48 protein-coding genes and 1 tRNA gene (2 of these 49 running past the window's edge) are annotated in these 57,671 nt (G+C 44.6%); 10 read left to right on the plus strand and 39 right to left on the minus strand.

The window, feature by feature from the left end; genetic code table 11:
• Together SDE_RS11515 and SDE_RS11520 are read right to left on the minus strand one after the other, a co-directional pair.
• Positions 1 to 93, minus strand: partial view of a flagellar protein FlaG gene (locus SDE_RS11515; protein ID WP_011468677.1) — the beginning only. It extends 306 nt beyond the left edge of the window; only the first 93 of its 399 coding nucleotides appear in the window; it begins with the start codon at positions 91 to 93; its stop codon lies beyond the left edge, outside the window.
• Positions 94 to 194: 101 nt separating this feature from the next.
• Complete coding sequence (locus SDE_RS11520) at positions 195 to 1,958, minus strand: flagellin (RefSeq protein ID WP_011468678.1); 1,764 nt, start codon at positions 1,956 to 1,958, stop codon at positions 195 to 197.
• Positions 1,959 to 2,557: 599 nt separating this feature from the next.
• Between SDE_RS11520 and SDE_RS11525 the strand changes: the two genes are divergently transcribed.
• Positions 2,558 to 4,186 (plus strand): tetratricopeptide repeat protein, encoded by a 1,629-nt coding sequence (locus SDE_RS11525; protein ID WP_011468679.1) that lies wholly within the window; start codon positions 2,558 to 2,560, stop codon positions 4,184 to 4,186.
• Between the two features lie 74 nt (positions 4,187 to 4,260).
• On the opposite strand, the gene SDE_RS11530 is transcribed toward SDE_RS11525, so the two are convergent.
• The 14 genes from SDE_RS11530 to SDE_RS11595 form a co-directional block, all read right to left on the minus strand.
• Positions 4,261 to 6,003 (minus strand): flagellin, encoded by a 1,743-nt coding sequence (locus tag SDE_RS11530; protein ID WP_011468680.1) that lies wholly within the window; start codon positions 6,001 to 6,003, stop codon positions 4,261 to 4,263.
• A 600-nt stretch (positions 6,004 to 6,603) separates the two neighbouring features.
• A complete protein-coding gene (gene flgL / locus SDE_RS11535; protein ID WP_011468681.1) occupies positions 6,604 to 8,202 on the minus strand; it encodes a flagellar hook-associated protein FlgL in 1,599 nt (532 codons plus the stop codon).
• A gap of 12 nt (positions 8,203 to 8,214) precedes the next feature.
• Positions 8,215 to 10,977 carry a flagellar hook-associated protein FlgK gene (gene flgK / locus SDE_RS11540; protein ID WP_011468682.1) on the minus strand — a complete coding sequence of 921 codons (2,763 nt, stop codon included), beginning with the start codon at positions 10,975 to 10,977 and terminating at the stop codon, positions 8,215 to 8,217.
• 9 nt (positions 10,978 to 10,986) lie between these two features.
• Entirely contained in the window at positions 10,987 to 11,943 is a 957-nt protein-coding gene (flgJ, locus tag SDE_RS11545; RefSeq protein ID WP_011468683.1) for a flagellar assembly peptidoglycan hydrolase FlgJ, read from the minus strand.
• Positions 11,944 to 13,083, minus strand: coding sequence for a flagellar basal body P-ring protein FlgI (locus SDE_RS11550; RefSeq protein WP_011468684.1), 1,140 nt, complete (start codon positions 13,081 to 13,083; stop codon positions 11,944 to 11,946). It abuts the gene before it with no gap.
• A gap of 13 nt (positions 13,084 to 13,096) precedes the next feature.
• A complete protein-coding gene (gene flgH, locus SDE_RS11555) occupies positions 13,097 to 13,789 on the minus strand; it encodes a flagellar basal body L-ring protein FlgH (protein ID WP_011468685.1) in 693 nt (230 codons plus the stop codon).
• Between the two features lie 30 nt (positions 13,790 to 13,819).
• Positions 13,820 to 14,605 (minus strand): flagellar basal-body rod protein FlgG, encoded by a 786-nt coding sequence (flgG, locus tag SDE_RS11560; protein WP_011468686.1) that lies wholly within the window; start codon positions 14,603 to 14,605, stop codon positions 13,820 to 13,822.
• A gap of 59 nt (positions 14,606 to 14,664) precedes the next feature.
• Positions 14,665 to 15,414 (minus strand): flagellar basal-body rod protein FlgF, encoded by a 750-nt coding sequence (gene flgF, locus SDE_RS11565; RefSeq protein WP_011468687.1) that lies wholly within the window; start codon positions 15,412 to 15,414, stop codon positions 14,665 to 14,667.
• 173 nt (positions 15,415 to 15,587) lie between these two features.
• Positions 15,588 to 18,002: a flagellar hook-basal body complex protein gene (locus tag SDE_RS11570; RefSeq protein WP_011468688.1), complete on the minus strand. Its 2,415-nt coding sequence runs from the start codon at positions 18,000 to 18,002 to the stop codon at positions 15,588 to 15,590.
• A 39-nt stretch (positions 18,003 to 18,041) separates the two neighbouring features.
• Positions 18,042 to 18,758 (minus strand): flagellar hook assembly protein FlgD, encoded by a 717-nt coding sequence (locus SDE_RS11575; protein WP_011468689.1) that lies wholly within the window; start codon positions 18,756 to 18,758, stop codon positions 18,042 to 18,044.
• Between the two features lie 58 nt (positions 18,759 to 18,816).
• Positions 18,817 to 19,251 (minus strand): flagellar basal body rod protein FlgC, encoded by a 435-nt coding sequence (gene flgC, locus SDE_RS11580; RefSeq protein WP_011468690.1) that lies wholly within the window; start codon positions 19,249 to 19,251, stop codon positions 18,817 to 18,819.
• Positions 19,252 to 19,278: 27 nt separating this feature from the next.
• The gene (gene flgB, locus SDE_RS11585; RefSeq protein ID WP_011468691.1) at positions 19,279 to 19,683 is read right to left on the minus strand and encodes a flagellar basal body rod protein FlgB; all 405 of its coding nucleotides are present in this window, start codon (positions 19,681 to 19,683) and stop codon (positions 19,279 to 19,281) included.
• Positions 19,684 to 19,995: 312 nt separating this feature from the next.
• Positions 19,996 to 20,853 (minus strand): CheR family methyltransferase, encoded by an 858-nt coding sequence (locus SDE_RS11590; protein WP_011468692.1) that lies wholly within the window; start codon positions 20,851 to 20,853, stop codon positions 19,996 to 19,998.
• 61 nt (positions 20,854 to 20,914) lie between these two features.
• The gene (locus SDE_RS11595; protein WP_011468693.1) at positions 20,915 to 21,865 is read right to left on the minus strand and encodes a chemotaxis protein CheV; all 951 of its coding nucleotides are present in this window, start codon (positions 21,863 to 21,865) and stop codon (positions 20,915 to 20,917) included.
• Positions 21,866 to 22,017: 152 nt separating this feature from the next.
• Here SDE_RS11595 and flgA point away from each other — a divergent pair, with 152 nt between their 5' ends.
• The 3 genes from flgA (at position 22,018) to SDE_RS11610 (ending at position 23,945) form a co-directional block, all read left to right on the plus strand.
• Positions 22,018 to 22,749 carry a flagellar basal body P-ring formation chaperone FlgA gene (gene flgA / locus SDE_RS11600; protein ID WP_011468694.1) on the plus strand — a complete coding sequence of 244 codons (732 nt, stop codon included), beginning with the start codon at positions 22,018 to 22,020 and terminating at the stop codon, positions 22,747 to 22,749.
• Between the two features lie 243 nt (positions 22,750 to 22,992).
• A complete protein-coding gene (gene flgM / locus SDE_RS11605) occupies positions 22,993 to 23,310 on the plus strand; it encodes a flagellar biosynthesis anti-sigma factor FlgM (RefSeq protein WP_011468695.1) in 318 nt (105 codons plus the stop codon).
• 161 nt (positions 23,311 to 23,471) lie between these two features.
• A complete protein-coding gene (locus SDE_RS11610) occupies positions 23,472 to 23,945 on the plus strand; it encodes a flagella synthesis protein FlgN (RefSeq protein WP_011468696.1) in 474 nt (157 codons plus the stop codon).
• On the opposite strand, the gene SDE_RS11615 is transcribed toward SDE_RS11610, so the two are convergent.
• Genes SDE_RS11615 through arsS form a run of 3 tightly spaced genes read right to left on the minus strand, consistent with a single transcriptional unit; the run spans position 23,922 to position 26,255 of the window.
• Positions 23,922 to 24,578: a TIGR04282 family arsenosugar biosynthesis glycosyltransferase gene (locus tag SDE_RS11615; RefSeq protein ID WP_011468697.1), complete on the minus strand. Its 657-nt coding sequence runs from the start codon at positions 24,576 to 24,578 to the stop codon at positions 23,922 to 23,924. The genes SDE_RS11610 and SDE_RS11615 overlap by 24 nt on opposite strands.
• Positions 24,575 to 25,261 carry a TIGR04283 family arsenosugar biosynthesis glycosyltransferase gene (locus tag SDE_RS11620; protein WP_011468698.1) on the minus strand — a complete coding sequence of 229 codons (687 nt, stop codon included), beginning with the start codon at positions 25,259 to 25,261 and terminating at the stop codon, positions 24,575 to 24,577. The genes SDE_RS11615 and SDE_RS11620 overlap by 4 nt, the downstream gene beginning before the upstream one ends.
• A gap of 4 nt (positions 25,262 to 25,265) precedes the next feature.
• Positions 25,266 to 26,255 carry an arsenosugar biosynthesis radical SAM (seleno)protein ArsS gene (gene arsS, locus SDE_RS11625; RefSeq protein ID WP_011468699.1) on the minus strand — a complete coding sequence of 330 codons (990 nt, stop codon included), beginning with the start codon at positions 26,253 to 26,255 and terminating at the stop codon, positions 25,266 to 25,268.
• Between the two features lie 390 nt (positions 26,256 to 26,645).
• On the opposite strand from arsS, the gene SDE_RS11630 reads away from it, so the two are divergent.
• A tRNA-Arg gene (locus SDE_RS11630) sits at positions 26,646 to 26,722 on the plus strand.
• Positions 26,723 to 26,756: 34 nt separating this feature from the next.
• Positions 26,757 to 27,494, plus strand: a complete 738-nt coding sequence (locus tag SDE_RS11635) for a 16S rRNA (uracil(1498)-N(3))-methyltransferase (protein ID WP_011468700.1) — start codon at positions 26,757 to 26,759, stop codon at positions 27,492 to 27,494.
• A 76-nt stretch (positions 27,495 to 27,570) separates the two neighbouring features.
• Here SDE_RS11635 and SDE_RS11640 read toward each other — a convergent pair whose 3' ends face one another.
• The 3 genes from SDE_RS11640 to ttcA all read right to left on the minus strand — a co-directional run bounded on the left by SDE_RS11640 (position 27,571) and on the right by ttcA (position 32,480).
• On the minus strand, positions 27,571 to 28,857 hold the full coding sequence (locus tag SDE_RS11640; RefSeq protein WP_011468701.1) for a hypothetical protein: 1,287 nt from the start codon (positions 28,855 to 28,857) through the stop codon (positions 27,571 to 27,573).
• 42 nt (positions 28,858 to 28,899) lie between these two features.
• Entirely contained in the window at positions 28,900 to 31,362 is a 2,463-nt protein-coding gene (locus tag SDE_RS11645; protein ID WP_011468702.1) for a putative bifunctional diguanylate cyclase/phosphodiesterase, read from the minus strand.
• A gap of 185 nt (positions 31,363 to 31,547) precedes the next feature.
• A complete protein-coding gene (gene ttcA / locus SDE_RS11650) occupies positions 31,548 to 32,480 on the minus strand; it encodes a tRNA 2-thiocytidine(32) synthetase TtcA (RefSeq protein WP_011468703.1) in 933 nt (310 codons plus the stop codon).
• A 316-nt stretch (positions 32,481 to 32,796) separates the two neighbouring features.
• On the opposite strand from ttcA, the gene SDE_RS11655 reads away from it, so the two are divergent.
• Together SDE_RS11655 and bioA are read left to right on the plus strand one after the other, a co-directional pair.
• Positions 32,797 to 33,633: a PilZ domain-containing protein gene (locus tag SDE_RS11655; protein ID WP_011468704.1), complete on the plus strand. Its 837-nt coding sequence runs from the start codon at positions 32,797 to 32,799 to the stop codon at positions 33,631 to 33,633.
• A gap of 119 nt (positions 33,634 to 33,752) precedes the next feature.
• Positions 33,753 to 35,057 (plus strand): adenosylmethionine--8-amino-7-oxononanoate transaminase, encoded by a 1,305-nt coding sequence (gene bioA / locus SDE_RS11660; RefSeq protein WP_083763122.1) that lies wholly within the window; start codon positions 33,753 to 33,755, stop codon positions 35,055 to 35,057.
• Between the two features lie 48 nt (positions 35,058 to 35,105).
• Here the strand turns inward: bioA and SDE_RS11665 are convergent, their stop codons facing one another.
• The 8 genes from SDE_RS11665 to adk form a co-directional block, all read right to left on the minus strand.
• Positions 35,106 to 36,110 carry a tryptophan--tRNA ligase gene (locus tag SDE_RS11665; RefSeq protein ID WP_011468706.1) on the minus strand — a complete coding sequence of 335 codons (1,005 nt, stop codon included), beginning with the start codon at positions 36,108 to 36,110 and terminating at the stop codon, positions 35,106 to 35,108.
• A 34-nt stretch (positions 36,111 to 36,144) separates the two neighbouring features.
• Complete coding sequence (locus SDE_RS11670; RefSeq protein ID WP_041324631.1) at positions 36,145 to 37,269, minus strand: tRNA-queuosine alpha-mannosyltransferase domain-containing protein; 1,125 nt, start codon at positions 37,267 to 37,269, stop codon at positions 36,145 to 36,147.
• Positions 37,270 to 37,320: 51 nt separating this feature from the next.
• Complete coding sequence (locus tag SDE_RS11675) at positions 37,321 to 38,391, minus strand: cyclic nucleotide-binding domain-containing protein (protein WP_011468708.1); 1,071 nt, start codon at positions 38,389 to 38,391, stop codon at positions 37,321 to 37,323.
• 176 nt (positions 38,392 to 38,567) lie between these two features.
• On the minus strand, positions 38,568 to 39,866 hold the full coding sequence (locus tag SDE_RS11680) for a M18 family aminopeptidase (protein ID WP_011468709.1): 1,299 nt from the start codon (positions 39,864 to 39,866) through the stop codon (positions 38,568 to 38,570).
• An 18-nt stretch (positions 39,867 to 39,884) separates the two neighbouring features.
• A complete protein-coding gene (locus SDE_RS11685) occupies positions 39,885 to 40,682 on the minus strand; it encodes an undecaprenyl-diphosphate phosphatase (protein ID WP_011468710.1) in 798 nt (265 codons plus the stop codon).
• Between the two features lie 35 nt (positions 40,683 to 40,717).
• Positions 40,718 to 41,425, minus strand: a complete 708-nt coding sequence (tsaB, locus tag SDE_RS11690; protein ID WP_011468711.1) for a tRNA (adenosine(37)-N6)-threonylcarbamoyltransferase complex dimerization subunit type 1 TsaB — start codon at positions 41,423 to 41,425, stop codon at positions 40,718 to 40,720.
• A gap of 150 nt (positions 41,426 to 41,575) precedes the next feature.
• Positions 41,576 to 42,466, minus strand: coding sequence for a hypothetical protein (locus tag SDE_RS22860; RefSeq protein ID WP_011468712.1), 891 nt, complete (start codon positions 42,464 to 42,466; stop codon positions 41,576 to 41,578).
• Between the two features lie 790 nt (positions 42,467 to 43,256).
• The gene (gene adk / locus SDE_RS11700) at positions 43,257 to 43,913 is read right to left on the minus strand and encodes an adenylate kinase (protein WP_011468713.1); all 657 of its coding nucleotides are present in this window, start codon (positions 43,911 to 43,913) and stop codon (positions 43,257 to 43,259) included.
• Between the two features lie 586 nt (positions 43,914 to 44,499).
• On the opposite strand from adk, the gene SDE_RS11705 reads away from it, so the two are divergent.
• Positions 44,500 to 44,829, plus strand: coding sequence for a hypothetical protein (locus SDE_RS11705; RefSeq protein WP_011468714.1), 330 nt, complete (start codon positions 44,500 to 44,502; stop codon positions 44,827 to 44,829).
• A 71-nt stretch (positions 44,830 to 44,900) separates the two neighbouring features.
• Here SDE_RS11705 and mazG read toward each other — a convergent pair whose 3' ends face one another.
• From mazG to cysM, 3 genes are all read right to left on the minus strand, one after another.
• Positions 44,901 to 45,719: a nucleoside triphosphate pyrophosphohydrolase gene (gene mazG, locus SDE_RS11710; protein WP_011468715.1), complete on the minus strand. Its 819-nt coding sequence runs from the start codon at positions 45,717 to 45,719 to the stop codon at positions 44,901 to 44,903.
• A 10-nt stretch (positions 45,720 to 45,729) separates the two neighbouring features.
• Positions 45,730 to 47,970 carry a GTP diphosphokinase gene (gene relA / locus SDE_RS11715; protein ID WP_011468716.1) on the minus strand — a complete coding sequence of 747 codons (2,241 nt, stop codon included), beginning with the start codon at positions 47,968 to 47,970 and terminating at the stop codon, positions 45,730 to 45,732.
• 85 nt (positions 47,971 to 48,055) lie between these two features.
• Entirely contained in the window at positions 48,056 to 48,946 is an 891-nt protein-coding gene (cysM, locus tag SDE_RS11720; RefSeq protein WP_011468717.1) for a cysteine synthase CysM, read from the minus strand.
• Positions 48,947 to 49,380: 434 nt separating this feature from the next.
• Between cysM and SDE_RS11725 the strand changes: the two genes are divergently transcribed.
• Positions 49,381 to 52,209, plus strand: coding sequence for a response regulator (locus SDE_RS11725; protein ID WP_011468718.1), 2,829 nt, complete (start codon positions 49,381 to 49,383; stop codon positions 52,207 to 52,209).
• 10 nt (positions 52,210 to 52,219) lie between these two features.
• Here the strand turns inward: SDE_RS11725 and recO are convergent, their stop codons facing one another.
• The 6 genes from recO to lepA all read right to left on the minus strand — a co-directional run.
• Positions 52,220 to 52,927 (minus strand): DNA repair protein RecO, encoded by a 708-nt coding sequence (gene recO / locus SDE_RS11730; protein WP_011468719.1) that lies wholly within the window; start codon positions 52,925 to 52,927, stop codon positions 52,220 to 52,222.
• Between the two features lie 20 nt (positions 52,928 to 52,947).
• Entirely contained in the window at positions 52,948 to 53,844 is an 897-nt protein-coding gene (era, locus tag SDE_RS11735) for a GTPase Era (RefSeq protein WP_011468720.1), read from the minus strand.
• A gap of 48 nt (positions 53,845 to 53,892) precedes the next feature.
• Complete coding sequence (gene rnc / locus SDE_RS11740) at positions 53,893 to 54,573, minus strand: ribonuclease III (protein WP_011468721.1); 681 nt, start codon at positions 54,571 to 54,573, stop codon at positions 53,893 to 53,895.
• Positions 54,560 to 54,973 carry a DUF4845 domain-containing protein gene (locus SDE_RS11745; protein WP_011468722.1) on the minus strand — a complete coding sequence of 138 codons (414 nt, stop codon included), beginning with the start codon at positions 54,971 to 54,973 and terminating at the stop codon, positions 54,560 to 54,562. The genes rnc and SDE_RS11745 overlap by 14 nt, the downstream gene beginning before the upstream one ends.
• Positions 54,974 to 55,018: 45 nt before the next feature.
• Positions 55,019 to 55,885, minus strand: coding sequence for a signal peptidase I (gene lepB / locus SDE_RS11750; protein ID WP_011468723.1), 867 nt, complete (start codon positions 55,883 to 55,885; stop codon positions 55,019 to 55,021).
• A gap of 72 nt (positions 55,886 to 55,957) precedes the next feature.
• A protein-coding gene (gene lepA, locus SDE_RS11755) for a translation elongation factor 4 (RefSeq protein ID WP_011468724.1) crosses the window boundary here: on the minus strand, positions 55,958 to 57,671 show its 3' portion. Its footprint extends 86 nt past the window's final position; only the last 1,714 of its 1,800 coding nucleotides appear in the window; its start codon lies beyond the right edge, outside the window; its stop codon occupies positions 55,958 to 55,960.

Consider the following 57,671-nt stretch of genomic DNA (forward strand, 5'->3'; position numbering starts at 1 on the left):
GCTTACTTTCACTTGTGCATCCGTCGTCCCGCGTGATGAAGCAGAACCAGCCATTAACTGGCCGACAGGTAAAACAGATCTAACTTCAGTCATGGGTTAATCCTCATTCAAAATGGCAAAAGCAGGATCTATCCCACTTTTGCCCACCTTCTATACGAAGTAAATCATTTAGACGCTAGGCCTAAGATTTTTACTTACTGTAGAAGAGATAGAACTTGTTGTGGCCTAGCGTTAGCCTGAGCAAGCATCGCTTGCGAAGCTTGCTGTAGTACTTGCGCCCGACTTAGCTGAGCAGTTTCTGCAGCGAAATCCGCATCCACAACTCGCGACCTAGCAGCAGACGTATTTTCAGAAACGTTTGCTAAGTTAGAAACAGTAAAGTCTAAGCGGTTATTGATCGCACCTAAATCAGATCGAGTTGTGTTGATCTGCTCCAAAGCACTATCAATTACATCAATTGCCTTTTGCGCTGCCGAAGCAGTAGATATGTTGATACCCGCTACAGAACCAGCACCTGCAGCCTCATTACGCTCTTGAAAACCAACCATACCAACTATGTTCGCGGCGGTTGCGTTATCACCGTACTTAACTGATATTTCTCCACCTGTAGTAGAACTAAGCGCAATTCGGTCGGGGTCCCCTCCCACTTCGTAGGCAATTACACCTGTTTCAGCGGAAAGTTTGTTAATAGCAATAATAGCGGCATCTGCAGTAGCAGCGGCCGAAGCACCCGAATCGATTTGACCGATTTCTACACCATTAATGATTAAATCGCCTTCGTTTATGGTGGTACCGGTTGTTGCTGTGGTAACCGTCACACCCAGCAAATTACCTTCGTCATCTTGCGCATCAATGCCTAGATCAGCCAAACCGGTTTCTGTAGTAAGGCCATCTCCTTTTTCAATTTTTACGCCCGCACCATCAGAGCTTGTATCGGTTACCACTAAACGGAAGTTATAGGTTTCATCGTTATCTGGGGCACCAGTCGCACCGGTATTCGTCGAGCCATCTTGAATCTGTAGACTTACTATGTTTTCGGCTGAAAATACCATTTTACCAGCGTCATTAACCGAAGCGGTAAGCGTGGTCTCTGCATTTACCTTGTCTATAAACTCATCAACACTAGTGGTACCGCCAATGAAGTAGTTCTGTGTATTCCCTGCTCCGTCAACAACAGTAAACTCGACCGTAGTTGTACCAGATAGAACACCACTACCCACCGAATCCATTTCCGCAGAAACTAAAGTAGATACCTCTGCGCCTTTACCTTCTAGCAAAGCGTTCATAGTAGATAGTTTTTCATTTAGGGTGGAGCCTGCTGCCGCATCCGCCAAGCTAGTCATACTTACATCGTTAATTACTAACGTGGTAGCGGTTGTCGCTGCAGTAAAGAAATTCAACGCAGCTAAACCCGTTGAAGCTTCACCAATGATATCTCCACCTGAGCCACCAATCGAATTGGTGCTAAAACCACCAATTGAAACACCTATTGTCTCATTAGCTTCGGCACCTACCTGAAGGCTTACGTTTCCAAGAGAGCCATCAAGAATATTCTGACCGTTAAAAGCTGTGGTATCAGCAATTCGATCAATCTCTGCCTTCAACTGTTGAACCTCAGCGTTCAATGTAGCTCGGTCTGTATCTGAATAAATACCGTTCGATGATTGAATCGCTAGCTCCCGCATACGCTGGAGAATGTTAGTTGTCTCGTCTAGCGCACCTTCGGCAGTTTGTATCATGGAGATACCGTCATTGGCATTACGTATTGCCTGATCAAGCCCTCGAATTGTGGAGGTTTGACGGTTAGAGATCGCTAAACCTGCGGCATCGTCTGCTGCCGAGTTAATACGCTTACCGGATGCTAAGCGCTCACTTGCTTGATCAAGTTCTGCGCCGGTTTTTAACATTTGTCGCTGAGCGTTTAGTGAAGAAATGTTACTGTTAACAACTAAAGGCATGATACGCCTCCTTCTGTAGTTTCGAATAACTAGCCGCAACGACTAGCATGGCCTCAAACAAGACAATTAATACATGTTGTGTCTGTTACCAATCTTTTCGGCCAAAGACAAAGAAACTTAAATACAATTCTCGCAGCTCTGCAGGAGGCTTCAATATTGGCTAGCGCGCACCTCAAGTAACAAAATAACTAATACTTTCAAAAGGTTACATAAATCAAATACCAACCCTACGATGCGATAACACGGGTTCAAGCCTCGTTCACACCCAAAATATTGTTAGACCAATTGATTTTTAAAAACTATTTTTTATTACGGATTGATTGATCCTTAATATTTGCGCTAGAAATCCGGCGTGCGAGCAACTTTATTTAACAATAAATCACCAAAAGTCAGTTTTTTGACTAAACTAATTGAGAGGAGGTTCTATAGGTATATAGACCTAAATACCATTGAAGGTTTCCGCGATAACGAGTGTATTCTCTGCTTAGCCACCTACATTCCCTCCTAAAGAATTAGCGAATCTTTAAGCAGAAGCCCATAGCAGAAATAAATTTAATTAGCCCCATAGGCAACCGCCAACTTTATGGATATTTCGTACAATGAAAACAAAAAACGCTAAAAAAACTAATAAGCAACCGCTAACCCCTAAGCAGAAGCAAATAAGCGTACTACTAGAACGCGCTATGAAACACCATAATCAAGGTCAGCTTACACAAGCAGAGAACCTGTACAATGCTATTTTAGAAATCGATGAAAACAATGTAGATGCGAATCATTTGCTCGGTGTTAAGCACATTCAAACTCGGCACTTCGAAAAAGCATTACACTACTTGAAAAAAGCTATAGCAATTCAGCCAAACAATGCATTACCTCACTACAACTTAGGGCTTGCCTACCAGCATATGTATGCGTGCGACAAAGCTGCATCCAGCTATGAAAATGCAATTAGATGTAAACCAGACCATATAGAATCTATTTTAAACGCAGGCAGTATGTATATGTACCTACAAGACAGATACAATGCCGAGAAAAAATTTAGACGCGCAGTTCATTTGGCCCCCAATAGGCTTGATGCCAATAATAACCTAGGGTTGTGCTTATTCGAACAACATCAAAACAAAGACGCTAGAACGTATTTTATAAAAGCAATTGAAATAGCACCCAACAACCCTGAAGGTCACAACAACCTAGCATCCTTGGAGCAAAGCGAAGGTAATATTCTTGAAGCGATGGAAGCCTACAAAAAGGCAATTACTTTAAACCCATCGTACTACACAGCGATAAACAACCTAGCTTTTACTCACGAACGACACCTCGAGCTAGATAAAGCCAAAAAACTATATGAGGAAGCTTCGACAAGCCCAGAGCACGCTGTTATATCAAACACTACGTTGGCCACATACTGCTGGATAGACAACGATATAGCAGCATGTGAAAAATACTTAGAGACAACAATCGACTATTCAACTAAACCCTACTCCCCCAAACAAAATAAGTTTATTGTTGGCTATAGCCAATTTTTATTAGCTCTCATCGAAAACTATAAACTCGCGCCTATACCTTATTTAGAAACCGACGCCGCATTAGCACCCATTAGTATTGCCGGAGACAGCCACAGCCTAACCTACGCCAACTTGACTATTCAAATAGAAAACGAGCTTTATAGGGGGGCACCAAAGTTAATGACTGGGTGTAAAGCGTGGCATCTAGCGAATGAAGCAGAAAACGAATACAAGTTTCAGTTCAAGAAACTCATAACCAAGCAAGCCGAAAACAGCACATTATTAGTGTCGTTAGGAGAAATTGATTGCCGCAGCGATGAAGGCATACTGGTCGCCTTTAAAAAATCGGCTAAAAACAAAAACCTATCTATCAATTTTAAAGACTCTAAAACGTTAGCCGCATTAACAAATCAAATAAGAGACCTGACCGAGCAATACTGTAAGTACGTCAGTGAAGCCTGTGCCACTAAAAACATTCAGGCCTATCTTTTTAACGTTCCTGCGCCACTAAAGGCTAACCTTGACGAACAAGCTTTATACGAGTTACAAGTATTAATAGCCTCCTACAACCAATCTTTGAGTGAATCGGCTACTGGTTTCAAGAATATAAGTATTATTGATCTATATTCAGTGACTAACGATTTGAATGGATTTAGCAGTGGGAAATATCATATCGATCAAGTTCACCTATCCCCCGCTATATGTGGAAAGATATTTGGCCGTTAAGCAATTAAACCACCCTTTGGGTGGTTTAATTGTGTAATTCACATTCTTCCTAAACTATTCTTAACTGCCATTTACTAACCCTGAAGTAACTGCAGCACCTGTTGAGGCTGAGCATTCGCTTGAGCAAGCATTGCTTGCGACGCTTGCTGCAGCACTTGCGCTCGACTTAATTCGGACGTTTCTTTGGCGAAGTCGGCATCTACAATTCGCGATTTAGCAGCGGATGTTTTTTCGGCTACGTTAGATAAATTCGACATAGTAAAATCTAAACGGTTATTTACCGCACCTAATTGCGACCTTGTCGAGTTAATCTGTTCTAGCGCCTTATCAATAACATCGATAGATTTCTGTGCGCCAGCAGCTGTACCAATGGATATACCCGATACAGATCCACCTCCCTCTGCAGCATTACGCTCTTGCAGACCAGTAGCAGCAAGTACGTTTGCTGCTGTAGCATTATCACCATACTCAATAGATATCTCGTCGCCCGTGGATGAACGCAGACTTATTTGCGCAGTGTTACCACCCGTTTCGTACGCGACTACACCGGTATCATCAGAAACAGAATTAATCGCCTCTATTACTTCATCGACCGTTGTTGCTGCAACGCCAGTTTCAGTGAATGCTGGAATTGCCACGCCGTTAATGAGTAGATCGCCCTTTTGAATAGTGTTGGTAGATGTACTTGTGACGGTGGTACCTGTTAAATTGCCATTGTCATCATGCACATCGATCCCTAACGCTTGTATATCGGCACCGTTAGCAGCGCCGACTTCAAACTTAACACCGTTCTTTTCCGCAGAGGTATCTGTTAGTACCAATGAGAAATTAGTTGTCACGCCCGTTGCAAGACCAGAAGCACCACTTGCATCCGTAACAGCAATTGATGTTCCATCATCTTTACTTACAACTAACTTACCATCATCGTTTATCTTTGCATCCAATGTAGTATCTGAGTTAATTTTATCGCGTAAGTCTTCAAGACTATTGGTATCCGTTATTACGTAACTTTGGCTGTTGCCATCGCCATCAACCAACGCGAGAGTAAGAGAGCTAACTCCAGCTGTTAATACACCATTGCCAGGGGTGGTGCCCACAACAGAAACTAGAGAAGAAGCGGTCGCACCTTTACCGTCTAGGTCAGCATTTATAATCGCCAATTTATCGTTTAACGTCGTTCCGTTAGATAAATCACTAATGGCAGTATCGTTTACATAGAGCGTATGGGCGGCATCTGCAGTGTCAAACAGTGCAAGAGTGGTTAACCCAGCTGCAGTTTCTCCACCCACTATATCGCCAGAAGCTCCACCTAACGAAGAAGTATTAAACCCGGGTATTTCTAACGCGATTGTTTGGTTAGCTTCAGCACCTACCTGTAAAGAAACACTACCTAAACTACCATCCAGCAGAGGTTGACCGTTGAAAGAAGTAGATTTTGCAATGCGATCCACTTCTGCTTTTAGTTGTTGTACTTCAGCGTCCAAAGTACTTCTGTCTGTATCGGAATAAATTCCGTTAGCAGACTGGATCGACAGTTCTCGCATACGCTGCAGAATATTGGTTACTTCGTCCAAAGCACCTTCTGCGGTTTGTATCATTGAGACACCGTCGTTTGCATTTCGAACAGCTTGATCCAAGCCACGAATTTGAGAGGTCATTCGGTTCGATATAGCGAGGCCAGCAGCGTCATCTCGCGCAGTGTTAATGCGTTTACCAGATGACAATCGTTCCATTGCTTCACTCATATCATTGCCGGATGCCACAAGTTGTCGCTGTGCATTTAAAGCTGCGACGTTTGTATTAATAACTAAAGGCATAACAAATCTCCTGTAACGTTTTAACAACGAAAACGCTGACTTAACAATAATCGTTTCGTGCTTGTTGTTTAAATATCAAGCTAACTGGTTAGTTGCAATGCGTGTGCCAACAAGGAAAAACCGACTTTTTACGGCTTTTAAAGGCGTTTTTATTAAAAGGCGGCAAGAGATGTAAACTAGAAGCGGCAACAATTTTCCACAAACCAGATACAAACAGCGAACATGAGCAATAAATAATAGAATCTAAAGGCGCTCAATATTACTGGCCTTGTTGGATTGAATTAGATTGGACTGGATTTAATTCTTAAATAGTTATCTTGAATAAGATACATTGATTAGAACATTAAATAGGCACTTTAGCTTAATTAGCTAATTGATATCTTCACACGCTAAGTAACCAAGCCGCATGTTAAACACACGAGGTATTTTTTTACGGCTATAAATAATGGGAAGTAACAATAGAGCGTTTTTGAGGTATTAACTAAGAAGTAAATGGATTTTATCTATTAAGTAAGAGCATATAGCGAAGAAACAAATGCATCTCTGCCAACTAATCTCAGCACAAAACCATTTATTCTACTAATACTCAAAGATACAGGACTATAACTGCGAGAATAGCGTGAGCTGAGAAACCCTCACAAAAGAAGACTGCGCAGCTTGTAACACAAGGGTTTCGACACTTAAACGCGTAGCTGCTTCGGCGTAGTCTACATCTCTTAAGTCTGCTAGAAATTTATTTATAACAACTTCCGAGTCTAAATGAAGTGATCGTGTACTATCAATTGTATTATATCTGGCACCAAGCTCAGAAGTGACATTCGATATAGATGTTTGTGCGTTAGATAGATTCTTAAGTGTGGAAGCAATCACCTTTTCAATAGACCGTCTATCTTCGGTGCCACCCTCGTAGGTCTTCATCGATTCACTCATTTGCGCCAGAGTTGTAAGTACATCTTGTTTATTGGTTGCTTCAATAAATATTCGGTCACCGGCAACAGCTGTCACACCGCCAGAGGATACACTCTGAGTAGCGGATGTAACACCGAGCGCTGCGTTAGTGTTTGCAGAACCATTCGATAGCGTAATTTGGAGCCCTGCTGGCATATTAAACCCCGTAGCATCTACCGCCACGCCCAATCTAGCTAGGGCAGCAGCATTACCGTTACCCGCAGAATTTAATACAGTTGATAGGTCTGCAGCGCTGTTAATAGGGCCGTCCAATACCAGTGTTTCTTTTCGTCCTCGAACAGTTATGTCGAATGTCTCTGGGGTTGCAGTAAAATCAATGGGTCTTGCGTCGACACCGTCTGCATCAAAATTAAGTAAAGCTGCTTGCGCTGCAGTTCCAGAGGCTGGTTCACCCACTACAGCAAAGCGTACGCCCTTTAACTCAATTAATTCACCAGAGCGAAACGGCTGATTAGCAACAATAACTTTGCCGGTCGAGCGCTCGGTTGCCGTGTAGTTTTTTCCTGCCGGCACCACCGTGCTTTCATGGTTAAACGAAATAACAATATCTTCAGGATAGAATTCGTCGTAAGCCTCTTGATCAAATACTTGACCAACAGACACCTCTACTGGCGGAGAAGAGCGATTATTAGAACTAGGGTAAGTACGCACTGTATTTTCTGCGCTTGGTATATCAACGAATATTTTTTTGCCAGAATCACTAGCGGCAATATGAGTATTGTTCGCTATTTTTACAAATTTTTGCCCTTCATCACCATTATAACTAAAGCCAGTACTTGCAGTTCCGCTAAATGGCTCTGTGGTTGAACGATAACCGCCAAAAATATAGTCACCGCCAGGCCCTTTAGTATTTAGCAAGCTCTGTAACTCTTCTAAACGACTGTCTACTTCGGCAGCAAGCGCCTTGTACTCGGTAGGCCCCAATGTTGCGTTGTTACCCGCCTGTACGGCTAGTTCCTGCATTCTGACAATTAAGTTATTTATCGCTTCAAGCGCAGACTCTTGTAACACAATGCTATTTTCGGCTAGGTCACTATTAATGCCATATTGATTTATATTGGCCAACTCTTCAGTTAATTGAATAATTTTGGTGGAAGCTACGGGATCATCCGAGGGCGTTGAAACACGCTTGCCGGTAGAGAGCTGCTCTTGCGTCTTCACCATGGCCTGATTAGCATCAGCCATGCCACTGTTCGCGATATTAAATATTTGCAGCGAAGATATACGCACGATGTTTCACCCTTAAAAGGAATTTATCAAAGTATCAAACAAATTTCGTGCCACAGAGATAACTTGGGCGTTTGCGGAATACATTTGCTCGAAACGGATTAAGTTTGCCGCTTCTTCATCTAGATTTACCGCAGAAATAGAATTGCGCATTGCTGTGGTATGCTCTAAAACTTGTTTACTAGCCTCCATGTTAATTCTAGAGGAGCTAGTATCTATACCAACGCGTTCAATTAACGAACCGTAACTCTCAGAAAGACTTGCACTTTTCCCTTGAACTAAATTACTACTTTGAATTGCCACAAGTGCCAAAGCGCTGCGATTGTCCATTGCGCCATCGATATTAAAATCCAAGGTAAAACTATCACCAGCCTGAGGTTTACCGCTTAAATTTACCTGAATTCCCATATAACGGTTTTTAGCGAAGTCTTCAGCCGTGGTATCACCTAGTAACCGGCTTTGAGGAGGGAAAGTAGTAAGAGAAACCCCGTCGGCCATAGCGATATCAAACTTACCGCCACTTACAATAGATGATGTAACCCCAGCGCCAGCACCTGTGAGTCGTACATTGCTATTGGAACCGTCGCCAACATCTAAGGATTCATTCGCAGCAGCAATTAAGTCCATTTGAAGGTTATCGCCTTCGGTAGCAAAGATCCTAACCTCGCTATACCCCGTCAATTCATCGGTTGCGGATACCGCGTAAATCCCATTTTGTGCAAAGCTAGCGTCTGAATTAATTCGGCTTTCAATATAATTATTAAATTCATCAGGGTTAACCGCAGGATCAGGCACGTTTGCACTTAACACATTTGTACTTGTAATGGGGTCAAATTCATACTCTAAAAGATCTGTGCCATTTAAGCTTAACTGCAAAGGTTCAACATAACTCACTTGAAAGTTTGATAGCTCTATATAATTTGAAGCATTAACCGATACACCAGGTACATTACTTAATAATGATGCCAACTCACGCGCACTTGCATTCGGTGGCGTATAGATAGTCTGAGTTACTGCCGCCCCCGCTTGGGTTTGCGACGGTAAAGTAAATGTAAACACTTCCGATGGGTAGTTATTGTTTAATACGCCCCCAGTACCTACCACTGCCGACCGGCCTTCTTCAATGCCTATTACTGCGCCCCCCGAATTCACTAGACGCTCACCCGAATCGGTCGGAAAAACAGGGTTAGATCGACCTACTACGAAATTTTGGTCTCGCAATGGCGGATCGAGTTGAACAGGATTACCTGGGTCGCTGTTATCCAATACATCATAATTAGTTGGTGTGTTAAAACGAATTAATAAAGGCGGCGACATTTCGCCAGCATTAGCTAATAACGGCAATAATTCGCCGTTGCTATCCGTAAGCGATAACACCTCTCCTGGTGAAATAATCCCAGACCCAGAATTCCCTAGAGACGTATGGGTTACTATTGGACTACCAAATGCTAAATCCCTAGGGTCGGCAATATTCGAACTAAAGTCCCTTGCTCCGTTCTTTACACCTTCCAATAAAAAACTATCTCCTGCGGTAAAAGTGCCCGACTGTATCTCGAGCTCTAACCCTCGAAAAGCAATCGATGTAGGATAATTCCCAGGTAAAATACCGCTGGTAACGCTGGCATTGTCAGATGAACGGGTAATGGTGTAGCGACCACCCGCCTGAAATTCAATTTCATAGGCAGACGCTTCCAACTCAGTGCTGTCAACAATATTCAAATACATTTGCCTATTGGTGGCCACAGAATTATTGGAATCGCCGATTACTCTATTGGCAGCGGTAATTGGTTCATTTACAGATTTAAAAAAGTCCTCACCATATTCGTTATCAAGTGTAATGGCCTGCGTATGAATTTTGTTAAAAGTATCAGCCAGAGTAACAGCAATACGTCCAAACTCATTATAGGTGTCAGTCATTGCGGTATCGCGGAATCGTAGCAGGCCTCCTATTTCACCACCAGAAACTATATTTGTAAGTACCTGAACGCTCCCCCCTGTGGTAAACGTAAGGTCTTTCTTGCTTGCATCTTCCTCGCTGTCAACTAAGCCAAGCGTTCTCGCTGTATCCCCTACTACTAAGTTTTGTCCGTTACCAATAAGTACATTTACCTCACCATTACCTTGAGTAAAAGTTTGTATAGAAATAATTTTTGACAGCTTTAAAATAGTCTCATCACGCTGATCTAATAGATCGTTTGGCTTATCGCCCGAACCAAAAGCTTCCGCCACTTTACGGTTTATATCCGCTATGTTTTTTGCCAAGGCGTTCGCTTCTGCAACGGCTACCTGCAACCCTTCTTCCACACTTTCTTCAATAGCTGCAAAACGTGAATGTATTGTATTAAACCGACTGGCCAAGTTTTCCGATTCACTAATAACTAATTGCCGAACTGGCACCGAGCTAGGCTCATCTGCACCATTTTGAACTGCTGCGAAAAAAGTTCCTAATGCACCAGACAACCCTGTATTCTCATCGGAGAGTAAGTTGTCTAGCTGCGAGACCAAGTCGTGATAAGTGTTTAAATCGGAGTATAAGGTTGAATCTGTTCGCAATTGAGTAGTAACGAAGCTGTTTACAATTCGCTCTATAGAAGCTACGTTTACCCCATTACCCACGTAACCACCGTCGGCCCGGGTTGCGGGGTTAGTTTCCGCAATAACGCGCTGACGGCTGTAACCATCAACATTTGCATTAGAAATATTGTGTCCAGTAGTGCTTAACGCGCTTTGACTAGCCCGCAGCCCCGTAACACTTATACCTAGTAGATCACCAGCCATAGATCACCTCTACCCGTTATCCGAGGTGTTGCCAGATAGCGCTTTTACTTTATCTGCAACGCGCTCCAATACGCTTAAAACCTTGTTTGCATAAGCTGGGTCTGTGGCGTAACCCGCTTGGGTTATACCCTTAATATACTCTTCGGCTGTTTTATTACCAGTGGCAATATCTTGATAACGCGGGTTACCCTGAATAAAACTAACGTAATCATTCACACTTTCTTCTATGCTGCCATATTGCCTAAATGCTGCTTTTTCTTTTTCAAATTTACCATTAGCAAACTCTAAGGTTTCAGCGGTTACAGCATTACCCTGCCAACCATTATGAGCTTTAATATTGAATAAATTATTGCTGGGCTGGCCATTTTTATCGGCAATTACTTTTTCACCCCAACCTGTTTCAAGCGCAGCCTGTGCAATAAGTACTTCAGGCTCTACGCCTAATTTTTCTGCCGCTTTAGTTACATTGGGCAACATTTGTTGAATAAAATCGTCTGGCGAAGTGGCCATAGCGCTGCGTTCGCCTTTAGGTGCAGCCGCACTCATATTATCTGGCGAGTGATACTTAGTCACTGCATTTACCGGTGATGCCTGATAGCTTGCCACACTGGTGTTTACACGCTCCGTGTTTCCGTATTTTTGGCCGGAAAGCTGGCGATATAGCGCATCAGCTACACCCATTCCCCTACCATGAGAAAGGGTAAGTGCCAATTGTTGATCGTGCATATCACGATAGAAATTGGATTCTTGACTGTTAAACAAGCTATCTTCTTCAAATACTGCGTTGGCCTCACGCATACTTTTTAGCATTTGATTCACAAAGATGGATTCAAACTGCTGCGCAACTTTTTTAAGCGCCTCATCTTTATTTTCGGTATTTTTTATATTCTGCAAACTGTTTAAATCGGTATAAACATCTGCAGAAGGAAGTGTTGGAGGTAATAAGCTCGATGAGTCCATTTTCATTTAGATCACCACTATTTCGGCTTTTAAAGCACCAGCTTGTTTTAGTGCTTCTAAAATTGCCATTAAGTCACCAGGCGCCGCCCCTACTTCATTAACCGCGCGAACTATATCGTTTAGCGTGGGCCCTGGGCTAAATTTAAACATTGGGCCATTTTCTTCTACGACTTCTACGCGGCTATTTGGCACCACCACTGTTTCACCACCACCAAAAGCATTGGGCTGGCTGGCCTCTACATCTTCTTTAACGGTAACCGTAAGCGAGCCGTGCGTAACAGCCACTGGCGACACACGCACATGCTGCCCAACTACAATGGTACCGGTGCGCGAGTTAATAATAATTTTGGCGCTTGAATTACCTGGCGTTAACGTAAGGTTTTCGAGCAGCGATAAAAATTCTACGCGCTGTGCAGGGTTTTGCGGCGCACGCACGGCAATGGATGCAGCATCCATTGGCATAGCAACTTCTGGCCCTAACATATCATTGATAGTATCGGCTAATCGCTTTGCTGTTGTGAAATCTGGCGTATGTAAATTAAAAACAATGCGATCGTCACCGCCAAATCGCGTTGCTACTGCGCGCTCCACCATGGCGCCACCGGGAATGCGGCCAACACTAGGCACGTTTACAGTAATTTTAGAGCCATCTCTACCTTCACCACCAAAGCCACCCACAATAAGATTGCCTTGTGCCACAGCATATACATTGCCATCTAGACCTCTTAAGGGCGCGAGCAACAAACTACCACCACGTAAACTTTTGGCGTTGGCAATAGAGGAAACGGTTATGTCAATGGTTTGACCGGGTTTTGCAAAAGCTGGAAGCTCTGCATGAATCGCCACAGCAGCAACGTTTTTTAACTGAAATTTTGCACCGGGCGGAATAGTGATGCCAAACTGCTTTAGCATTGCCTGAAACGACTGAGTGGTAAATGGTGTTTGGTTTGTTTGGTCACCGGTGCCATCTAAACCAACCACTAACCCATAGCCAACTAACTGGTTGGAACGCACCCCCTCAACCGAAGTTAAGTCTTTTATTCGCTCTGCACTAGCATGTGAACCAAATAAAAATAGAGCACTCAGTAAAGTGCTAGCAATTGCTCTATAGCTCTGTTTACAAACTTGGCGTACGGTAATGTTCATTTTTCACCTTCGTTTAAAATGGCCAAATTGGGCCATTAAAGAACTGTGTTAACCAACCCATTTTTTGCGAATCTGCGAATTCACCTTCACCGGAATAACTAATATGCGCATTGGCGATTTTGGTAGACACTACCGTGTTATCTGGGCCCACATCATCGGGCCTTACTAAGCCGCTTACCCGAATAAACTCATCGCCGCGGTTTAACGTCATCCATTTTTCGCCGCGAATGGACAAGGTGCCATTGGGATACACCTCGACCACTGTTACAGTGATGCTGCCAGTAAGCTGATTGCTTTGGTCGGAGTCGGCTTCGCCTTTAAATTCTCGCTCGCCCTGTACATCTAGCCCTAAGCCAAGGTTACCCAAGCCGGGAGTCGTTCCAAATACAGTGCTCGAGCCTTGCGATATATCGTTATCTTTTTTCACGCCAATATTGGATGACTTTTTAGACGAGGTGCGTTCTTGCAATACCACCGTAATAATATCGCCAACACGTAGTGCTTTTCTGTCGCTAAAAAGGTCGATAGATGAATTGGGTGAGTACAACGAACCATTTGCTGGCGGTTGCGCTTGTGAGCTGGTACTTAATACGGGCGCATAATACGGGTCGCCGGGTGCAACCGGTTGATGAACCACACAACCTGAAAAAAATAGCGAGCAATTAACGGCAATAAGCGCTTTGTATGTATTTTTTAGACTAACCATCGCCCTCACCCTTTTAATCGCTAACATGAATTAGATATTTTGCGTAATAAATTGCAGCATCTGATCGGAAGTAGATACCACTTTTGAGTTCATTTCATAGGCGCGCTGTGTGGTAATCATATTCACCATTTCTTCTACAATATCCACATTAGAATTTTCTAGCATGCCTTGCTTAATTGAGCCCAATCCGTTTTCACCGGGTGTGCCTTGAATGGGGTTACCGCTTGAAGCGGTTTCGAGAAATAAATTGCCACCAATGGCTTGTAAACCAGCTGGGTTTACAAAATCGACTATTTGTAAATTACCTAACACAACGGGCGCAGGCTCACCTCTTACAGAGGCACTTACTACACCATCTGTACCTATGGTGACTGTTTCGGCATTATCTGGAATGGTAATAGCAGGTTGAATAAGCAAGCCGCTAGCATTCACCACCTGCCCTTGACCATCTAAATGAAATTGACCATCACGTGTATAAGAAACTGTACCGTCGGGCTGCAATACAGGAATAAAGCCTCGACCATCTATAGCCACATCAAGTGACTGCCCTGTAACTTGTAAACTACCGGGAGTAAATTGTTTTTGTGTTCCTACTACTCGAACACCTGTGCCCAACTGCAAACCAGACGGCAATTGTGTTTCTTCAGTTGTTTGCGCGCCTGGCTGACGTTGTATTTGATAGAGAAGATCTTCAAACACGGCCCTATCGCGCTTAAAACCAACGGTGGATGCGTTCGCAAGGTTATTGGCAATGGTTGTTAGCCGAGTATCTTGTGCGGCTAAACCTGTTTTACTTACGTATAATGCTGCGTGCATATCTCACCTCATGTTCAATTCTTGCGTTGCGTGTGTAGCGAATAGTGTGGTTAAGTTACCTACCCATTCATTTGCAATAGTTTTGATGAACTTTCTGAATTCTGTTTGATTGTTTGCATTACTTTTACTTGCATTTCATATTGCCTAGAAAGCTCTAACATACTGACCAGTTCATTAACGGCATTCACGTTACTCGCTTCTAAAAAGCCAGAAACAATACGAACTGTACCGTCGGCTTGCACTTCACCGTCGTTTTCAAGTGCGCGTAACAACCCATCTTCAGATTTGGTTAACGTATTCACATCAGGGTTAACAAGTTTGACCCTGTCGGCTTGTACTGTGGCTTCTTTACCTTCACCAAGGGGAATTAGCGTAATGGTGCCATCGGCTGCCATTTCTATTTTTTCTGCTGGCGGTAAGGCTATTGGCCCACCATTGCCTAACACCGGCAAGCCATTGCCGGTACGCAAAATACCTACACTATCAATGTGTAAAGACCCAGCGCGGGTGAATGCCTCGGTGCCATCTGGTGCTTGCACGGCTATGAACCCTTCTCGCTCTACGGCAATATCCAGCTCACGCCCTGTTTCTACCAGCGCGCCTTGCGAAAAATTTGTACCTGGGTTTTCTGTTAATGCGTAAGCGCGTGTGGGTTCACCTTCACCGTAATAAATAGGCATGCTACGCGCTTGCGCGAAATCTGCTTTAAACCCAGTAGTGTTTACGTTAGCCAAATTGTTGGCATGAGCAGTTTGAGCAAGCATGTTGTGCTTTGCTCCGGTCATGGCGATGTATAAGGCCTTATCCATATTTGCTCCGTTGGAAAAACGTCAAATTTACGAACTACTAGCGATCTAGTAGTAATAGAGCAAGATGGATGCCAATATTTTGAATTGAAAAAGGAAGGGAGTAATTGCTAATGAGTAGCCGCTAATCACTAGTGAAGTTACTAGTGATTAGCGATTAAAAACTATAGATTGAATTATCTTAAGTTAATAATTGTTTGGGTTACGGCATCGGCCGTTTCGATGGTTTTTGCGCTGGCTTGGAAATTGCGCTGCGCAATAATAAGGTTAACCAGCTGTTCAGAGAGGTCTACATTAGATTCTTCTAACGCTCCTGCTTGTACCGCACCTAATGCCGCACTACCTGGAGTACCCACATTCGGTGAACCTGACTCAAATGTTTCTGCCCACATGGTATTACCGGTTGGCTGCAAACCCTGCTGATTAGAAAAGTCTGCTAGCACAACTTGCCCCAACCTTAACGATTGGCCGTTGGTAAAACGGGCAAAGATCGTCCCGTTATCGGCAATATTTAGCCCCGATAAGCGGCCAGTAGAAAACCCGTTTTGGCTAATATCGTTTACAGAAAACTCTGAGCCAAACTGCGTGGTACCCTCAAGCGAGATCACGAAGTTTGAGCTTGTAGGTGGCTCAACAACAGTTTGAGTACCGCCAGCCAAAATATTCTGAGGCCCCAAGGCACCATTAGGGTTGCCATCTGCATCCACTGGCGTCCAGTTTGAGATAAGCATATCGGAAGTTAATAAAGTATTGAGCGAACCATCCTCGTTAAAATACACATCGTAACTTGCCAGTGTAGGCTGCGTATTAGCAGGCGGTGGCAAAGTTGTATCGGGGTCGCCCACATCGGCATCATCAATACGTGCGTACATTACCCAATGGTTGGGCACAGAGGTTGGGTCTGTTGCATCGTAATCTTGTTTAACAAAATACTGGGTCATAACGTGCGAGTTACCCAAACTATCGTAAATAGTCATCGAGGTAGCGCTGTTATAGGTAGACTGATCTGTGGGATCAAACGCATTGATAACTATGGGGGTAAACTCATTCGCGGTAAAAGGTTGGAATATACCTGTAAGCTGGGGCACTGCGTTCTCTAGTGAGTATCCCTCTTCCAAAACCATATCTATTGCACCACCAACAACAATAGCATCGGTATCACCATTGCCACCGGCTGTAATAGTTTGCGCGGCCGATAAAGTGGAGCCCTGCACGGTAATTGCATCCCCCGCACCGCCACTAACGGCAAATTTCAAATCTTTACCAACCGCCGACGTGACAGTAATGGCCGTACCAGCAGCATTTACTGTTGCTGTAATACCCGCGAGAGAACTGGTAGAAAGCGCGTTAATTTCCGCTTCTAAATCTGCTAAATCATCAACAACTAAGGCTATGTCGTTAACGGAAACAACAATATTACCACTGGCATTTGTAAACCCCGAAAGAGTAGCCTCAGACCGTGCAGTAGCTGAAATGCCAGGCAGCTCATTTAATCGCGATGCAGTAGAAGCTGCTTCGGCGCCTGCGGGAATAGAAAATGGCACGATATTGCCATCAGGACCTACAATATCGACTGTTTGCAAGGGGTAACCATTAGAAACGGAGGGAATACCCGTCGTACCCACGTTCGTATCATCTAAACCCAATGCCGCTACGTTACCTGGGTCGCTCGCTGGATCGATTGAAATGGAAATATCGGTAAGCTCACCCTCGTATATAGATTCAAACAAAATAGCCGGGTTACCCAATCCATCGGTGCCAACTGAAGCTACTACATCGATGGGGTCCGCTCCGCCGTTTGGCGAATATAGTTGCGAATTAATTGACGAAACTATTTGCTGTAGTTCGGTTAGGTCGTCTATCGATGTAGAGAAATCTATAGAATCTAAGTTAATAGTAACCGTGCCATTATTACCAACTGTTGGCCCAGCAAGAGTAATATCGAAAATAATTGGGTTAGTATCTAAGTTTTGGATAGGGAACGTAATTGCATCCATCAATAGAGTTGATTTTTCAGCGGTTTGACGCCCTATCTGCGTAACACCAACTGCAGTACCCGCCGTAGAAAACTCCGCGCCAATAGTCTGCAATACCGGCTCGGTAGAATCTAAATTTAACAACGACTCGACACCTGTCGTTTGTCTTGGCGCAAGGTTGCTGGTTTGTATTCTAATATCACCTTGAATACCGCCTATATTACCCGCTCCATCGGCCGAAAAGCCTTGCAAAACTGCACCCGTGTTATTTACCACATAGCCTTCGTCATCTAACCCAAAACTACCTGCTCGAGTGTAGAGTGTTTCCCCTTGCTGGCTCACAACAAAAAAACCATTACCGTTAATAGCAAGATCCAGCTCGTTTTCGGTAAAACCTACGTTGCCCTGACTAAAACGCTGCGCAACTTCCTGGACTTGCACACCGCTACCTATCGCATTCACACCGGCACCCAGCACCGAGGTAGCATATACATCGCCAAATTCCGCGCGCGATGCTTTAAAACCAGTGGTAGACGCGTTAGCGATATTATTACCTGTTACAGACAGGTCACTGGAGGCGGCGCGAATACCGCTTAAGGCTGTATCGAAAGGCATAACTTTCTCCTACTTACTTCTCGTAAAATTATGAGCGACTTATTCGTTAAATTGTTTAATATCATCTAGGCCAACAGCGCCAATACCGGCTAGGTTCAGAGTTAGGCCGCCATTGGTGCCCACAGTAACGCTGTTTACATTGGCACTAAGTGCAGTGCCAAGTTTTACTTCTTCACCATCTACCCGCGTGCTTACATCAAACCGATAAGTGCCCGGTGGTATGCCGTTTTCTTGTGATGTTTGCCAATCTAGCAGCTCGCCATTCACTTCCATTTGATTGCCATCCCAGCGCATGACTAACTCACCGGCAGGTCGAACGCCCAGTGAAATTTGGTCCACAAGCGAGCCGCCCTCGGTAGAAATATTTACTAATATATCGCCACTGCTACTGGGCACATCCACACTAGCACTTACTACACCGCCTGCTTTTAATTCAGTTCTATCGGAGGGCACTGTTACCGAGCGGCCAACCAAAGTGGAAGCTTGCAACGCTTGGTTGGCGACAAATGAATTGGCAAAACTATCAAAGTTATTATTGAGCTTATCTAAGCTTTCTACCGAACTAAACTGCGCTAATTGCGCGATAAATTCAGAGTTTTCTTGCGGGCTAAGCGGGTCTTGATTTTCTAATTGGGTGATCATTAATTCCAAAAATGCACTCTGGCCCAATTCATTGGATTGCGGCTCTGTTGGATTCTTTTTGGCAATCGACATATCGCTCAAAAAGCTATTGCCTGTAGCTGCGATTTCCGTCATTGCTTTACCCTCTTAGCGTGAATATTGTGTTTTGGTGTTACTAGCTAATGCGATTTAATTATTGGCCAAGCTGTAAAACGCGTTGCACCATTTGCTTGGCAGAATTCATAACCTCTACATTCATTTGGAACGAGCGCGAAGCAGAAATCATATTGGCCATTTCTTCTACGATATTAACGTTTGGATAGTGCACATAACCTTCTTCATCCGCCTGCGGGTGGCCTGGCTCATAACGCCTTTGCAAAGGTGCATCACTTTCAACAATACCCATTACCTGCACGCCCATTTCTTGCTCATCATCCAAGGCGCCTACTTGGCCTTGCATATACCCTGCTTGCACAGTGGCAAAAACTGGGTGGCGGCCTCGGTATACGGTATCTGCGCTAGAGCTTGCGGTTTCTGCGTTTGCAATGTTGCTTGCTGTGGTATTAAGGCGAACGCTCTGTGCATTCATACCGGAGCCCGCTGTGTCAAATATGCCTGATAAACTCATTTTCAAATCCACCTAGTTAATTGGGGGTTATTCGCCGCGTATCGCTTTAGTTAAGCCTTTGAATTTACTGTTAAGTACAGTAAACGCCGCTTGAAACTCCAATGTGTTTTTCATGTATTCCGCATGCTCTTTTTGTTCTTCAACGGTATTGCCGTCTACAGAGGGCTGCGAGGGAGAACGGTACAAAGGTTCACCGCTAAAGCGGTTATTTTCTGCCGCTCCAAAGTGCGCCGCGTGGGTAGTTTTAGCCGCTTTGCCGCCTATTCCCTGTCCCATTGAATCTTTCAATGCTTGCTGAAAATCGATATCGCGCGCTTTATATCCGGGGGTATTCACGTTTGCGAGGTTATTCGCCAACACGCCAGCACGCTCAGAACGTAGAGAAAGCGCGGATTCGTAAATTCCCAGTGCTTTATCAAATGAAATGGCCATGTGTGATTACCTACCCTATTTTGATGTAACGCAATTAACTATTACTTTGTGTACACGTGGAATAGAGCAACGCTTATGCCAACTTAATCACATATCAACTAACTTATTGAATTAACTAGCTATTTTTATATTTTCGCTTGTAGAAAGGCAAAATATTGGAGGTAAAACTCGAGGTAACGGCAATGAGTTTCCGCTTGGCAGACAAGCTTTACCTGAAAGGTTTTAGGGGTACAAAAAAGAAAGCCGCAACCAACATCTGCTGGTAGCGGCCAAAGAAAAGAATTTATTAAAAATATGCCGGCTAGGTAACTGCTATTTAGCTCTATACACCACTCCAGGGCTACAGTGAACCATGTCAAATAGCTTTGCAGATTCGCCTAGGCTTTCTGAAGAGCCTAAGAATAAATAGCCGCCAGGGACCATTGTGGCGTGTATACGCTTAATGATGTCTTGCTTTAATTCACTAGAAAAATAAATTAGTACATTCCGACAAAAAACAATATCGAACTTTCCAAGCATAACGTAGGAGTCTTTTAGGTTTTGGGGTCTAAAAGTAATTCTGCTTTTTATGCTTGGCTTTACACGCCATTTTTCCTTTTCAATTTCTTCAAAGTTTTCCCTTAATCTCTCGGACGATAGCCCCCGTGAAACGGATAGTCTATCGTACTCTGCACTTTTCGCCTGCGCCATAATCTCGGTAGAAAGGTCGGTGGCAACAATTTCGGCATTAATACGTTTGCCAAAGTTGCGCTTACTAAACTCTTCTAGAACTATGCTAATAGAATATGGCTCCTGCCCTGAAGAACAAGCAGATGACCAAATGCGCATGCGCCCATTGGGCTTATTTTTAAACCATTCGGGCAGCAAGGTACTTTGCAGGTAATCGTAAGGGTAAATATCACGAAACCAAAAAGTCTCGTTTGTGGTCATTGCATCGATAACCTTTTGGCGTAATTCACGCTGACTAGGCTGTTTAATGGTTAGCACTAGCTCAATGAGTGAGTCTAGCTTGTAATCAATTAAAATACGTCGAATACGCGTAGCCACCAAGTACTGCTTATTACTACCTAAGTCAATTCCTGCAGCTTCCTGCAAAAAAATTCTAAATGCCTCAAATGCTTCGGCATCCAGCGCTGCGCCACTTTCCATTCCTGATACTGAGGTCACCATATTCTCATCTTATTTGTCGTACAACCGCACTGAATAAGCGCCCTAACCCCTTGAATAGACACTAGTCTTCCATCTCAAAGCCGTCACCAGTTAGAACTTTAATTCTTGCGTTAACACGCTTAGCCAGTTCGTCCGGATGAAATTTCGCTAAGAAATCGTTGGCACCCACTTTTTTAACCATAGCTTCATTAAACACACCACTTAAAGACGTGTGTAAAATAATGTGCATGTTTGCGAGTTTTGGATTAGCCCGCACCTCTGCAGTAAAGGTATAACCGTCCATCTCTGGCATTTCAATATCGGAAATTACCATCATTAGTTCATGATAGGGGTCTTTACCTTCAGCGACTAAGTCCGTTAAATACCCAAGCGCTTCAGCTCCATCTTTACACACGGTAGTTTTTATACCCAGTGATGCCAGAACTCTTTGAATTTGCTTGCGAGCGATCGCAGAATCATCAGCAACTAACACGTGCTTAAGTACCGTTGTTTCGGCCTGCGCATCTTGAATAACCTCTGCGCTTACCTCATCCAACATTGGGGAAACTTCAGCAAGTATCTTTTCTACATCTATTATTTCTACCAAGCGATTATCTACTTGGGTAACCGCAGTAAGGTAATTCTCTCTGCCCGCCCCTTTGGGTGGCGGATGAATATCACCCCAATTCATATTTACGATGCGCTCAACACCCTTAACCAAAAAGCCCTGTGTAGAGCGATTATATTCTGTGATTATCACAAAACAGGTTTCTAGGTTTGTTAGCGGCGCGCTGCCGGTTGCTCTGCGTAAATCCATAATAGGAATGGTGCCGCCACGTATATGAGCAACACCCCGCACAACGGGGTTGCGCTTAGGTATTTCGTTTAACGGCGGACACTGCAGCACTTCCTTCACCTTGAACACATTGATGCCATAGGTTTGGTTGTCGCCTAGATTAAAAAGCAGAAGCTCTAATCTGTTTTGCCCCACCAGTTGGGTTCGCTGATTAACACTATCCAGAACACCAGCCATGTTCACCCTCATTTCGTTAAAGCCGACGCTTAAAACATCTCCCGTGGACACAAAGGCACGGGGTTTGCAGATACATCGTTATAGCGGCAGTTTTTTGTCAAAGTTTAGTGTCAACGCTATTTCGCGTGTCACACATACAGCATAGGACAAGAATGATGAGGAATCGTAGTTTTTTACTTGTATTTATTTCACTTACTCTTTTAGTGGCAAACAAAGCAGCGAGCGCCGAAATTGAGTACATGACTACGCAAGAGCTACGTCAACAAATTGACCTTTTTGCGCGAAATCACTTCTCTGGGGTGTATACCGACAAAATTTTGGACAAGGATTTAAAAATCGACGTTGGCAACCTAGATAGCCGGTTACGCCTCGCCCGCTGCGGCCACCCCTTAGAGATGAATGTAAACACGCCATCACATATGACCGCCAACGCGACAATTAAAACCACCTGTGCCGGCCCACACCGCTGGTCCATTTATGTACCAGTTGATATAGAAGTTTATAGCGAGATAGTGGTTGCTTCGCGCACCCTAAGACGCGGCGCTACAATTAGCGAAGCCGACTTAAACGTACAGGTTATTAATATCGCCAGATACGGCTCTGGCCATGTGCAAGATGCGCAGCGCATTATTGGTCAAGAGCTTACCCGCTCCGTTAACGCTGGCGAGGCAATTAAACTCTCTCATGTTCGACCCGCGCAGGTTGTGAGTAAAGGCGATACAGTGGTAATTGAAGTACGAGGTAATATGATAGCCGTAGCGGTAAATGGCGAGGCCCTCGAAAACGGCCACGTTGGCAAACAAATTCGCGTGCGCAACAATCAATCCAAGCGCGTTGTAGATGGCGTGGTAAGCGGCCCAGGGCGAGTAAGCATTAGCATTTAGTGCCCATTCCCCTTTAAATAGCACGAAAGAGTAATAAAGCAAAAAAATATTAAAAAAGCCCTAAAGCGTATCTAATACCGGCCGATACACACTATAGACGATAAGATTGTGCCAAACTGTTAGTAAGCTCAAACGTAGATTATAAGAGTATTGGCACCATCCCAGAGAATTGTAGTACTGCGTCGCAGCAGTTGGCCTAGGTAAGATACAAGCCAATTTGGGGGACAACACGGGACTAAGACAATGGTTATAGATTCAGGTAACAGCTTAAACTCTACAGGTGGTGCGGGTAAGACCCATCAATCACCCGCGGGCGGTGTAAAATCACGCACGCAGACTACTGAGAGCGCAAGCAGTAACGAGAACACACAGAGCAAAGATTCGGTATCGCTAAGTGATGCGGGCAAATCACTTGCTCAGCTCGAAGCTGGTTTAGCCTCGGCCCCAGATGTAGACATGGGCAAAGTAGAAAGAGTGCGTGCAGAGCTAAATAATGGCTCCTACAGCCCCGACGACAAGGCTATTGCTCGCGCCTTGCTCTCGCAAGACGAATTGCTCTAATTTTTGGGTTTAATTTATTAAACCCGCTTCCCCGTGTTTAGCGCTATACCAAGTAACAGCCGTAGATTAGCACCAACACTCATACCTCTCGGCATAGTAAATGCTTATATTTAACTAAACGCCAAATTTTCGCCAATTTTCGAGATTAAATGGAGAGGAATATGTCTGTTACACCTCAAGCTATTCAGGGCCAAATTGTCGCTGATATTAAAGCCTGCGAATCGTTGCTCACTCTCTTTGAATCTGAACGCGAAGCCTTAAAAATACGTGATAGCGACGCACTTGAAGCTATCTTGCAAAACAAAAACGCCTGCATACAGATATTGGAAAACAGCGCCAAACAGCGCGCTATCTGGTCTCAACAAGCCGCTCAAAACGACCCCGAAAACGGTTGGGATACCCTTATTGAATCGTTAAGCCACACCCAAGTAAAAGAACAATGGGGCACGCTAAAAGAGCTGTTTAAACGCTGCAAAGAAGAAAACGAGATTAATGGCCGATTAGTAGCGAGAAACCAGCAGGTATTTGGGCGATTAATAGAAATTTTGCGCGGGCAAACCAACGCACCCAACCTGTATAACGCTAAAGGAAGCGCCTCATCCAATGCGGGATCAAATCGATTCGGCGAGGCTTAAGTCTTCTGGTCGATCAATATCGTGCAGCGGCTCTAGTAGGCTGTATTTAAAACCCAATAGCTCAATGTTGTGTATCAACTGATCTAGCACCCTTTCTGTGCCCCATTCAATACCCTCGAATAGCGCTTCGTGCCATTGCTTTATAGCTAGCAGCACGAAGCCACCATCAAACGCTGGGCCAATAACCGTGTTTAGCCCTGGCTGCTGTTTAAGCAAGGCTAGCGCTGACTCGATATAGTTAGACGTTAAAGTAATACAGTCACTGCCTATAACTACGGCAACTCGACCTTGCGCTTCCCCTTCCTTCAACGCGGCGGTTAAACGTACATCTAAATCACCACTTGGCTGATAGTGCAGTGAGGAGCGGCAGGTATGTTTATTTTCATCCATTAAGCTGTGAAAAAAGGGATGGTCACTCGACACCCAAAGTTGATGAATATAATTATCAGCGACAGCAACAGTAGTAAAAACTTTCGCAACTAATCGTTTGTGTAAATCCACACATTGTTGCGGGCTTAATACTGCACGCATGCGCGTTTTTACTTTGCCTACTTCGGGCGCCTTTGCAAACTGAGCGACGATGGGCTTGTTAGGCGTATTATTTTGAATATCTAATTTGTATTCGGTTGTCATAAGCGGCCCCCGTAATACCATCGATGCAATCGATTTGTAGATACCCCGCACACGTAGGCCAATTGTATACACCACATTAATATAATGGTTTTTATGTACCCATTTTTACGCCACTTTCTACTAGACGTAACGACTTCTACCGGCAAAATAGCTTTATCGTAGTATCGATTAAGTTTGCAGCTTAAGGCCACATCCTCCATTAATAAAATAGGCTCATAACCGCCCATCGCGTTAAAAATATTACGCCTTACAAAAAGGGTTTGATCACCCGTTGCCACACCACTAATGGCCGTTCTAAAAGCAATGCCTCGCTCTACCCAACGAGCAATATGCGTATTATCATCCAGTTTTACCCGCGCGTGCCCCCATGCAACATGACTTGGCTGAGCGGCCAATGCCGTAAAAAAGGTGGCAGGCATAGACGTATCTGCGTGTAAGAATATCAACCACTCGCCTTGCGCCAACTTCGCGCCAGCGTTCATTTGGTAAGCTCGCCCTTTTTGTGCGGTAATTACAGTAAAATTATTTTGTTTAAGCCATACAACGCTACCATCTTCGCTTCCACCATCTACAAATAAAAACTCTACAGCTGCGCACACTGTAAGCTGTGATAGCGCTTCACATAAATTCGGCAGCTTTGCCCTTTCATTTAAAATTGGAATGATAACGGAGTACAACGGCATACAATTAAGCCAGTGCCCCACCACAACTGCTGCCTTGGCCTGCGGTGCAACCATAGCAGTGGTCGCCAATAACAATGGGGTTACCGGTTATATCTTGCTGGAGTAAATCGGAGATATGAGTGCGTTTTGCGTCGGATGCAATCATGCCTTTGGCGCCTGCGCTGTGCGTTTGAAGCGGCATATCTAGCATTTGATTAAAATCACAATCGTAGACATAGCCCTGCCAATCGATACTTATTAAATTTTTACACATCACACCGGCTAAATTCGCGGCAGAAAAGTTATCTTTTAATAGTTGTAAGTAATCTTCGTATAAACCTTTAGAAAGCAACATGCTACCAAACCGGCTAATGGGCATATTGGTAATGGTAAGTAATTCATTAAAGCTTATGCCGAAATCTTGCGCGAGCTTTTGCTTGTAGTCTTGCTGCAACGCCTGCTGGCTGGGCGGCAAAAATGGGCCATTGGGATTATAAACAAGGTTCAAGCTCAGGTTTTCGCTTGTGCCATAACCAAGTTTATTCAACTTTTGCAGCGCGGTAATGGAAGAACCAAATACACCTTTGCCGCGCTGCTCGTTTACATTTTTTTCGGAGTAGCACGGTAACGAAGCCGATACCACAACTTGGTGCAGAGCTAGAAATTCTGCAAGGTCTTCGTAGCCGGGTTCATTCAAAATAGTTAAATTGCACCTATCTATCACCGTTACGTTTCTAGCGCTTGCTTCGCGAACCAAATATTTAAAGTGTGGGTTCATCTCCGGCGCGCCGCCGGTTAAATCCAGAGTGGTTACACCAGTGAGGTCGATATACGCCAAAATCGCACTTATTGTTTCTAAACTCGCTAACTCTGTACGCTTGGGGCCAGCATTTACATGGCAATGGGTACAACTCAAGTTGCATAAATAGCCAAGATTCACCTGTAAAACAGATAGCGCGCCCCTGTTAATGGCAGGAAAATCCGAATTAAGCAATAGTGGTTTTGTATCGAGCATGTGCTTCCTTTGTTACTTATAGCCAGTAATTAGCCAATGTTATTTGTTGCCAGTGCGTACCGCGACCAACCTTTACTGTACACAAGCCTATCATAGCGTTAACACTCACATTTATACCCAAAACACAGCTTAGATTGCTCACAATATTAATTTGCTGTGCCGCTGTTTAAATTCGTTTAGACCGTATAGGAAACTCAGATTAACCCCAATTGCTTTTTGCGAGAGCCAAAACGTTCAGCCGCAAGGCGTTCTTCGCAGCTAATGGCCTTAGCCCTTAGTAAGATTGGCAACCTGACGCCACAATAGAGACTTGGCTATTTGATTACGGCGTTGGGTGAGGTATCATTCGGCCCCTTGAAAAGCGCTAAACGCCCTAGCTGATCAATTTTTGCCCCGGTAGCTCAGTAGGATAGAGCAATCGCCTCCTAAGCGATAGGTCACAGGTTCGACTCCTGTTCGGGGCGCCAATTCAACACTATTGCATGCTGTGTAAGTGTTCTCATGCAAGCACACAACTACGCACCTTCTCGCATGAACCTTTTACTATTAGACAATGCCGAAAATGATTCTCGAGCTGTGGTTACTGGCGAGAGGCACCAACATATTCGCAAGGTATTAAAGCTTCAACAGGGCGACACCCTTCGGGTGGGCATTATTAATGGCCCAGTTGGAATAGCAACCGTTGCCGAGCAGAGCGATACGTCTACCACTTTACAGTTAAGTATTAATTCACCTGCCTCACCACCTTTGCCATTAACACTTATTCTAGCCCTGCCCCGTCCGCAAATGATTAAACGCATATTGCAAACCATTGCGACTATGGGGGTACACGAATTACACCTAATTCAAACAGGAAAAGTAGAAAAAAGCTTTTGGCAATCGCCCGCTGTTACCGATCAAGCCATTCGCGAGCAGTTGACTCTTGGGCTTGAACAAGGTGTAGCTACGCATCTACCCACAGTGCATAAACATATGCGTTTTCGGCCATTCGCTGAAGATGTACTGCCTTCCATAACGCCTACCAATAAAAAATTGATAGCGCATCTAGGCGACTACCCCAGCTGCCCTAGTTTGCAACCTAAAGAAGCCTGCACCATGGTTATTGGGCCAGAAGGTGGCTTTACTGAGCGTGAAGTAGAGAATTTTGTGAACAACGGCTACCAACCGGTACAGCTTGGGGCGCGAGTATTGAAAGTAGAAACAGCAGTGCCAGTAATTATTAGCAAGCTCTACTACTAAGCGAGCTAAACTTACCACTTATCGGCACCATTTAATTCCACCGCTTAACTTCGTCCTAGCTGTTATCTGTTATCTGTTAGCTATCCCCCCCATGTACTACAGCAATAAAATTTGCGAACGCTTTTTCCTGTACTAGCTCGGGGTAATGAGTTTCTAGGTAATTCACAATATTATGCGTTTTTTTATCGTTCGCTAGCTCAAAGTAATACACCTGTGCCAGCAGCAATAAAATATGTGGCTTCACCAGTTCAGTCGCAAAGTGTTTTGCAGCTATGGTTAGCACTTGGGCTTTCTTGGCTGGCAAAATTGGTACGCCACTACGGCACAAGTTTAAGCAATCTTGCGCATTTTTAAACGGGAAAAATCCGTCCCGCTCAAAAAATGGCTGTGCATACTGCCAGGCATCCCCAAACAAGCTGCGTTTAATTTGATTATGGGTAAGCCGTTGGGCTACCGCCTCTAGAAACACCCAATCGTTCCAATCCTGTATGCGCGCCCAAACATTCAACCACAAATCGACTACCTCCACGCCCATCGCTTCATACTTGGCCACATATGCTTCAAGCTGCACTATTCCGTTTGCAATTCTATTTTTAGTAGAAAGCTGAAATAAATGTGGGCCAAGTATATTTAATTCTTTTTCGGCATCAAAAACCGCCTGCTGATAAGGTGTTTGATTATCGATATCGGCAACAAAACCTAGCCCACTCACGTGTTCGCGCGCAATGCTGCCCAACCAAAAAACATAAGCATTTACAAGCCACAACAAACAGAAACTATAAAGCAATGTGATAGCGCTGCGGTATTCGAACGCAAAATGGCAAAACAATATAAGTAGCGCGCCTACAAATACTAACCTCAGGTATTTAACACCTACTTCAAAGGCGGTACGCAGCACATTCATTGGGTTTAACCCTGCCCACGCAGAACCCTGCATTGCCACACTTATTAAAATTGCCGGGGTAAAAAAAGCCAAATAAAAGTAAAGTAATACGAGTAGAAGCTCTGCCCTGGGCGAACCTAACTTTGCGTAAGCGCCCCATACTAACGCAAACACACAAGCTACCCCCAATAACTTTTTTGGGCCACTGAATACGCCAAAATGCGTTAACTGCATAACAGGGAATTCACTATAACCGTGGGCGCCATGCTCAATAACAATAAAACAAAATTCACAATAAGTGTAAAAAAGTAAAAACCACAAAGGAACTGTTATCAGCCACATCATTGGCTCGGACGAATCCGTGGCACCGCCCTGTAAAACAAAAACGAGATAAGTAAGGAAGAATAAAAAGCACCCTGCACCCCAAATACACAACGTGCAAATAAACAGGGTTGAATCGGTAAAGAGCGCTTTAAACATAGAGGATATTCTTACAACACCTTTGCGCAAGGTGCAGGCTAATTATTTTTCGTCGCGCTTATTGGCTCCGCAGCCCCATGTAATATCTTTGGTGGTTAAAAGCTCCGCAAAGGCATCCGCATTCACAGGCGGGCTACACAAATAGCCTTGATAATACTTACAGTTGTATTCGCGTACCAAGTGCAACTGATCGCAGGTTTCTACCCCTTCAGCAACTACATCCAAGCCCAACATATTACCCATGGCGCTAATAGTTTCTACAAGCACCCTGTCGTTACGGTCGAACGTAATATCGCGCACAAAGCTTTGATCTACTTTCAAAATAGCAACTGGCAACTGTTTTAAATAACTAATTGATGAGTAACCCGTACCAAAATCATCGAGCGCGAAATTAATACCTAGCTCGCATAAACTAGACATAGTAGCAACCGTTTCTTCTAGGTTGTGAATAACAATGCCTTCTGTAATTTCCATCTCAATCAACGAGGGGTTAATACCTACTTCCTGCAGGATTTTGGTTACATCATTTACAAACTCAGAAGACCGGAACTGACGCGGGCTAATATTCACCCCTAAGCGCATGTCGTCCTTCCAAATACCTTGCTCTTGCCAAATTTTTACTTGGCGAATTGAATCTTCTAATACCCAACGGCCAACTTCTACAATAAGGCCAGACGTTTCTAAAATGGGTATAAACTCTGCCGGCGATATCATGCCTCTGTCGGGGTGCTCCCAGCGTAACAATGCTTCTGCGCCCACTATCTGAGAGGTGGTAACATCTACGCGCGGCTGATAGTACAAACTAAAACGGTGTTGCTCTAACGCTTTGTGTAGGTCACCCTCCATTACCAGCACATTGCGCGCTTTATCTGCCATGTATTTGTTAAAGAACTGAATGGCATCACGCCCCTGCTCTTTTACCTGATACATAGCGGTATCGGCGTAACGCAACAATTCATGCACGCCTGCGTCTTCTTCTGGGTACATAACAATACCCACACTACAGGTTACGTGAAGTTGTAAATCGTTATAAAAATGTGGCTCAGAAATATATCTGCGCAGGCGTTCGCCTATATCTTCTGCCCGTAATATCGAGGTAGGTAGCTCATCCCCTAGATTGGTGAGCACAACAACGAATTCATCGCCCCCTAGGCGCACAACTAAATCATTTTCTTTGGTTACTGCGGTTAACCGTTGAGCAACGTGTTTTAGCACTCCATCACCCGCCGGATGACCGAGGGAGTCGTTGATGTATTTAAATTGGTCTAAATCGATAAAGAGCAACGCACCGTAGTACTGGCCGTGATTAGCCTTACGCACCTCTTCCTCTAAGCGCTCTACAAGGTAACTGCGATTGGGTAAATCGGTGAGCGCATCGTGATACGCCATGTGCTCCATTTGCGCTTGGGTTCGCTTAAGTTCAGTAATATCAGACGATACAACCAACGAAACCACTTCGTCATAGAATTCCATGGGCATAACGTGGGTGTGCATATCGCGCTCTTCACCATCGTTAGTAATCCATTTCTCTTCCCAAATTTGCGCACTTATTCGCGATTTAATGACCTCTGCATCTAAATCGATAATTTGCTGCGGATCGGTAACAAAGAATTCGGCAAAATCACTAATGTGGGAGCCGCGCATTGCGTCGGGCTTAGTGTGTAAGAAATCAGCCAGTGCCTGGTTAGCAAATATGTAATGGCCATCTTTATTGCGCGCACCTACCCACACGGGCAAGCTATCGATAATTTGGCGTACGTGCTCTTCACTTTTACGCAGTACTACCTCAACAGCTCGGCGTTTGGCCAGCGCTAAATCGACCGCATCGAGCAACTGGTTTGTACTGGCTACAAGCTGAGTTAATTCATCGTCATGTATACCTGCAGGGCGCGAAAGTCGCTGCTCGCCAGGGCTACCTGGGTTTATTTGTTTAACCTGCAGAGCAATTTGAATAAGCGGTTTGGTTAGCAGGTAATAAAACGCAATAAACAAGAAAAATACGAGCAAAGAACTGCGAATTAAGCCGAACGCAATAACCACTGCACTAGATTGATAAAACTGGCCGTAGGCCGCATCCATATTTACATCGAAGGTAATATAGCCATTTTCGCCGCCAGTAGGCATGTATAACGGCGCAGAATGGCGCAATACTTCATTGGATATTTGTCGCGTTAACCATTTGGTATTAGACGCTGGGGTTTCTCTGCTTAATTGCGCCAGCTCTGTGCCTAACTCATTTTTTATAGTTACCGACGTAATAAAATCGTAGCGCATTAAGCCTGTGGCAACTTCGGCGGCTAATTTTGCATCTAGGGTGTGAACGGCTCGAACAGCTGGGGGGGTGGAAACGGCGGTAATTTTGGATATTTGGCGGTTAATTTCTGTAGTTTGTACTTGGTAATCTATATATATCTGAATCGCGCTCATCACACTGCCCACGAGCAGCGCGATTAGAATCCCCACCTTTGCCAGGCGGAACGATATACCTTGAAAGAAACCTTGCACTTAGCGCCTATCCCCAATTTCTAATTATTCGTTCATTATAGTTTACATTCTGGCCGCTAACCCCTGCGGCCTTGATTTTGGAGAAACTACGGCGCAATAATGCCATAACCTGTGCAGGATAACGACCAGAATCAAAATCGACTACAAGTTATAGCCGCGCTCAGGGTTGTTCTAGCCGTTAAATATTAACCGAGATTAACTGCCTCTATTAGCTTAACTGGGTCTTGCTCCCCTTTTAGACTATTACCAGCAAAGCTATCGTCTAATGGTGGAAACACGTTTATAGCGCTCTGCTCGCCATAATCCTTTGGCTCTGCGCTTCTGTCTATTGTTAGGCCCACAAAGTCGTAAAGCTCTGTATCGGCCAATTGAGAAGCCGAAACCCGCTGCAATGACGAAAATATGGTTTCAATTCTACCCGGAAACTGTTTTTCCCAGCCTTGCAGCATTTGCTTAATAGCTTGGCGCTGTAGGTTTTCCTGCGAACCACATAGGTTACAAGGAATAATAGGGAATGCCTTTTGTTTGGCAAACTCTTCTAAATCGGCTTCTACACAGTATGCCAACGGCCGAATAATAATATTGCGCTTATCGTCCGCCAGTAGTTTGGGCGGCATGGCTTTTAATCTGCCGCCATAAAACATGTTTAAAAACAGTGTTTCTACAATATCGTCGCGGTGGTGGCCCAATGCAATTTTGGTGGCGCCAATACGCTCTGCAAAGCCATAGAGCGTGCCGCGGCGCAATCGAGAACACAGGCCGCAGGTAGTTTTACCCTCAGGGATAACCGATTTGACAACGCTATAGGTGTCTCGCTCAACAATGTGGTATTCGATACCTAACGAGTCTAGGTATTCGGGCAATATATGCTCAGGAAAGCCCGGCTGCTTTTGATCCATATTTACTGCCACTATATCGAACTTTATGGGCGCGGCTTTCTGCAATCCCATTAATATATCGAGCATAGCGTATGAATCTTTCCCGCCAGACAAGCAAACCATAACCTTATCGCCATCTTCAATCATGTTGTAATCGGCAATAGCCTTACCCACATTGCGGCGAAGACGCTTTTGTAGTTTGTTGAACTCTAATTTGCTGCGGCGCACATCTTGGGTCATGTTTACTCTTCTTAGGGTATTGATAAGGCTGAAAAGGCGGCCATTGTACGGTTTTTGATCTCGGCTGTGAACGGTAATTTATCACCGCTCTTTACCTGCCAATGCAGGCAAAACTTTGCCATTATTGTAGCCACTGGCGGCAACCTAAGCATTAGCACGAACCACACCAGCCCACCATCACTAGCGCACATTCGTATATCACCCAATCGCCCATGGCCGGCACGCCCTTTGCATTTGCAGTAAAGAGGTTAATAGGTACCAAGGTCGATAGCCGTAAAACCTAACGCCATTACTACTTAGCAGAGGGAACCAAACAATGAAGCGTGTCGCAAACCTATTTTCTCGTTTTGCCAAACGTGCCAACACCACAGGTGCGGCACAGAGGGAATTCGACAAACTGTGCGCTCAACGCAGCATTAAAGGCGAACCGTGGCCACATAGTATGCTTTACGCCCTTTTAGACCACTGCTCGCGCCGCACAAGCGTGCGCCTGTTAGTGCTAGATCGCACCACACTTAATTACAACCACGCGCAAACGATGCTAATAGGGTTTGACCCAGATACCAGAGAGCTTCTTATTGATGCCCCTACAAATATCAACTTGCATGCATTAGTCGACGCTCGCGACGCCAATAGCGAAGTTATTCTTCAATTACAGGTTGAACAGGGCTACTTAAATATTACTTGCAGCATTACTGACTTAAGCCTGCAAAAAGGTAGGCAGGCTTACGTTACCCTCACGGCTACTCAACACGCGGTAACGTCAAATCGTCGTTTTTACCCAAGAGTTTCGTTCAGCCACCCTTCGCAACCTATTGTAAAAGTCTCTCCCGACGGCAAACCAGCTCTGCAATTCAAGCTTATGGATATAAGCCGCCAAGGAGCAAAGTTAATGTTTCAAGGTAGAGATATTCGCAAAGACATTACTGGCGCAAGTGATAAGAAAACGTCTACCATTTTGCACACAGAATTTATATTTAACGACCACTTCACCCTACCGCTGCGCTGCGAACTTGTTCAAGCAAAGTATCTTCGAACCCCAGGCTGTCACAATCAAGTACGGGTAAAATTTTATCGCCCAGAGCCCACTGCTCAAGCTCAGCTCGACGAACTTATTGGCCTGCTAAGCATGGATGAGCAATTTGCCGCTTAAACTAAAATATAAGCGCTGAAGCCGCCAATCTAAGACAAAGTGCCACCAACATCGCAGTCGCAAGCATTTGTGAGTAAAATGCTGCATCCACGCAGCAATAAAAGGTAAGCACATTGAGTATTGAACGCTCCCCTCTCAGCGAAGCGGAAATAATGCGCATCGACGCCGAGCATATTTGGCACCCCTATTCGTCTTTCAAAAGTGCCGTACCGGTATTTCCGGTTAAATCTGCACAGGGCGTGTACCTCCACCTACATAGTGGTGAAACGCTCATCGACGGCATGTCGTCTTGGTGGAGCACACTACACGGTTACAACGCTACAGCTATTAGCGATGCAATTGCTAAACAAGCCCAACAACTAAGCCACGTTATGTTTGGCGGCCTTACCCATGAACCTGCGGCCTATCTCACCAAACAACTAGTTAAGCTATCCCCTGATGGCCTAGAGAAAGTATTTTTATCCGATTCCGGCTCGGTAGCGGTAGAAATAGCAATGAAAATGGCTATTCAATATTGGCACGCCAAAGGCCAGCCCAATAAAAATAAAATGCTCGCGCTGCGCAATGGCTATCACGGCGACACCATTGGTGCTATGTCGGTGTGCGACCCTGTAACAGGTATGCACCACTTATTTAAAAATACGCTTACCCAGCAAGTATTTACCGAACAACCAGCATGTAAGTTTCACGAACAATGGGACGAAAGTTACCTAACCGATATAAAGCAACAAATTGCAAACCATAAACACGAACTTGCCGCTGTTATTCTTGAGCCTGTTGTACAGGGCACAGGCGGTATGCATTTTTATTCGCCGGAATATGTGAAAGCGGTAAAAGCGCTTTGTGAAGCTAATAACTTACTACTAATTGCAGATGAAATAGCTACCGGCTTTGGCAGAACAGGCAAGATGTTTGCCTGCGAACACGCTGGTATAACGCCCGATATTATGTGTTTAGGTAAAACCCTAACCGGCGGCACCATGACGCTAGCGGCAACCCTATGCACCAACAAAGTAGCCGACACCATTTGCAACGCAGAGCCCGGTGTATTTATGCATGGCCCGACTTTTATGGGCAACCCCCTTGCCTGTACAGCTGCCAGTGTAAATATAGACCTGTTATTAAATTCCAATTGGCAAAGTAATATCAGCAGGCTGCAAACTGGTTTACTTGAAGGGCTGCTCCCTTGCAAACACAATGCGAAGGTAAAGGACGTGCGCACACTGGGTGCAATAGGCGTTGTAGAAATGCAAGAACCGGTTGATATGGCAAAAATTCAACCAATGTTTGTTGAGCACGGCGTATGGCTGCGACCGTTTGGCAAATTAATATACATGATGCCCGCTTACATAATGCAAGACGAGCAATTAAAAACGCTAACCCAAGCCGTGTGCAACGTAATAGAAAAATACACAGCTCAGTAAACACAAAAAAGGGCCAAAAGGCCCTTTTTTTCAGTCCACTTCGCTACGTTAAAAACCGCCAATACCCACGGCTTTACGTACTTTAGCCAATAAAGGCGCGCTGTAATCGCGGGCTTTTTCAGCGCCCAACTTCATCACTTTTTCGATAGCAGGCACATCTTCTAGCAACGCATTATATTTTTCCCTTGCCTCACTCACTTCGCCATTTACAAGCTCAAACAACTGCTTTTTCGCTTCGCCCCAAGCAATGCCATTTTCAAACTCTTTGCGCATAGCCTCAGTTTGCTCTGGTGTTGCGAACGCTTTCCAAATTTGGAATACCGTAGAATCATCTGGGTCTTTAGGTTCACCCGGCTCAAGCAAATTAGTTTTAATTTTATTAATGTGTTTTTTAAGTTGCTTCTCTGGCAAAAACAACGGGATGGTGTTGTTGTAGCTTTTGCTCATTTTGCGGCCATCTAAGCCTTGCAAAACAGCTACTGAATCTTCCACTACCGCTTCTGGTAGCGTAAATAAAGAATCAAAGTGATGATTAAATCTACCAGCTATGTCACGCGCCATTTCAACATGCTGAATTTGATCTTTACCTACGGGCACATGACTGGCGTTAAACATTAAAATATCGGCAGCCATCAATACCGGGTAGCTGTATAAACCCATGGTTACGGCAAAATCTGGGTCTTCGCCGTTTTCTAGGTTTTGAGCCACGGCAGCTTTATAGGCATGTGCGCGGTTCATTAACCCCTTAGCGGCCATGCAATTAAGCACCCAGCAGAGCTCGGTAATTTCTGGCACATCAGACTGACGATAAAATGTGGAAGTGTTGGTATCTAACCCCAACGCCAACCAAGTAGCAGCTATCTCCTTCGAGGACTGCCGCACCTTTTCAGGCTCTTGGCATTTAATTAATGCATGCATGTCCGCCAAAAAGAAGAATGTTTCAGCATCGCCCTTACGACTTGCCTCAATGGCTGGGCGAATTGCCCCCACATAATTACCTAAATGAGGTGTGCCTGTAGTAGTAATACCCGTCAAAATGCGCTTGTTAGTCATGAATAAAACCAGTCACTAAATTTGAGAGGGGCAATCATACCCCCTGACGCCCCGTTTTTAAATCTCTGCAATGCTCAATTATGTGTTCGTAAGCCGGCTTGAGCGTCCGCCACTCTAACTCGGTAACAGAAGGTGCATGCAATTGCTTTGTGGGGTTAGCTAAAAATTGCTGTAATTTATCCATTACCCCTACAGCCTCTTCGGCAGCCTTATCTAAATGTGAGGGGTACCTGTACTGCGCATCGAATATTTCTTGGTACGCTAAGCGATTCGGCACTATAGGTACACAGCCAGCTTGAACGGCTTCTAAAATAGATAACCCCTGAAAATCGTGCAACGCTGTAGATAACACAAAATCACTCTGCCCTAGTAACTCCATATAGTCGGCTTTATTTGCAATAAAGCCAAACTTGCCCAAATATTTTTTGTCCTGCAAACATTGACGCACTTGCGCAAACGCTTCGGGCATTTGCCTAAACTGTTGCCCTACTACATGTACTTTAATCGGCAACCCTTGCGGTAAAGCCGTGGCAAACGCCAATAATTGCTCCGGCCCCTTGTCGTATTCCCAGCGGTGATTCCACACTATATTGCGAATCGCGCTTGCTTGCTTGAAGCGCGTACCCTGCACTTGTGGTGCATTTGCTAGCGGCACAAATAACACAGAGCTTTTATTTGTAAGCTCTTCCACAATCCCTTTAGGCACATGATCGGGCAACTTTTTAAGTAGCGTTGCTAAGCCGTCGAAAAAAGTGGAGCGGTTATACTCACTATTAAACACAATACGCTGCGCCGTAAGCGCTGAATACAAGCTAACCATTTGCGCAGCAACAATATCGGGCTGCTGCTTAGATACGGGGTAAGCAAATTGATTTTCGTGAAAATAAAGCAGCGCGGGTACATTATGTAACTGGGGGTTTAAGCCACGTAATGTGGCTAGATCAACCATAGACGTTGCAATAACCAAGTCATAGGGCTGGTGTAAATCAACATGATTTTCGTAGGTCCAACTCAACCCATTACCACGCATACGCCACGCAAAATAACGTGCGGGTAGGCTTAAATAAGTCCATTCATATTGACTAAACTGGGCCATAAGGCCCTCGCACCAGTAATGGTGGCTAGCGGTATCGTAAGCGGAGAGTAAAAGAATTTTCATGCCCGCTAGACTGACAAAGTCAGCCTAATCAGACAAGTAGAAGTTTTGTGGTTATTGAGATGTTTTAAGTATCATGGCCTCGAACCCAGCCTGACAGAGTAAGTGCGCGGCTATATCGGCGCGACTGCCAGCATCATCTGGCACGAGATAAACATTGGAGCGGCCCAATTCAGGCATTGTGTTGCGCAACCTAGATAATGGAACATTGATACTGCCTGGCATATGGTTTAATCGATACTCAATTGGCATTTTCACATCGATTAATTTGTAAGGCTTGTCAAAACTCTGAAGCGAATTATCTTCTATATATTTAAGAACCGGGGCCTTTAACAAAGCAATAAAATCTTCAGAGCCTAAACGCTTAAGAATACCGTCGGCGGTCATTTCAACCGTTGCATTGCGCAAGGTTGCACCTAAAAGCGCTTCTTCACCAAAGTGCGAACCAGGCTTTAGTCGTACATCTACACTTTCAGAGCGGTTGTGGATTCTGGCTTCGCCAGAGGCCAATACGTAAAAGTAATCACCTCGCTCGCCTTCGGTAATGATTCTTTCACCCGCCTCTGCATGCACATCTTCGAACCGAGAGAAAAGTTCTTGCACCTGCGTAACAGGGATACGAGAAAATAATGGCGACTGAAGTAAAGCAGACATCCAGTCGCCACTATCGTCACTAAGCTCTTCAACCATAAAGCTATCGTTAGACGAAAACGAAGAGCCTATGGTTGTATTGGCGCCCTCTTCGCTTACCTCTAAAACCGTGTCTAAGGTATTGGCAGAAGTTTGGCTCCAAGCAACTATTCGATCCAATAGCTCGGTTTCAATCGTAAATACCGTAACAGACGACTTTGCCAAGGCTGAACATTTAGTGGGAGATTCAGAATTCAACGCAGATTGAGCGCGTTTGGTATCGCTTTTTACCGACACACAGTAAAACTCTGAGTCAATCAGGTCTACATCCCCTTCTACCAAATAGTATTTCATCGCCAATGGCTTGCTACGCTTGAACAACATTGTGCCGCGCGCGAAGGTTTCCACACGAATCTGGTTTAAGGCTTCTTCGATATATTTGGTATCTAAGCCTTTGAATGGAATGAATGACTTAAGCTGCTTTACAGTGATCATGAATTGCTCCCCTTACAGGGGAACAGTGTGACGTATTTATTAGTGTAAGTCTGAGGTGGGAATCACGTGAAAATGTAGATTGATAGCGCAATCACAGCAATCAATCTACATCAAAAGCCAATCAGGGCGTTGGCGCACGCATCAACCACCCAACTATCGTCTAAAATAGCCTTTACTTATAACTTTAAGGTCTCTGTGCTCATAAACCGCATAAGCAAATTATTAAGCTGCTCACCGTCTTTAACGCCACCAAGCTCTCTTACCGAATGCATACCAAAAGTTGCAAGGCCAATATCCACTGTTTGAATACCCAACTCTGTCGCAGTGATTGGGCCAATAGTGCTGCCACAACGCATATCTGCTCGCATTACAAAGGATTGCAAAGCAATAGGCTCCCCTTTGGTGGCCAACCAGCGTACAAAAGCGGCGCTATCACTATTGGTGGCATAGCCTTGACAGGCGTCGAACTTAATCACAGGGCCGGCGTTAATGATTGGGCCGTGGTTCTCGTCATGCTTACTCGCGTAGTTCGGGTGAATACCGTGGGCATTGTCGACCGATAACATTAACGAACGGCGAATTGCTTTTTGATTGGCTTGGGGGTCTGGATTAATGCGACTTAACACATCTTTTAACATGGGCCCTTGCGCCCCTACCTCAGAGCGACTGCCAACCTCTTCGTGGTCATTACAAATAACAACACTGGTATAGGTGGTATCAGCTTGGATTAAGCTGTTTATTCCTATATAGCAACTCAACAGGTTGTCCAATCTAGCACTGGCTAGAAACTCGTTGTTTAACCCTAATACCGCCGGTGGCTGAACATCATAAAAGCTCAGGTTAAAATCTAAAATCTCAGCAATATTGTCATACCCTTCAAGCTGCATCTGCTCTTGTAATAACAGTTTAAAATCCAGCTTTTGCGCACTTTGACCGAGTACAACATCCATTTCTACATGGGGGTTAATTTTTCTGCCTTCGTTAGCAGCTCTGTCCAAGTGAATGGCTAAGCTCGGCACGCTGCCAATTGCACGCTTAAAATTGATAAGCGCAGACTTAAGCGCACCACTTGTATCGCGATAAACAACACGGCCAGCAAGTGACAAATCTCGATCGAACCACGGCGCTAACAGTACGCCCCCATACACTTCAATACTAAGTTGCTGATAGCCATTGCTCAATTTAGAAGGCATTGGCTTTACTTTCAAACAAGGGCTATCTGTATGTGCCCCAACAACTCGTATGCCGTGATCTACACTAGATTCTACGCCATGAATAAATGCAGCAATGGCAGTGCCCGAGCGCACCACAAAATATTTTCCACCAGGCTGTAACGACCAGTCTTCGTTTTCATTCAGCTCAACAAACCCCGCTGCCTGCATACGCTGAGACATACTCAAAACAGCATGAAAAGGTGTGGGCGAGTCCTGTAAAAACTGAATTAAATCTTGATTATTAAATGTATTGCCTGTCATTTTTTAACCCTTTCGCTATTAAGCAAACCAAACAAGTGCAAACAGACCTGCGCCCAATAATAGACGATAAATTACAAACGGAAGCATGCCAATTTTGTTGATAAAGCTTAGAAAGTAATGAATGCATATATATGCACTAATTGCCGAAACCAACACACCTACGCCAATCTCTTGCCAATTAACATTACTTTCTTCCAATAGTTTTAACCCCATATACCCACCACTTAAAGTAATAATAGGAATAGAGAGTAAAAATGAAAAACGAGCGGCGTCGCTTCGGCCAAAACCAAGTAATAAAGCTGCGGTAATAGTGATACCCGAGCGCGAGGTACCGGGAATCATAGCCAGTGCTTGAGCAAGCCCAATAACTAATGCAATAAATAAGGTCATTTGGGCTAATTGTTTAGTTTCTGAATGCTTCGCATCAGCAAACCAAAGTAAAAGCCCAAAAACGACAGTTGTAGTTGCTATAACAGAAACACTGCGCAAATGCTCTTCAATAAAATTGCCCAATAGCAAGCCAAATAACCCGGCAGGGACTGTTGCAACGATGATACACCACGCTAGAGACCCGTTTTCTGACTGTTTTCCTGTTATTGAACCAAACCAGCCTGCAATCAAATTCACTATATCTTTTCTAAAATAAAGAATAACCGCACTAAGCGTACCCACGTGCACAGCTACATCAAACGCAAGCCCTTGATCTTCCCAACCGAAAAGTTCTTTTGGCAAAATTAAATGAGCTGAGCTCGAAATAGGTAAAAATTCGGTAATACCTTGGATCAATGCTAGAAATACAGCGTGTAAGATATCCATATACACTCCATTATGAGGGGCTTAAATTTGTAAGATTAATTGTCGCGGATGCGTTTACGCTTTTGCCAAGTTATTTCATTGCGTAAATAAAGGGGTTCGAGTTCGAATGCTGAGGTCAACTCGTTATTCTCAAAACGCTGCTGAGCTATATGCAGCATACCTTGGGCATTAGGCTTTAGGTCTGGCAACACAGAAAATCCGTCGTGTCGCTCCACATCTGTTACCTGCCAGCCGTGCCCTACTCCTAGAACGTCGCCAGACAAATCATCCGACATTTTATTAAACGTTTCAGGAGTTCCAATAGAAGGCGGGCTTAAGGGTTTAAGTTCACCCTTTTGGCTCAGCTCAAATAGTTGCCAGTAAATTTCTCCCATGCGCGCATCCAATGCTGGGCAGACAATAACAGGTTTAGCACGATGAGCATTGTCCAACTGGCATTGAGCAGCAAGTAACTCGAGTGAGGTTAAGCACACAATGGGCAATTGGGCTCCGTACGCAAGACTTTGCGCTACACTTAACCCAATTCGAATACCAGTAAACGACCCTGGGCCTATTGTGAGGGCCAAGGCATCTAGTTCATTTAATTGGGCGCCCTCCTCAGATAAAACCTCTTCAATTAATTGAAGGACAACCTTCGCATGGGAGTTTGCTTGAGTGGATTGCCTCGTAACGCATGTTTTAGCATTACCCAAAGCAACAGAGCACACTTCTGTGGTGGTATCGATAGCAAGAAATCTAGGCATAACAGCGAAACAGACCTGTGAATACAAAGGCTGGGGATTTTCGCATACTTTACCCCACCAAAACAAAAAATCCCCCGTAGAAAAGCTCTACGGGGGATTTTTTACAAGCATTTACCTAAAGATAAACACTAAAAGCTACTTTCGTATGACTTAAGCCTTTTTAGGCGGACGTCCACGGCCTTTACCGGCTTTTTTCGCTGGTGCTTTTTTAGCAACTGCTTTCTTCGCAGGTGCTTTTTTAGCAGGCTTAGCAGCGGCAGCAGGCGCAGCCTTCTTAGCTACAGCCTTTTTAGCTGGCTTAGCTTTGGCTTTTGCTTTTTTAGCAGCAGCGGCAGCTTTAGCCTTTGCTTTTTTAGCAGCAGCAGCTTCTTTAGCCTTGGCTTTACGAGCAGCGGTAGCAGCTTTAGCTTTTTCAGCTTTAGCAGCGGCGGCAGCTTTTATCTTAGCCTTTTTAGCAGCAGCAGCGGCTTTAGCTTTTGCTTTTTTAGCAGCAGCGGCAGCTTTAGCAGCAGCTTTCTTAGCAGCAGCTTTAACTTTCTTAGCGTCAGCAGCGGCACGAGCTTTGGTCCACTTAGCAGCGAATGCTTTAGTAGCTTTCGCTAAATCAGCTTCAGCAGTAGCAGCCAACTTGGCTTTCATTTCATCTACTTTAGCAGCAGCAGAGGCAACCGCAGCATTTGCAGCAGCAGCGCTTTTAGCACTTGCCAAAGCAACTTTAGCAGAAGCTACAGCGGCTTTAGTTTCAGCAGCAGCCTCACTAGCTTTAGCCAATGCTCCGCGAGCAGTTTCAACAGCTTTCTTGCTAGCAGCAGTTTTGGTTTTGGCAGCTTTTGCACGAGCGGCTACAACTTTAGCACGCGCTTCAGAAACCTTTTTAGCAGCAGCAGCTTGTTTAGCGGCGGCTTTATCTAAAGCGGTTTGAGCTTTGGTTACTGCTGGATCTGCAGCAGTAGTTTTTGGAGCTGCTTTCGCAGCGGTTTTTGCAGCAGGACGACCACGCTTAGTAGCGGGACGACCAGATTTTTTTGCGACTTTCGCCATTGAGTTCTCTCCTCGTTAGACAAGGTTCTTTTCCAATTCCTATTGAAATGTAGAACCAGAAACTTAGCACCTAAATGGACGCTTCCGCGCCTACTTAGAATATTATTTTATATTTCAGGTTTTTGCACGTTTTTAGTGGCACTTTTTACATCAAATTAGCTATTTTTCAATTAATTTAGATGTTTTTTAGTCTTTTTGAGTTTGCCGCAGCAAAAAGGTAATTAATTAGCTCGCAACCAAATAAATTTTTACCAATTTAAATTCATTTTAAATCACGCTTTCACTCCCCCTCGCGCGCCCCTTTTGACCGATTACTCGAGCTAACTATCACAAAAAAACACCCAAGCTCTGAACAAGAAATTCAGCTTGGCAACAGTGCACACTTAAGCTGGCCTTCTTTAAAATCGGCCCCGAAGCCACCTGTAAAAAACACCAACAACGCAACCCATCTCATTAAACAAAGTACAACGCCATTGCCCTACTTCACGCCGTCATATGTCACTTAAAAATCAGCCACCCCGTGTTAAAACGTTTTTTGAAAGAACGGCTTGTGAATTTAAAAAGCAGATAGGTCTCAGAAAACCGTTTAACTCAAAAGGGAAATATTACAGGCGAACATTCACCTACAGAGATGCCCCCCCTAAAAGCAGCTTTACATGAAATTTATAAAGGGTTAGCAAACTAAGCGTACATTAGCTGGAAATGTTAAAAATGGAACAGTGGGAGTGTTTTGGATATGAAGGCGGGAAAGGAAATGAGGTGCAACGGCGAAACCGCTGCACCCAGAGCACTACTTTTTCAGGGCTTCAAAAACACGCGCCTGAATATCATCAAGAGAGCCAATACCATCTACCCGAGAGTACACTGGCAGGCTATCGCTGCTTTCTGCGGATAGTTTTTTATAAAAATCGACTAGCGGCTCAGTTTGCTCATGATATACAGCCAACCTTTTGCGAACAGTCTCTTCTTTATCATCATCGCGTTGCACCAACGGCTCACCGGTTTCGTCATCTACACCTTCGGTTTTAGGCGCGTTGTGTTTAACGTGATAAACACGACCAGAGGCTTCGTGAACACGACGACCGCTTAAACGAGATACAATTTCTTCATCTTCAACAAAGATTTCAAGCACGTGATCGATATTTACCCCTGCAGCCACTAGTGCTTCAGCTTGTGGGATAGTGCGCGGGAAGCCATCAAACAAAAACCCTTTTTGGCAATCTGGTTCGGCAATACGTTCTTTTACCAAATCAATGATTATGTCGTCAGATACTAGCCCGCCAGAAGTCATGATATCTTTAACTTTTAGACCAAGGGGGGAGCCCGCTTTTACCGCAGCACGCAGCATGTCACCAGTTGAAATTTGCGGAACGCCATAGGCCTCCATAATAAATTTCGCCTGAGTGCCCTTTCCTGCGCCTGGCGCACCCAATAAGATTAATCGCATTATGGAACTCCTCTGAAATTCTTAATAGTTCGTTAGATCAACATCCAGCATTGCATTGCACAGCCCATTTCAAATTCACCAAAAACGGCAACGAGCTGATTTACACTCAGCTGAGGAGTAATAAGTCGCTCTTCTATTGGTAAAACCGAAAACTGCAATAAGTATTCTGCTGGGGTGACCATACATAGTGGGCAGAACAGCCCAAATTATAGTTAATAACCGAAAAACTTCTTTTTTCAGTGCTCGCACTCTTTTGGAGCCGAAAGTTCTGAAAATTGCACCATTATTCCCGTAAATAATGGTTGCGCTAATAGCCCTAAAACGGGGCGTTAAGATACACGTGCCGACCTATATAAACAAGCCCAAACACCGCCAACATGGGGCCTAGCTGCGCCATTCGCGCCAACTAGCGCCTTGATAAACGTCCACGGGCGGCTCAATTGTCCAAATGGCCCGATCTTTGTATGTGTAGTTTACGACCGCACTAGAAACATTTGCTATCAACAAACAAAGGGAACTCAGCGATTCACTTAACAACGGTAAAATCTGAACTATATTTATAGTGTGGAACAACAGGGGAACAATTATGAATTTAAGAGAATTGGTTAACACATGGGAATCGAACGCTCTAGGTGAGCTAACGAAACATTCATTTGAAGTACGCCTATCTATTGAAGACGCAGCCAAAATAGATGCTCTATCGGAAATGTACCCGAAACGAACCAAAGAGCAGATTATCACCGAGTTACTATCTGCAGCACTCGTGGAGCTAGAAACCAGCTTTCCCTATGTGCAAGGCCCGAATGTGGTTACTACCGACGAGGAAGGCGACCCAATATTTGAAGATATAGGCCCTACCCCCTCATTTTTAGAGCTTGCCAAGAAACACTTTTCTAAAATGAGCAGCACTAAATAACGGTAGTTTTAATCTGGCAAGACTTATTGTGTGGGTTATAGCTTGTGTGAATTATAGCTAAGCGCTTAAAACTATAGCCCTTCGCTCTTCGCTTCTTGCCATAAGCTTTCCATTTCTTCTATTGGCGTTTCGCTAATATCTTTCTTTGCAGCCGACAATGAACGCTCAATATAACGAAATCGCCCCTCAAATTTGCGATTGGACGCCCTAACAATTGCCTCTGGGTCTTTGTTAAGGAATCTTGCTAAATTCACACAGCTAAATATTACATCGCCAAGCTCGTCCATAACTTCTTGAGACGATTCAGCCGCTTGCATTTCACTCTCTAGCTCGGCCACTTCTTCTTTAATTTTTGCCAAAATTTGCTTTGCATCAGCCCAATCAAACCCCACCTTGGCCGCTCTCTTTTGCAATTTCGCTGCGCGGGAAAGCGAAGGCAAGTTAACCGGAACGTCATCTAATACACCTGCACTGCCCTTCTGCAGGCGCTCTTCTTTTTTAATTTCTTCCCAGCTGGCTTTTATCTGTGCTTCGGTATTTGCATCGTTATTGGTAACCTTGCTATCGAGCGTACCCTCGGGAAATACGTGTGGGTGGCGGCGAACTAGCTTTTTGGTAAGACCATGAACTACGTCATCCCATACAAACAGCCCTTCTTCTTTACCAAGCTGACTATAAAAAATCACCTGAAACAGTAAATCACCTAGCTCTTCTTGCAGGTGGGCAAAGTCTCCGCGCTCAATGGTATCCGCTACTTCATATGCTTCTTCTATAGTGGAGGGCACAATAGACGTGAAGCTTTGTTTAATATCCCAAGGGCAACCCGTTTCTGGGTCACGCAATCGAGACATCAAATATTGTAAATCTTCGATACTGTATTTTTTAGACATTACATTTCCGTTAGTGCTTTCTGCGAACTTCCGTCACGTTAGGCAATTGACTCAATTTAGCAAAAACACGGCTCAATGCACCGAAATCGGAAATTTCAATGGTGATTGTCATTTCAACAGTATTTTTATCTTTGTCTGAAATAGTTTGCATTGCACTCACATTCACTCGCTCTCGGTCGAGCAAGGTTGTGATATCACGCAACAGCCCGTGCCTATCAAATGCTTCCAATGCAATTACAGCTGAATACAACTGCTTAGGTGCTTCGGCCCAATCTACAGCAATTATTCGACTAGGCTCATTAGCCTGATGCTGCATAATGTTGCCGCAATCTTGACGGTGAATGGATACTCCGCGCCCTAATGTGATGTAACCCACAATGCGATCCCCAGGAATGGGGTGACAGCAATGCGCAATCTGCGACATTAAATTACCAACACCATCAATAAATACATCGCGACCACCTTTTTCAACCGATGCCTTACCAACAAGTGAGATAACTGGGTTAACCGGCTCATCACCACTAATAAGTCGCTGCGCGGCATTCAGAACTTTATCTACACTGTAATCGGCAGTGCCAACAGCGGCATATAGGTCATCGAGGTGTTTAAGCCCTAATTTTTTAAGCAGCTTGTCGTAATCTAAGCCTTCAACAGCCAACCGCTTAAATTCTTTATCCAGTAATGCGCGGCCGTCGGCGATATTTTGATCCCGATCTTGCAGCTTAAACCACTGGTGCAATCGTGCGCGTGCTCGAGATGTTGTGATGTACCCAAGCGCAGGGTTAAGCCAGTCTCGGCTAGGTGACTCGCGCTTACCGGTTAGTATTTCTACTTGATCTGCGGTTTTTAAGGGGTGGTTAAGTGGGACTATGCGCCCATTTATTTTGGCTCCACGGCAACGCAAGCCAACATCCGAGTGGATACGGAATGCAAAATCTACCGGCGTTGCCCCCTCAGGTAAATCTATTACGTGCCCTTCTGGGGTGAACAGGTAAATACGGTCTTGCTCGACGCTAGCGGTAAGGTGATCATCCCAAGGGCTGCCACCCACTTCTTCGTGCCACTCAAGCACTTGACGCAGCCAAGCAATTTTACCTTCGTAGCTGGCCTCAGCACCGCCTTTCTCTGCATTTTTATAGCGCCAATGAGCACATACACCAAACTCGGCCTCTTCGTGCATTGCCTTTGTGCGTATTTGAACTTCTAGCACCCTACTGCCAGGGCCATGCACTGCAGTATGAAGACTGCGGTAGCCATTTTCTTTAGGGTTAGCAATATAATCATCGAACTCCAAGGGAATATTGCGCCACAAAGCATGCACTATACCCAGCACGGTGTAACATTCACGCTCGGTATTAACTAAAATCCGAATTGCACGAATATCGTAAACCTGCGAGAAGTCGATATTTTTTTTGCGCATTTTGCGCCAGATACTGTAAATGTGCTTGGCCCGTCCAAACACATCTGCCTCAATAGCTTCGGCTGATAATTGGGTTTTAATTATGCCAATAACATTTTCAATATATTCTTGTCGGTCTAGCCTGCGTTCATCTAATAACTTAGCTATATATTTGTAATCGTATGGGCGCAAATACCTAAAAGAAAGGTCTTCTAGCTCCCATTTTATATGACCAATACCTAAACGGTGAGCAAGTGGAGCGTATATATCAGCCACTTCATGCGCTACACGCTGACGCTTTTCTAAAGGGGCTTTTTTAACGGCGCGAATTGCACAGGTTCGCTCAGCCAGCTTGATAAGCGCGACGCGAACATCATCAACCATGGCAACCAGCATTTTACGAACATTTTCAGCCTGCTCTGCAGACTCCTGCCCAAAAACAGATTCGCCAGAGTGATTGGTGAGCCCACTGATAGCCGCCATCTGTCGTACACCATCAATTAAACGGTGCACTCCTCGACCAAAAAGCTCATTCACCACTTCCGTAGAAATTTTATTTTCGCGAACACTGCGATAAAGTAACGCGGCAGTTAAAGATTCTGCATCCAACTGTAATTCGGCCAGAATTTCTGCCATATCCAGCCCGGCGTTAAGGGTGGTATACCCCTCGCCCCAACCGGTTAACTTATCACCGGGCAGCCCTTCAACTTCGATTACTTTTTCGCATGCTAATGCGAGAGCTTTTTTGCCATCATCATCTATTTCAGAAAGATCGCGCAGGCGCTCTATCCATGCATCTACGTCCAATTCCCCAGACGATGTAAGTGGCTTATCTACTCTAACTTGTACCATATTCGTTTCTTTTATTTCTGCGGCAGAAATTTTCTAGCGGCTGCATGAGCGAAATCCCCATTAGCCGCAACGTAATGCAGCTGCTTTAAGAATTAAACACACCTGACGATAAGTAGCGATCTCCGCGATCGCAAATTATAGCTACTATAACGGCGCCCTCTGTACTCGCGGCGATATCTAACGCTGCCGCAACGGCTCCGCCTGAAGAAACACCACAAAACACACCTTCTTTTTTTGCTAAAAGGCGCATGGTTTCTTCGGCTTTTTGTTGTGACATTTGCACAACGCTATCAATATTTTCATCGGTAAAAATAGTCGGCATATACTCTTGTGGCCATGCTCTAATACCGGGAATAGCCGCTCCTTCTGCAGGTTGCAAACCGACCACCTGTACATTCGGGTTTTGGCTTTTTAAGAACTTAGAGGTGCCCACTATGGTGCCCGTAGTACCCATCGAGCTTACAAAATGAGTAACCGTACCGCCGGTTTGCTGCCAAATTTCTGGGCCAGTGCCAGTAAAATGAGCAAGAGGATTATCTGTATTACTAAATTGATCTAACACCACCCCTTCACCGCGTGATGCCATCGCCTGCGCCAAATCCCTTGCGCCCTCCATGCCCTCGGCTTTGGACACCAAGATAAGCTTAGCACCATAAGCCGTCATTGCCGCTTTGCGCTCTTCTGTCATATGATCGGGCATAATAAGGATCATATTATAGCCCTTAACAGCAGCCACCATTGCTAAGGCTATGCCTGTATTACCACTGGTAGCCTCAATAATCGTATCGCCTGGTTTTATTGCCCCAGCGGCTTCTGCGCGCTGAATCATCGAGAGTGCAGGCCGATCTTTGACGGACCCACCAGGGTTATTACCTTCCAACTTAACTAAAACTGTATTTTTCTCGCAACCAGGAAGGCGCTGTAAACGAACAAGGGGGGTATTCCCAATAATTGCTTCTATTGTGGGGTATTCCATAGTGCGAAAAAATCTCTTTTATCCGGCAGGCTCTGTGCAAATTGTATTTGCGTAATGTGTCAACCATTGAGAGCGCCAAAAAACAATTTTTGGGGCACTTCAAGTAAACAAAACGCCTGTTTACACATACACATTACAAATTAACGCGGCATTATACTCGGCTAACAACTAAAGGGGTATCGCCACCCGAAAATCGGGTTATTTCCCCTAGGCTTTGTGTAATAACAGCTAGATATTCCTCTACAAATGAGCAAAATCCCACTTAACTGAGTAAAACAGTTACACTTGGGTCTATTTTGATAGCTGCGTTAATTCTTATATATGTTTTGCGCTTGCAATAAACAGCTATACAATCGCCTATCAATTTCACCGGCCCGCTAAGTCGCGGTACGAGATATACACCGATTATTATTAATAGCTTAGGTTTTTAATAAATGAAATCTCAATCAGTTCAAACGGAATTGTTTCGTCTCATTACAGTACCTGTGTTTGCGGCCTGCTTTATTTTGGCGTCCACTTTTTTCTATCTACAAAAAAGTCACATAGAAGACCAATTTAGCAACAACAAACACCTAGCTACCGAGCTACTAAACAGCGTTGTATTCTCCAATAAAGCGAGCACAAACCCCTTCGCCGAAGCGGCCAATGCTTTGCTCGCCACAGGCGATTATCGTTCGATTGTTGTAAGCAGTGCTACAGGGCAACAAATCGCAAGCTACGGCCTGCCTTTACGTACACACAGCTATCAAACCCAACTAGGCGTAGAATCGCAGTGGACTCACGAAGATTCTCTTATCTATTCATTTCCACTCAAAAAATCTAACTTACAAAGTAGCACCCCACTCTGGGTGATAATTGCTATAGATAAACGCAGCTGGGCTATTAGCGAGTATCAAGGCACTATTACAATATTACTTGCTGGCTCACTGTGTTTGTTTCTAACATTCTACTTTGCGCGACGCTTCCGCGATGCCCTTGCCACACCCTTGCAAAAAATTGAAACTGGCTTAAGAGATTTTCTTAAGGGTAATTTCGAAAAAAGCATTACTATCGAGCCCTCCTCAGTATTTAAAGACCTAGCCTCTAATATTAACCGTCTTGGCGCACTGCAAAAATCCGCCAATGACGAACTTCAACTTAATATAGATCAATCCACACATGAACTGCGTGAAACACTAGAAACGGTAGAAATACAAAATATAGAATTGGATATAGCGCGCAAATCTGCCCTGCAAGCCAGCCGAGTTAAAAGTGAGTTTTTGGCAAACACCAGCCACGAAATACGCACCCCCCTAAACGGGATATTGGGCTTTTCCGAACTTCTTCGTAAAACTGAGCTGAATAACCAGCAAGTAGACTACCTCACCACTATAGAAGAGTCTGCTAAAGGCTTGCTCACCATTATCAACGATATTCTAGACTTTTCACGCTTAGAAATAGGTACGCTTACTCTGGAATATAAGCCAGTTAAAATACGCCAATTAATTGAAGACACCCTTAAATTACAAACCCCCGCTGCGAATGAAAAAAATATTCGCATGCTCACCATTATTGACCACGATGTACCCGAAAACCTGCTTGGCGACCCGCTTCGCTTGAAGCAGGTGCTAAGCAATCTGGTTTCCAACGCCATAAAATTTACAGATGTTGGCTATATTTTACTGGGCGTTAGCAAAGACCAAAGCTCTGAGAATCAATTCACTTTAAAGTTTAGAGTTACCGATAGCGGTATAGGCTTATCTCAAGATCAACAGGAGCGACTATTCGACCCGTTTACCCAGTTGGATTCGAGTGAAAGCCGGCTACACGGCGGTACCGGCCTAGGTTTGGCCATCGCAAAAGGCCTTGTGGACCGAATGAATGGCACTATAGGTGTAGAAAGCACCCTAGGAAAAGGGGCCACATTTTGGTTTACAAGCACCCTAGGTAGAAGCCCGAGCGCGAGTGCAAAACAAACCTATTTAGCGGGCACTTTGCGCGGCGTGCACGCGCTAGTATTCGATCACAGTAATATGGGGCGAATGGAAATTACCCACTACCTAACCGGTTGGGGGGCAAAAGTTTGCGAGACTGGCGAGATGGAGGACATTGAACCTCAAATAAGCTTCTTTAGTAATAGCGAGCCAGTAGATATAGCAATTATCGATAGCATGATTGATATCAAAACATTCGATCGTCTGCGTATTTGCGAACACGTGACTCAGCTAAACCATCGTTTCAATATTCCTGTAATTATTTTGGCTCCAAGCAGTATTCAACGCATACTAGAGCCACACCTAGCCGGCACCAATAGCCTATTTATTAATAGACCACTTTTTTGTAACAAGCTGCATCAAACCATTTGCGAACAATTAGAAATTGTAGCTACTGAGAATATTGAAAGTAGAACCTATCTTCACCAGCACGAACCGCTTGAACAGCAACAGGTGAATATACTTGCGGTAGATGACAACCCCGCTAACTTAAAACTTGTAACAGAGCTGCTTAAAGGGTTAAACATTAATGTGACGCCTGTGGAAAGTGGCGAACAAGCAATTGCCCAAATAAAAGATTCCCATTTTGATTTGATTCTAATGGATATTCAAATGCCCTCTATGGATGGTATTGAAACTACCGGCCATATTCGTGAACTTGAAACAAGCGGCCCACGAACACCCATAATTGCACTTACCGCCCATGCAGTCAGCGAGCAAAAATCCAGATTATTACTCGCAGGCATGGATGATTGTTTAAGCAAGCCCGTGAGCGAAAGCGAATTGCGCCATGTTATTGAACGCTGGACCAATGTAACTATTGCCACCAAGATTGCGCCCACCAACCCGGCACCTGTTGCAAGCGCATTAATTGAGCACTCACCTAACGCCGATAAAACCGGTGAGAATCAACCCGCAACAGATAGTCAAGCTGCCGCCATTGTAGATCGTGCGCTAGGCCTAAGCCTTACCAACCAAAACCCTAGCCTGGCCGGCGATATGCTTTCAATGCTTATAGAAACACTACCCGATGTGCTTCACAAAAGCCGTACACAGTACGAAAACAAGCAATTTGATGAACTGCAAGAAACAGTACATAAACTGCATGGAGGCTGCTGTTATTGTGGTGTGCCACGACTAAAAGCCATAAGCGAACAGATTGATAAAAACCTGCAAAAAAACAAGTACAACAATTTAGCGAATGAAATACAACTATTAGAAGCGGAGATAAAAAACTTACTGCAATGGGCGGAAGAACACGATATAGACGTGCTTTTTAGTGACGATTAACACTGCGATCTTATAAAAATAGCTCTCGGGATTTCAATGGCTTTGCGCCCAACAGCGGCGCAAGGCAAGCCCGACAAATCTGCTTAGCAGCCTTTTTTACTGGGGTATTAGAAAAGTTGCGAGCCGATATATCACGCAATACAGCACCGCTATATACGTGCCCAACTTGCTTTTGACCAACAGAATAAAGTGAAAACCCCTCCCCCACTTTAAACAAGTAAGCAACACTGTTTGATGCAGCAATGGGATTGCCAGAGCTGTCGAAGTCGAAATCAACCGCGTAACCAAGCTCTGCAAGAATACCTAACTCAAAATGCCGCAATGGCGCCTCTAGCTCTTGGCCACCAACTAACCCTTTAAGCGCTGCATTATACGCAGCAAATATTTCTGGGCTGGGGTCTTCCTTACTTAACAGCCTCAAAACTAGCTCATTAAGATATAGGCCACAGTAGGAAGCTTTACCCACCAAAGCTTCGGCGTTGGCAATGGGGTCTAAAAACAAAATGGTTTTAAGCTCAGCTCCCCAACGCCAGTGAATGGTATAGAGTGTGAAAGGCTGGGGTTTAAAGTGGCGTTTTTTACTTGGCAACCTAAATATACCGGCTACGCGCCCATGATTTTCTGTAAAAAACTCAATGATTATTCGCGAATCCGTGTACGCACGTGAGTGAAGAATGTAGGCGTTATCTGTTACATCATCACTCATGTAAGTACTCATGTAAGCAAGCCTACAAGGCTCTAGTCTGTATAACCTAAGCTACGTAGAGCACGCTCATCGTCCGACCAGCCCGACTTAACCTTAACCCATAGTTTGAGCATAACTTTACAATCAAACAGTCTCTCCATATCTTCCCTAGCTTGAGAGCCAATTGCTTTTAGTTTTTCACCTTTATCGCCAATTAATATACGCTTTTGACCATCACGCTCCACTAAAATAAGCGCGTGAATGGTAATTAGCGTACCTTCGTGCTGAAACTCTTCTATCTCCACGGCCATTTGGTATGGCAGCTCAGCACCTAATTGACGAGTGATTTTTTCACGCACTATCTCTGCAGCCATAAATCGCGAACTGCGATCGGTGATCTGATCATCTGGGTAAAAATGGGTTGCTTCAGGTAAATAGCTTTTAATGAGAGCTTCTAAACGGTCGAGATTTTGCCCTTTTAATGCAGAAATAGGCACAATTTCGGCTTTAGGTAGCTTTTCTGCAAGCCGTTGCAAATGGGGTAAGATGCTATTTTTATCTTCTAGCTGGTCAACCTTGTTCACCGCGATAATAACTGGGCACTTAACATTTATTACTTGCGAAAGCACATGTTCATCTTCCGGAGTCCAGTGCTGTTTATCTACCACAAACACTACCGTGTCCACATCGGCTAAGGCAGACGACGCCGACTTGTTCATAAACCGGTTAATAGCTTTATCGTGACCGAGGTGAATTCCTGGGGTATCGACGAACACCATTTGCACGCCGCCTTCAGTTTTAATACCCACAACATTATTGCGCGTGGTTTGAGGCTTGCGAGAGGTGATACTGATTTTTTGCTCAAGCACGTGATTTAACAATGTTGATTTGCCCACATTTGGGCGGCCAACAATAGCGATATATCCCGCGTAGGTTTTTTCTGAACTCATGGTTTTAACCTGTTGGGCTAGCTTGCCCAGATAATTTGCTTGCCTGTACTAGGCATTTGTAAGCTGACTTAGCATTTTTTCGGCAGCAAGCTTTTCTGCAATTCGCTTGCTATTGCCCACCGCACTGCAGGGCTTAGATTTGCCCGTAATAGTACACTCCACTGTAAACTGGCGAGAGTGTGCTTCGCCACCCTCTGCTAGTACAGTATAGGTTGGCAACGGCATTTTGCGCTCTTGTAGGTATTCCTGTAGAAGGGTTTTAGCATCTTTGGCTGTGGCTTTAAGCTCGACTTTATCAAGTCTTGTGGCATACCATGCCAGCACGCGCTCACGGCACGTAGGCATACTGCTGTTGGAATCTAAGTATATGGCACCAATCAAGGCTTCTACGGCATCGGCGAGAATGGACGCTCGACGAAAACCACCACTTTTAAGCTCCCCTTCTCCTAGCAGAAGAAAATCACCCAAACCAAATTCACGCGCTATTTCGGCGAGAGTTTCACCTTTAACAAGATTGGCGCGGAGCTGGGTAAGCTGCCCCTCTTTGGCGGTGGGAAACTTAGCAAACAAGGCTTCTGCAATAATAAAATTTAGCAGTGAATCGCCCAGAAACTCCACGCGTTCATTGTTTTGTTTGCCATAACTTCTGTGAGAAAGAGCTAACTTAAGGAGACTTTTATCTTTGAAGGTGTAGCCCAATCGGGCTACCAATCGATCATTCTGGTTCATTATCTTCTACAAGGTATTCACAACATTCCTTGGTTGCCGTATTCAGCTGGTGCTCGAAATGCATAACCACATCTATGTTCTTAAACAGGTTATTGCGCACTTCGTACTTAATGTTTACTAGCATGCCTTCGCCGTAGCGTACAACTTTAATTCCCTTTGTCGCTTCGCCACGAATACCATTCATACTAAAAAATTTGTCTATTTTGGACTTTATTTCCGTTTTAGTCATAGACTCTAATTCTGGCTCTTTCATTAGGCTTTCTAAAGCCTTCGACACCAAAACTCGGTCATCGTATAAAGCAGGAACTATTTTCGCGCAGCAAAGTAAAACAATACCCGCAAAGCAGAGGTATACCAGAAGGGTCATAGTACCCATACCAGTTTGATACTTTTTATTCATAACTATTACTCCGACTAATGCGAGAAGGGTTTACAATTCAGCGAGCTAAATTGAGCCAGCTCGAGAAAAGCTTGGAATACTTAAAAACTTATCCCAGTGCATCCAAATTACAAATGCTTTACCGACGATACGCTCCTCGGGAACCATACCAAATTTACGGGAGTCACCACTGTTATCGCGGTTATCGCCCATCATAAAGTAATGCCCTTCAGGCACAACACTTGAGTAAGCTAGGCCAGCTGAGCTAGGCGTAGAGCAATTACGCATGATGTGTTTTTTACCATCGATCGTCTCTTCCATGACTTTATACACCCCGCCCACACTGAAGCAGAATTCACCGGGGTTTGTTGGAATCACGTCGCTTACGTGTTCGCGCGGAACCTCCACACCATTAATAAACAAGCGGTTGTTTTGAATTCTTACTTTGTCGCCCGGCAGCCCGATAACACGCTTAATAAAGTAGCGCTTTTCATTAGGGGGAAAAAACACCATTACATCGCCGCGCTCGGGGTCGTTAATATCCAACACCTTAGTACGCAGTATAGGCAAGCGAATCCCGTAGGTAAATTTATTAACTGCAATGAAATCGCCTACTTCTAGCGTTGGCACCATCGATTCAGACGGGATTTGGAAGGGTTCAATAATGAAAGATCGAACCACAAACACGAGTGCTAATAAGGGAAAAAAGGACTTTGATATCTCTACATAGCTAGGCTCTGCAGAAGCAGTGGCTATTGCCGCTTGATACTTCTTGTCTTCCTCTTTTTGTTCTTCGGTTAGTTCGCTGAAGTTTTCTTGCACTTTTGCTATTGCAGCTTTGCGTTTACCGGCCCATAGCACTCTATCTACAAGGGTTACCACCCCAGTACCAGCAACCAATAAAAACAAAATTAGAGGAACATTAATATCCATAATTAACCGAGCTTAATTTAGTTTACGTAGACACAAGCCGAGCCGAAGCCCGACTTGCATAATGGCGTGAGGTTAGCTATCTACCTTGAGCACAGCTAAGAAAGCCTCTTGCGGAATTTCTACACGCCCCACCTGCTTCATACGTTTTTTACCGGCTTTTTGCTTCTCTAGCAATTTCTTCTTTCGAGAAACGTCGCCGCCATAACATTTTGCAATTACGTTTTTGCGCAGCGCCTTCACCGTGGTACGAGCCACCACTTGGCCACCAATAGCCGCCTGAATAGCCACATCAAACATCTGCCGAGGAATAAGCTCTTTCATCTTATCCGCAAGTGAGCGACCTTTATATTGTGCAGTATCACGATGAACAATAAGCGCCAAAGCATCTACTTTTTCACTATTAATAAGTACATCTAGGCGTACAAGCTTGGCCGCCTCAAAGCGCACGAAATTGTAATCTAAGGATGCAAAACCACGGCTTACAGATTTAAGCTTATCGAAGAAATCGAGCACAACCTCTGCCATAGGCAGCTCGTACTTCAATGCAACCTGACCACCCAGATATTGCATATCTTTTTGCACACCGCGCTTTTCAATACACAAGGTAATTACTGCACCTAGGTATGCCTGCGGCATTAGCATATTGGCTTCAACTATAGGCTCTCGCATTTCCGCAATAGTGCCTAAATCTGGTAACTTAGACGGGTTATCTACGTACACAACGCTACCGTCGTTTTTCTCTACTTCATATATTACTGTAGGTGCAGTTGTAATCAGGTCTAAGTCGTACTCACGCTCCAAGCGCTCTTGAATAATCTCCATGTGGAGCATACCCAAGAAACCACATCGAAAACCAAAGCCTAATGCTTCAGAGCTTTCGGGTTCGTAAAACAGAGAAGCGTCGTTTAAAGTTAACTTACCCAACGCATCACGAAAGTTTTCGTAATCGTCTGAACTTACTGGGAACAAGCCCGCGTAAACTTGAGGCTTAACCTTTTTGAAGCCAGGCAACTGAGGAACGGTGCTTGTAGATGCATGAGTAATGGTATCGCCAACTGGCGCACCTAATATTTCTTTAATACCAGCAACAACAAAACCCACTTCACCAGCTTTTAAAATGCCTGTTTCTTTACGCTTTGGCGTAAATACGCCCACCATATCGACTACATGAGGCTTGCCCAAGCTCTTCAATATGATTTTATCTTTAGTCTTTAAGCAACCCTGAGTCACACGCACCAAAGACACTACGCCAAGGTAGTTATCAAACCAAGAGTCGATAATTAAGGCTTGCAAAGGTGCGTCGATATCACCCACAGGTGCAGGTACAGACTTAATGAGCACTTCCAGCACATCTTCTATACCAAGGCCCGATTTAGCGCTACAGCGCACGGCATCAGTGGCATCGATACCAATAATGTCTTCAATTTCGCTGGCTACTCGCTCTGGCTCTGCTTGCGGCAGGTCGATTTTATTCAGTACAGGAATAACTTCTAGGCCTTGATCAAGCGCGGTATAGCAGTTAGCTACAGACTGAGCCTCTACGCCTTGTGCAGCATCAACCACTAGCAGTGCACCTTCACATGCAGCAAGTGAGCGAGATACTTCGTAGGAGAAATCCACGTGCCCTGGGGTATCAATAAAGTTTAATTGATATACCTTGCCACTTTTGGAGGTATAGGACAGCGTTACACTTTGCGCCTTGATTGTAATACCGCGCTCTCGCTCGATATCCATGGAGTCCAGTACTTGGGCTTCCATTTCGCGAGCAGATAAGCCGCCACAGTGC

The sequence above is a fragment of the Saccharophagus degradans 2-40 genome, assembly GCF_000013665.1.
Taxonomy (GTDB): Bacteria; Pseudomonadota; Gammaproteobacteria; order Pseudomonadales; family Cellvibrionaceae; genus Saccharophagus; species Saccharophagus degradans.

Coding starts and splice junctions, on each gene's coding strand:
- SDE_RS11520 (WP_011468678.1), bottom strand. CDS start 1,958: ATGCCTTTAGTTGTTAACAGTAACATTTCTTCACTAAACGCTCAGCGA.
- SDE_RS11525 (WP_011468679.1), top strand. CDS start 2,558: ATGAAAACAAAAAACGCTAAAAAAACTAATAAGCAACCGCTAACCCCT.
- SDE_RS11530 (WP_011468680.1), bottom strand. CDS start 6,003: ATGCCTTTAGTTATTAATACAAACGTCGCAGCTTTAAATGCACAGCGA.
- flgK (WP_011468682.1), bottom strand. CDS start 10,977: ATGGCTGGTGATCTACTAGGTATAAGTGTTACGGGGCTGCGGGCTAGT.
- flgJ (WP_011468683.1), bottom strand. CDS start 11,943: ATGAAAATGGACTCATCGAGCTTATTACCTCCAACACTTCCTTCTGCA.
- SDE_RS11550 (WP_011468684.1), bottom strand. CDS start 13,083: ATGAACATTACCGTACGCCAAGTTTGTAAACAGAGCTATAGAGCAATT.
- flgH (WP_011468685.1), bottom strand. CDS start 13,789: ATGGTTAGTCTAAAAAATACATACAAAGCGCTTATTGCCGTTAATTGC.
- flgG (WP_011468686.1), bottom strand. CDS start 14,605: ATGCACGCAGCATTATACGTAAGTAAAACAGGTTTAGCCGCACAAGAT.
- flgF (WP_011468687.1), bottom strand. CDS start 15,414: ATGGATAAGGCCTTATACATCGCCATGACCGGAGCAAAGCACAACATG.
- SDE_RS11570 (WP_011468688.1), bottom strand. CDS start 18,002: ATGCCTTTCGATACAGCCTTAAGCGGTATTCGCGCCGCCTCCAGTGAC.
- SDE_RS11575 (WP_011468689.1), bottom strand. CDS start 18,758: ATGACGGAAATCGCAGCTACAGGCAATAGCTTTTTGAGCGATATGTCG.
- flgC (WP_011468690.1), bottom strand. CDS start 19,251: ATGAGTTTATCAGGCATATTTGACACAGCGGGCTCCGGTATGAATGCA.
- flgB (WP_011468691.1), bottom strand. CDS start 19,683: ATGGCCATTTCATTTGATAAAGCACTGGGAATTTACGAATCCGCGCTT.
- SDE_RS11590 (WP_011468692.1), bottom strand. CDS start 20,853: ATGGTGACCTCAGTATCAGGAATGGAAAGTGGCGCAGCGCTGGATGCC.
- SDE_RS11595 (WP_011468693.1), bottom strand. CDS start 21,865: ATGGCTGGTGTTCTGGATAGTGTTAATCAGCGAACCCAACTGGTGGGG.
- flgA (WP_011468694.1), top strand. CDS start 22,018: ATGATGAGGAATCGTAGTTTTTTACTTGTATTTATTTCACTTACTCTT.
- flgM (WP_011468695.1), top strand. CDS start 22,993: ATGGTTATAGATTCAGGTAACAGCTTAAACTCTACAGGTGGTGCGGGT.
- SDE_RS11610 (WP_011468696.1), top strand. CDS start 23,472: ATGTCTGTTACACCTCAAGCTATTCAGGGCCAAATTGTCGCTGATATT.
- SDE_RS11615 (WP_011468697.1), bottom strand. CDS start 24,578: ATGACAACCGAATACAAATTAGATATTCAAAATAATACGCCTAACAAG.
- SDE_RS11620 (WP_011468698.1), bottom strand. CDS start 25,261: ATGCCGTTGTACTCCGTTATCATTCCAATTTTAAATGAAAGGGCAAAG.
- arsS (WP_011468699.1), bottom strand. CDS start 26,255: ATGCTCGATACAAAACCACTATTGCTTAATTCGGATTTTCCTGCCATT.
- SDE_RS11635 (WP_011468700.1), top strand. CDS start 26,757: ATGCAAGCACACAACTACGCACCTTCTCGCATGAACCTTTTACTATTA.
- SDE_RS11640 (WP_011468701.1), bottom strand. CDS start 28,857: ATGTTTAAAGCGCTCTTTACCGATTCAACCCTGTTTATTTGCACGTTG.
- ttcA (WP_011468703.1), bottom strand. CDS start 32,480: ATGACCCAAGATGTGCGCCGCAGCAAATTAGAGTTCAACAAACTACAA.
- SDE_RS11655 (WP_011468704.1), top strand. CDS start 32,797: ATGAAGCGTGTCGCAAACCTATTTTCTCGTTTTGCCAAACGTGCCAAC.
- SDE_RS11665 (WP_011468706.1), bottom strand. CDS start 36,110: ATGACTAACAAGCGCATTTTGACGGGTATTACTACTACAGGCACACCT.
- SDE_RS11670 (WP_041324631.1), bottom strand. CDS start 37,269: ATGAAAATTCTTTTACTCTCCGCTTACGATACCGCTAGCCACCATTAC.
- SDE_RS11675 (WP_011468708.1), bottom strand. CDS start 38,391: ATGATCACTGTAAAGCAGCTTAAGTCATTCATTCCATTCAAAGGCTTA.
- SDE_RS11680 (WP_011468709.1), bottom strand. CDS start 39,866: ATGACAGGCAATACATTTAATAATCAAGATTTAATTCAGTTTTTACAG.
- SDE_RS11685 (WP_011468710.1), bottom strand. CDS start 40,682: ATGGATATCTTACACGCTGTATTTCTAGCATTGATCCAAGGTATTACC.
- tsaB (WP_011468711.1), bottom strand. CDS start 41,425: ATGCCTAGATTTCTTGCTATCGATACCACCACAGAAGTGTGCTCTGTT.
- SDE_RS22860 (WP_011468712.1), bottom strand. CDS start 42,466: ATGGCGAAAGTCGCAAAAAAATCTGGTCGTCCCGCTACTAAGCGTGGT.
- adk (WP_011468713.1), bottom strand. CDS start 43,913: ATGCGATTAATCTTATTGGGTGCGCCAGGCGCAGGAAAGGGCACTCAG.
- SDE_RS11705 (WP_011468714.1), top strand. CDS start 44,500: ATGAATTTAAGAGAATTGGTTAACACATGGGAATCGAACGCTCTAGGT.
- mazG (WP_011468715.1), bottom strand. CDS start 45,719: ATGTCTAAAAAATACAGTATCGAAGATTTACAATATTTGATGTCTCGA.
- relA (WP_011468716.1), bottom strand. CDS start 47,970: ATGGTACAAGTTAGAGTAGATAAGCCACTTACATCGTCTGGGGAATTG.
- cysM (WP_011468717.1), bottom strand. CDS start 48,946: ATGGAATACCCCACAATAGAAGCAATTATTGGGAATACCCCCCTTGTT.
- SDE_RS11725 (WP_011468718.1), top strand. CDS start 49,381: ATGAAATCTCAATCAGTTCAAACGGAATTGTTTCGTCTCATTACAGTA.
- recO (WP_011468719.1), bottom strand. CDS start 52,927: ATGAGTACTTACATGAGTGATGATGTAACAGATAACGCCTACATTCTT.
- era (WP_011468720.1), bottom strand. CDS start 53,844: ATGAGTTCAGAAAAAACCTACGCGGGATATATCGCTATTGTTGGCCGC.
- rnc (WP_011468721.1), bottom strand. CDS start 54,573: ATGAACCAGAATGATCGATTGGTAGCCCGATTGGGCTACACCTTCAAA.
- SDE_RS11745 (WP_011468722.1), bottom strand. CDS start 54,973: ATGAATAAAAAGTATCAAACTGGTATGGGTACTATGACCCTTCTGGTA.
- lepB (WP_011468723.1), bottom strand. CDS start 55,885: ATGGATATTAATGTTCCTCTAATTTTGTTTTTATTGGTTGCTGGTACT.